Origin of the sequence: Micromonospora sp. CP22 (genome assembly GCF_009712475.1) — a bacterium.
GTDB lineage: Bacteria > Actinomycetota > Actinomycetes > Mycobacteriales > Micromonosporaceae > Micromonospora.
This window is the reverse complement of the sequence record NZ_VCJO01000007.1, coordinates 230,687-282,791: the sequence shown is the minus strand read 5'-3', so window position 1 is coordinate 282,791 and position 52,105 is coordinate 230,687. Positions and strand designations below refer to the sequence as shown.

The following is a 52,105-nucleotide window of genomic DNA, read 5'->3' as shown; positions in this document are numbered from 1 at the left end:
AACAGGGCGGCTGCGTCCACTTCGCACGCCCCACCACCGCATCCTGCCAGGTCAGACCGCCAATGGCGGCTGCCGTACTAGCCGCGATAATTCGTGGCTTGCGTTTGGCCTGGTGGCAAAACAAATCGGGAACAACTGGCGGCCGGCACCGTACGGTGCCGGCCGCCACTATTGGATGCCGAAATTGCGATGTCGGTCTGGTCGTGAATGCATAGCGAATTGCATCTGCATAGTTAAAGGGCGTATTTGTAATTAGCAGGCTTGCGTAGACGCAGTGTTGAGGTAGTAGGACGACACCCAGCCACCGAGAACTCCGGAACCGCCGCCCGCGCTGTAGTCGATTCGGACCCAGCGGTTGGTTCCATTAACCGTGTCGCCGGCGGTGTGACACCAGTAGGTTACCCAGTGGCCGTTAGGTACCCGTCCCAGCAGGGTGCAGCTGGTGTGGGGCCCACTGCGGACTGCGAGGCCGGTCGAGCCGGCTAAGACTACCTGCCCGCTAGTGGTTTGCTTGTCCGTGGCGGAATGGCTGCAGCTACTGGCGGAGGCTGGTGTGCCGCTTATCGCGACGATGCCGGTAGTGGCGACGAGCACCATCGCGACCTTGACCAAGGTAGCTTTCATGATTGCAGACGTCATGCATCGTCCATTCTGTGATATACCGTTTTTCTGCGGTGGACTCAATCCTAGGTAGACACGCTGGTGTTGGTCAATGGGTGTTCGCGAGAATCGGGCAGGTGCTTGACGAGGGTGATACCTTTCCGGAAGGTGGAGCCACAAATGTCAGCCCGGCCCGGCGTGTTCACTCGGTTCCCAATTGTCGTGCGCTCGATCCGACGGTTCTGGCTCGCCCTGCTGCGCCCGCCGACTCGTGCCGGGGTGCCGGGCGGTTAACCTGTCCGGCATGCGTCTCTCAGCCCGGGTGGACTACGCCCTTCGAGCGGTCGCCGAACTGGCCTCGGTGACCGGGGCTGGACGGGGTCGCCCGGTCACCGCCGACCAGATCGCGCGGGCCCAGCAGATCCCGCCGAAGTTCCTGGAGAGCATCCTGCTGCAACTGCGCCGGGGTGGCGTGGTGCAGGCCCAGCGCGGGCCCGAGGGGGGCTACTGGTTGGCCCGGCCGGCGGAGGAGATCTCCCTCGCCGAGGTGATCCGGGTGATCGACGGGCCGCTGGCCCACATCCGGGGCCAACGGCCCGAGAATCTCGGATACGAGGGCGCGGCCCGCGCCCTCCAGGAGGTCTGGATCGCGTTGCGCGCCAGCGAGCGGCAGATCCTCGAACTGGTCACCGTCGCCGACGTGGCCCGGGGCACCCTGCCCGAGCCGGTGACCGAGCTGGTCGCCGACCCTGGCGCCTGGACCTGACCGACTCCGCATCCGCCGACGACCGTCACCGCAGGGTCGCGGTGTGTCGTCTCACTGACTGATCGCAGGCTTGACCGGCCGCCGATCCATGCCGCATTGTCGACCAAGTTGATAGGAGTTACCGCTTAGTCGGGAGGCGCCGTGCGCAAGCTGCTCGTCATCGCACTGGTGGGGCTGGCCGCGCAACTGGTCGACGGTTCGCTCGGCATGGCGTACGGGCTGACCTCCTCGACGCTGTTGCTGCTGGCCGGTGTCGCACCGGCGGCGGCCTCCGCGTCGGTGCACCTGGCCGAGATCGGCACCACGCTCGCCGCAGGCGCGGCACACTGGCGCTTCGGCAACGTCGACTGGCGGGTGGTACGCCGCATCGCGATACCCGGCGCGCTCGGCTCCTTCGCCGGTGCCACCTTCCTCAGCGCCCTCTCCACCGAGTCGGCCGCGCCGTGGATGGCCGCGATCCTGTTCACCCTCGGGGCGTACCTGCTCGTCCGGTTCTCCCGGCCGCTGCGCCGCAACCCGGCCGCCGGCCGGCTGCGCGGGCGTTTCCTCGGCCCTCTCGGCCTCGTCGCCGGCTTCGTCGACGCCACCGGCGGCGGCGGATGGGGCCCGGTGGCCACGCCCGCCCTGCTGGTCAGCGGCCGGATGGAACCCCGCAAGGTGATCGGCTCGGTGGACACCTCCGAGTTCGTCGTCGCCTCCGCCGCGAGCCTCGGCTTCCTCATCGGCCTGGGCACCGAGGGATTCCTGCTGCCGATCGTGCTGGCGCTGCTCGCCGGTGGCCTGATCGCCGCACCGGTCGCCGCCTGGCTGGTGCGCATCGTCCCGGCCCAACTGCTCGGCGCGGCGGTCGGCGGCGTGATCGTGCTGACCAACGCCCGTGTCCTGATGCGCGCCGGTGACCTGGACGGCCGCCTCCCGGTGCTCGTCTACCTGCTGCTGGGCGTCGGCTGGCTCACGGCCCTGGCGCTGGCGATCCGGGTGCTGCGGCGCACCCGCCGCGAGCGGGCCGCCCTCGCCGCCCGGTCCGTCGACCCGGCCCCGTCGACCGCCGGGGCCGCCGTTGTCACGCAGCCGGAGCCCGCCGACGCCGAACCCGTCGGCGCCGGTTCGGCGACCGGCCCCCACCCGGGCGCCGACCGCTGATCCCCGACGCCACGCCCCGCACCACCTGAGGGCAGGGCGGGCTCAGCTCTCCCGGGACAGGGTCGCCGCCGCGCGTGAGATCACCTCCCATGCCTCGTCGATGTGCTCCTGCGTGGTCTGCGGCGCGCCGACGGCCAGGCGGAGCGTGTGCCGCCCGGCGACCCGAGTGTGGGTCAGGAACACCCGGCCGGAGGCGTTCACCGCCGCCAGCAGGCGTTCGTTCGGCCCGTCCGCGCCGCGCAACCGGAAACAGACCAGGGCGTACGGGTGCTCGGCGACCAGTTCGAAGCGGTCGTCGGCGCGGACCCGGTCGGCGAAACCGGCGGCCAGCGCGACACCTCGACGGATGTGCTCGCGCAGCCCCTCGACGCCGTACCAGCGCAGCACGAACCACAGCTTCAAGGCCCGGAACCGCCGACCCAGCGGCACCTGCCAGTCCCGGTAGTCGATCACCGCGCCGGATTCGGTGGCCGTGTTGCGCAGGTACTCCGGCAGCACGGTCAACGCCTCGACCAGCTCGGCGGCGTCGGCGACCCAGAAGGCGTCGCAGTCGAAGCCGGTGAGCAGCCACTTGTGCGGGTCGAAGCAGTACGAGTCGGCGTACTCCAGACCCGCGTGGCCGAACCGCAACTCCGGGCAGACCGCCGCCGCGCCCGCGTACGCGGCATCGACGTGCAGGAAGACCCGGTGCTCGGCGCAGATCGGGCCGATCTCCGGCAGCGGGTCCACCGCCGTGGTGGAGGTGGTCCCCACGGTCGCCACCACCAGGGCGGGCACCGCCCCGGCGGCGCGGTCCGCCTCGATCGCGGCGCGCAGCGCCGTCGGCGACATCGCCAGCGTCACCGGATCCACCTCGATCAGGCGTACCCCGTCGGTGCCGAGACCGGCGATCCGGGCGGCCTTCTCCACCGACGAGTGCGCCTCCGTCGAGGTGTAGACCCGGTAGCGGCGGTCGACGCCGGCCTGACGCCACCGCCCACCGGCGGCCCGGTGCAGCGCGACCAGGGTGGCGACCAGCGTCGCCGAGGAGGCCGAGTCCTGGATGACGCCGCCACCGCCGCCGGTGGACCGGAACCGCGTCGGCAGGTCCAACAGGTCGGCCAACCAGTCGAGCAGCACCGTCTCCAGCTCGGTGCAGGCCGGACCGGTGGCCCACATCATGCCCTGCACGCCCAGCCCGGCGCTGACCAGGTCACCGAGCACGCTGGGGCCCGAGGTGTTGGCCGGGAAGAACCCGAAGAAGCCCGGATGCTGCCAGTGGGTGAGCCCGGGTACGACCAGCCGGTCCAGGTCGGCGAGGACCGCCTCGACCGGCTCGCCGGTCACCGGTGGGCCGGTGGGCAGGCGGGCAGCCACCGAGCCGGGTGGGTCCGCGGAGGTCACCGGGCGTCGGGGGAGCGTCGCCCAGTAGTCGGCGATCCAGTCGACCACGGCGTGCCCGGCCTGGCGGAACTCCTCGGGGGTCATGTGCGCTGCCACCCGGCGAGTGGATCAAGAAGGTCGACCGGGAAGCAAGCCCACGGGTCGATTGTGAGCAGTAAGCGCTTGCCCTAGCATCACAGGCGCGCGGGAACGCAACTACAGCCATCGATTCGATGGATTCTTTCCGCTAGCGCGGCGCGACCGTCGGTCCGGGCACCACCGGCGGACCGCCGACCCGTCGGCTCCGGGCACCGCCGACGGCCCCCGGATGCCGCGCGTCCGACCTCCACCGGAGGAACCATGCTGCGCACCGCCCCCCGGGCGGCCCTGCTCGCCGCGGCCACCGTCACCGCGGTCGCCGCCGCCGGAGTGCTGACCACCCTGACCGCCTCGGCCGCCGCCACCGGATGCCGCGTCGACTACCGCGTCACCAACCAGTGGACCGGCGGCTTCGGCGCCGACGTCACCATCACCAACCTCGGCGACCCAATCAACGGCTGGACGTTGACCTGGTCGTACGCCGCCGGGCAGCAGATCACCCAGGCCTGGAGCGCCACCGTCACCCAGTCCGGCGCTCAGGTGAGCGCCCGCAACGTCGACTACAACGCCGCCGTCGGCACCGACGGCAGCGTCAACTTCGGCTTCAACGGCTCGTGGAACGGCAGCAATCCGGCACCGACCAGCTTCGCGCTGAACGGCACCACCTGCACCGGCGCCACCACCCCGACCACCCCGCCCCCACCGACCACGCCCCCACCGACCACGCCGCCGCCGACCACGCCGCCGCCGACCACGCCGCCGCCACCGGCCGGGGTGATGCAGGCCGAGAACCTGGACCGTGGCCTGGTCAGCGTCCGCTCCGGATCGGCCAACCTGGTCTCCTGGCGGCTGCTGGGCACCGAGACCACCGGCGTCGCGTTCAACCTCTACCGGGGTACGACCCGGGTCAACGCCACCCCGATCACCGGCGCCACCAACTACCTCGACAGCGGCGCACCGGCCGGAGCGACCTACACCGTGCGCGCCGTGGTGAACGGCACCGAACAGGCCGACTCCGCACCGGCGCTCCAGTTCCCGGCTGGCTACCTGGACGTGCCGTTGCAGGTCCCGCCGGGCGGCACCACGCCCAGCGGCGAGTGGTACACCTACTCCGCCAACGACGCCAGCGTCGGTGACCTCGACGGCGACGGCCGGTACGAGTTCGTGGTCAAGTGGGATCCGTCCAACGCCAAGGACAACTCCCAGTCCGGCTACACCGGCAACGTCTACGTCGACGCGTACACCCTCACCGGCACCCGGCTGTGGCGCATCGACCTCGGCCGCAACATCCGGGCCGGTGCCCACTACACCCAGTTCCAGGTGTACGACTACGACGGCGACGGCCGCGCCGAGGTGGCCATGAAGACCGCCGACGGCACCCGCTCCGGCACCGGACAGGTGATCGGCAACGCCAACGCCGACTACCGCAACTCCGCAGGCTACGTCCTCGCCGGCCCCGAATACCTGACCATGTTCGACGGACGCACCGGTGCCGCCCTCTCCACCGTCAACTACGACCCGCCGCGCGGCACCGTCTCCTCCTGGGGCGACAACTACGGCAACCGGGTCGACCGGTTCCTCGCCGGTACCGCGTACCTCGACGGCCAACGCCCGTCGCTGATCATGGCCCGTGGCTACTACACCCGGGCGGTCATCGCCGCCTGGGACTTCCGCAACGGCACCCTCACCAAGCGGTGGACCTTCGACTCCAACTCCTCCGGCAACGGTGCCGCCGCCGGGCAGGGCAACCACAGCCTCTCCGTCGCCGACGTCGACGGCGACGGTCGGCAGGAGATCGTCTACGGTGCGGCCACCATCGACGACAACGGTCGCCTGCTCTGGTCCAACGGCCTCGGCCACGGCGACGCCGGGCACGTCGGCGACCTCGACCCGTCCCGCCCCGGCCTGGAGTACTTCAAGGTCAGCGAGGACGGCAGCAAGCCCAGCTCGTGGTTCGCCGACGCCCGCACCGGCCAGTTGCTCTGGTCCACCCCGGCCGGAGGCGACAACGGTCGCGGTGTCTCCGGTGACATCTGGGCCGGCAGCCCCGGTGCCGAATCCTGGTCGTCGTCGGTGAGCGGCCTGGCCAACACCCGGGGCCAGAACATCGGCCGCAAACCGTCCTCGACGAACTTCCTCATCTGGTGGGACGGCGACCCGGTCCGCGAACTGCTCGACGGCACCCGGATCGACAAGTACGGCCCCAGCGGCGACACCCGACTGCTCACCGGTAGCGACGTCGCCTCGAACAACGGCACCAAGTCCACGCCCGCGCTGTCCGCCGACATCCTCGGCGACTGGCGGGAAGAGGTGGTCTGGCGGACCAACGACAGCCGGGCCCTGCGGATCTACAGCACCCCGACGCCGACCAGCACCCGGATCTACACCCTGATGCACGATGTGCAGTACCGGGTCGCCATCGCCTGGCAGAACACCGCCTACAACCAGCCCCCGCACCCGAGCTTCTTCATCGGCGACGGGATGTCCACCCCGCCCACGCCCTCGATCCACCTGCGTTGACCGGCCGACGCGGCGGTAGCAGAATTCGAGAACAGCGCTGAAAGGACAAGGCACCGGGCCGCAATCGCGGAATCCGCACAACTGCGGCCCGGTGCCCCACACCGCGGCACCCCCGACCCGTCCCGACCGGAGAGTGCCGTACCACCACCGGATACAACGTTAGGCGGGCTCCGCGTCGCGAGGGTGACGCCGTCGTGAAGATCGTGTTTCGCGACGGGAAAGCGCTGTGACCTGGGCCACCATGCCCACGGGGTGTGCCGGAGGCGCACCCGGCGTCAGCGCCGCAGACCGCCGGCCACCTCCGTCGCGATCAACTCGAACGAACGCACCCGGTCGGCGATGTCGTACACCATCGTGGTCAACATCAGCTCGTCCGCGCCGGTGCTGGCCAGCAGGTCGCCCAACTGCCGACGTACCGTCTCCGGAGACCCGCTCGCCTGCCCCTGTCTGCGCTGGGCCAGGAACTCCCGCTCGATATCGGTGTACGGGTATGCCGCCGCCTCGTCCGGCGTCGCCAGGGGCGCCGGCCGCCCCGACCGCAACCGCAGGAACGACAACCCGGCCGGGCCGCCAAGCCACTCGGCGCGTTCGTCGGACTCCGCGCAGACCGCGTTGACCGCCACCATCGCGTACGGACGCTCCAGCCAGCGCGACGGGCGGAAACTCTGCCGGTACAGCGCCAGCGCGGGCAACGTGTGCTGCGCGCTGAAGTGATGCGCGAAGGAAAACGGCAGGCCCAGCGCACCGGCCAGTCGAGCACTGAACCCACTCGACCCCAGCAGCCACACCGTCGGCCGCTGCCCGCGCCCCGGCGTCGCGGTGATCCGCCCCGACGACGCCTCGTCGAAGTAGCCCATCAGGTCGTTCAACTCCTGCGGGAAACCCTCGGCGGACAGACCCTCCATCGTCCGGCGCAGCGCCAACGCGGTGACCTGGTCGGTGCCCGGAGCGCGGCCGATGCCCAGGTCGATCCGCCCCGGATGCAGCGCCTCCAGGGTGCCGAACTGCTCGGCGACCACCAGCGGCGCGTGGTTGGGCAGCATCACCCCACCCGAGCCGAGCCGGATCCGGGTGGTGTGCGCGGCCAGGTGCGCGATCAGCACCGCCGGGGCCGAGGACGCGATGGCCGGCATGTTGTGGTGCTCGGCCACCCAGAACCGGTGGTAGCCCAGTTCGTCGGTGCGTCGCGCCAACTCGGTGGTGTGCCGCAGCGCCTCACCGGCGGAGGCACCGGCGGCCACGGGGGCGAGGTCGAGGACAGACAACGGAACGTCGATCACAGGGTTGGCCAACCCGGCGTACGCCGAATCTGTTCCCGCCCGGCCCGCGACGTGATCAACCCGACCCGCGGGCCTGCTCGAAGATCAGGCTGGTCTCGGTGTGCTGCACCGCCGGATCGACCGCCAGGTGGTCCAGCACGAAGTCGCGCAGCGCCTCCGCCGAGGCCGACCGCACGTGCAGCACGTAGTCGTCCGCGCCGGCCACGTGGAACACCGACACCACGCCCGGCAGGCGTACCGATCGGGCCCGGAACGCGTCCACCGCCGCCCGCGCGTGCTCGGTCAGCCGCACCGACACCAGCGCCTGCAACGGCAACCCCAGCGCCGCCGGATGCACCTCGGCGTGGAAACCCCGGATCGCCCCGCACTCCCGCAGCGCCCGGGTGCGCGCCAGGCAGGTCGACGGAGCCACCCCCACCCGCTCGGCCAGGGCATTGTTCGGCAGGCGGCCGTCGCCGGCCAGCTCGGTCAGGATGGCGCGATCGGTGTCGTCGAGGGCCGCGAACGGCCGAACATCGTTCGGTGCGGGAGGCATACCATCATCCTCCACCGAACGCTCCCGGCTCTGGAAGGGATTACAGCGAATAATATTCGGATCTATTGCCTTCCTTGGGCGAGATGTTCGATCCTCTCGGCATGACGACCGTGGACACCCGAGCCGTGCACGCCGGCCGCGACGACCTCGCCGCCCTCGGCGTCCACGTGCCGCCGATCGACCTCTCCACCACCAACCCCCTGCCCTCGGTGGACGCCGGCGGCGACGCCTACGAGACCCTCGCCACCGGCGGCAACCTCCCCGCCGGCGCCAGCGCCGTCTACCAACGGCTGTGGAACCCCACCGTCGCCCGCTTCGAAACCGCCCTGGCCGAACTCGAAGGCACCGCCGAAGCCGTCGCGTACGCCAGCGGCATGGCCGCCCTCACCGCCACCCTGCTCGCCGCCACCCGCGACGGCCGCCGCCACGTCGTCGCCGTCCGCCCCCTCTACGGCGGCACCGACCACGTGCTCGCCACCGGCCTGCTCGGCACCGACGTCACCTGGGCCCACCCCGACTCCGTCGCCGCCGCCATCCGCCCCGACACCGCCCTGGTGATCGCCGAAACCCCCGCCAACCCGACGCTCGACCTGATCGACATCGCCGCCCTCGCCGAGGCTGCCGGGCAGGTGCCCCTGCTCATCGACAACACCGTCGCCACCCCGGTGCTCCAACAACCCACCCGCCACGGCGCCCGGCTGGTGCTGCACAGCGCCACCAAGAGCATCGGCGGCCACGGTGACGTCCTCGCCGGAGCGGTCGCCTGCGACGCGCACTGGGCCGCCCGGCTGCGCCAGGTCCGGGCACTCACCGGCGCGGTCCTGCACCCCCTCGGGGCGTATCTGCTGCACCGTGGCCTCCAGACGCTGCCGGTGCGGGTCCGCGCCCAGCAGGCCGGCGCGGAGAAACTCGCCCTCTGGCTCGCCGAACATCCTGCCGTCACCCGGGTCCACCATCCCGGCAGCAACGACCCGGCCGGGCTCGTCGGCCGGCAGATGTCCGGCCCGGGCAGCCTCCTCGCCTTCGAGGTACGCGGCGGCGCGCCCGCCGCCGCAGCCGTCGCCAGCGCCTGCCGGCTGATCACCCACGCCGTCTCACTCGGCGGCGTCGACACACTCATCCAGCACCCGGCATCCCTCACCCACCGCCCGGTCGAGGCGGAAGCGAAGCCCGACGGCGGCCTGCTGCGGCTCTCCGTCGGCCTGGAGGACCCGGAGGACCTGCGCGCCGACCTGGCAGCCGCGCTCGCCACGGCCTGACCCTCATCCGTCGGGCCGGTGCCGGAGCCGGCCCGGCATGGTCACGACTTCGGGCCGACGTGGCGGTCCAGCGCGGCGACCGCCTCCCGTCGGGCGACCGAGAGGCTGTTGCGACGGTTCATCCGCCAGGCGACGCCGAGCAGGTCCAGCGCCCACTGGCAGAGCCCCAAGATGTCGGTGGACTCGTTGACGAACATGTAGCGCGGGTAGACGTACACCTTGCCGCGAACGGTGACCCGGTTGGCGATCCGGCAACCGTCGGAGTGGAAGAGACCGCGCAGAAAGTCACCCGGAACCGCTCGGACGATGCGCTCCTGCCAGTCGGCGAGGGCGATCGGTCGCTCGTGCTTCTTTCCTTCCCCGTGCTGGGGCAGCAGGCAGGGCCAGTGCACGCCGTAGCTCTGCACACCCACGCAGCCCTTCTTCTGCACGTGTTGCACAGATGTTGCCAGCACTGCCCGCATGGCCTGATCACAGAGTGAGATCAAGTGCGGCCAGGTGTCGGAGCAGTAGATGCGCAGGACCGGTACCCGGGCGCTGGTGACGAGGTGACCGTCACCCAGGTAGAGGCCAAGGAGATAGGCGTAGGCCTGCGGACTGGCGGGACCGTCCTCCTCCGGGAGGCAACGAAAGCACCGGGTCGAACTTCCGACCATGACGGGTTCCGGTCGGTCGACACACCAGTGCCATACGGTGGTGTAGGGGAGCGAGAGGGCACGAGCCGCCGAGCGGATGGTGTAGCCCTGGTCGCGTAGCGCGCGGACGCGCTCCCGCATCTCGGGAGGATGCACGCCACCATCATCGAACACGTGTATGACAGGAGTGCCGGGAGCGGGATTCGAACCCGCAAGCCCTTTCGGGCAGAAGTGTTTGAGACTTCCGTGTATGCCGTTCCACCATCCCGGCGGGTGGGGCTTACTGTACCCGACTACGCTCGTGCGGGAGCATGGGTGGTAGCCGTGCCGGGAACGATGGTGGGAGTGGCTCGTGGGCGAGACGCAGACGGATGCCGCGCGTAGGCGGGTGTTGATCGCCGAGGACGAGGCGCTGATCCGGCTGGACCTGGCCGAGATGCTGGCCGAGGAAGGTTACGAGGTGGTCGGCGAGGCCGGTGACGGTGAGGCGGCCGTCCGACTGGCCGAGGAGCTCAAGCCCGACCTGGTGATCCTCGACATCAAGATGCCGATCATGGACGGGCTGGCCGCCGCCGAGCGGATCGCCGGTGCCCGGATCGCCCCGGTGATCATCCTGACCGCGTTCAGTCAGCGTGACCTGGTGGAGCGGGCCCGCGCGGCCGGCGCGATGGCGTACCTGGTCAAGCCCTTCCAGAAGAGCGACCTGGTGCCGGCGGTGGAGATCGCGCTGTCCCGCTACGCGGAGATCGCCGCGCTGGAGGCCGAGGTGGCCGGGCTGAACGACCGGCTGGAGGTCCGCAAAGCCGTGGAGCGGGCCAAAGGCGCGCTGATGACCACCTACAACATGAGCGAGCCGCAGGCGTTCAAGTGGATCCAGCGCACCGCGATGGACCACCGGATGACCATGAAGGAGGTCTCCGAGCGGATTCTCGCCGAGACCACCGGCGGCGAGGTGGCCGAGCCGGCCACCTGACCGACCCGCTCGCTGCCGCGGCTGGCCGTCCGGCCTCCGACGTCCGTCGTCACGTCCGTCGCCGAGGTTCGCGGTCGCCGCTAGCATCTGGCCGCATGAGGGCTCGATGGCTCGGCCGGCCCCGATGTTCCGGTACGCGCTCGGCGCCGCTGGTGACCTGCGCCCTGCTCGCGGTGTTGCTGGCCGGCTGTCCGGCGTCTCGGGACGAGCCGGCCGAGCCGGGACCGGTGCGGGTGGCGTGGCAGCGGGTTCCGTTGCCGCCGCCGGACGGGCCCGGGCGGATCGTGCTGCGGGATCTGGCCATCTGTGACGGCCACTGGTACGCCTCCGGCGCGGTCACCGACGCGGCCCTCGGCACTCGTCCGGCCGTCTGGTCCAGTCGGGATGGTGCTCAGTGGACGCCGGTGCCGGTGGTGGCGGATTCCTATTACGGGCGGCGCAGCGTGGTGTTCTCGATCGCCTGCCACGACGGGCGGGTGGCCGCCGTCGGGGGCAAGGTCGGTGGAGCGCACGGCAATCCGAGGGTGGCCACCTGGGGGCAGCGCGGCGACGGTGCTCTGGTCGAGGTGGCGGCGTCGTTCGAGACGTACGGCGGGCCGAAGGCGGTCAACGTGTCCCGGTTGGCGGCCGGTGACGCCGGTTGGTTGATCGTGGGTAACCGGGCCAGCGGCGCGGCGGCCTGGGTCTCGCCGGACGCCGCCGAGTTCACGCTGATCGAGGGCGCGCCGCAACTGTCCACCGACGAGCAGGGCGTGACCTGGGCGTCCGACGCGGTGGCCGGACCGTCGGGTTGGTTGGCGGTGGGTGGGTTGTTGGCCCCGGGCCGGATTGACCGGGATCCGGTTGCCTGGACGTCGGTGGATGGACGCGACTGGCGTCGTACCGTGCTGGCGGGCACCGAGGCGTACGAGGAGATGCAGCGGGTGGTCCTGGTCGACGGCGCCCCGGTGGGGGTGGGCCTGCGGGGGCGGGGGTTCGGCGCGTGGCGTGCGGAGCCGACGGGTTGGACGGCGGCCGGTGGGTTCGGTGCGGTGGTCGGTGGGGTGCCCTCGATCGGTGGGGTGGCGGCTTCGGCCGACGGCATCCTGGCGGTGGTCTCCGACGGTGAGCGCTACGGCGGGTGGCTGTCGGTGGACCGGGGTGACCGGTGGCGGGCGGTCGAGTTGCCGGTGGCGGCACCGGCGGGTGCGGACCGGGCGGTGGGGTTGGCGGCGGACGGTCAGCGGTGGTGGCTGTCGGTCGACGACGGCGTGCAGCCGTCGTTGTGGGTCGGGCGGGCGTCCGCCACGTCCTAGCGAAGCCGATCGGCTACGTTCCGTAGTTTGATCGGGGGGTCGGGGTCGCCGTCCGGGGCCGGTATCCGGCTGTCGGTGGCGGGGTTCGCGGTGATCGACGACGGGTCGATCGGCGGACGGACAGCCGCTCAAGGACCGGTCAGTGGATTGACCTGTTACGGGGTTAGCCGCGTTCGGGGCCGTCTTCGTAACGGTTTCGCAGACCCCGCCTCAGCCTCTTCCGAGACCGTATGAGTGTGGGTACGCTCCGCCATCACGAGCCGTAACGCAGGGGGTGTCCTTGCTGGGCCGGTGGTGTCGTGCTTATCCGTCGCCGCCGCCCGGGTCAGGTGCCTGTCCTGCTTCTGGAGGAGGTCAGGAAGCCGTGAGGCGAAGCTATTCAAGGGCGCTGGGTACTGCCGCGCTCGCCGCGGTGCTGGTCGCTGCCGCGGGCTGCCAGGACACCGGCAGCAGCAACGGCGACAACGCCGCGTCCGGGGACTGCGGTGGCAAGATCGCCATCTTCGGCGCGTTCACCGGCGACAACGCGGGTCTGGTGCTGCCGTCGCTCAACGCCGCGAAGCTCGCGATCAAGCAGCACAACGACGCGAACGCCGACTGCAAGGTCGAGATGGTCGAGTTCGACACGCAGGGTGACCCGGCGCAGGCGACCCCGGTCGCGAACCAGGTCGCGGGCGACCAGTCGTTCCTCGGCGTCATCGGTGGCCACTTCTCCGGCGAGTCGGACGCCACCATGCCGGTCTACGAGGCCGCCGGCCTGGTGATGGTCGCCCCGTCGGCGACCCGGACCGACCTGACCCAGAAGGGCAACAAGTCCTTCTACCGGGTGGTCGGCAACGACGGCACCCAGGCGGGCGCGGTGGCGACCTTCCTGAAGTCGCAGAACGCGCAGCGGGTTTTCCTGATCGACGACGCCAGCGCCTACGGCGCCGGCATCACCGCCGAGCTGACCAAGAACCTGGGCGACACGATCGCCGCCAGCGACAAGATCCAGGAGCGGCAGGCGCAGTTCGAGGCGACCATCTCGAAGATCAAGGCGGCGAACGCCGACTTCGTCTTCTACGGTGGATACACCCGTGAGGCCGCGCCGCTGGTTCGCCAGATGCGTGCCGCCGGGGTGAAGGCGAAGTTCATCGGTCCGGACGGTCTGTACGACCCGGCCTTCCCGGCTGGTGCCTCCGGTGGTGCCGAGGGCTCCATCATCACCTGCCCGTGCCTCCCGCCGGACAAGGCCGGTGGCACCTTCACCGCTGACTACCAGGCCGAGTACGGTCAGCTGCCGGGTTCCTACGGCGCTGAGGGCTTCGACGCCGCGCAGATCTTCGTGGACGCCTTCAAGGACGGCAAGAAGACCCGCGCCGAGGTTCTGGAGTACGTGAAGAACTACGACAAGCAGGGCGTGTCGAAGTACATCAAGTTCGACGCCAACGGTGACGTGGACCCGTCGCGGGTTGTCATCTGGTCGTACGAGATCAAGGGCACGGCGTTCGAGCCGCTGCAGGAGCTCAAGCTCAGCTGACGACCGGCACCGAGTGCGGCCGGGGTTGATCCTTACCCCGGCCGCGCTCCATGCAAGGAGACCCTGGTGAATTTCGACGATCTCTTCGGCCACATCGGCCAGCACACCGTCGACGGGTTGTCCAAAGGTTCGATCTATGCCCTGATCGCCCTTGGCTACACCCTGGTGTACGGCGTCCTGCGCCTGATCAACTTTGCGCACTCCGAGGTCTTCATGGTCGGCACCTTCGCGGTGCTCGGTCTGTGGACGGCTTTCGGGGTGGAGAACAACCCGCCGATCGGCCAGGCGGTGATCTTCCTGGTGCTTGGCCTGATAGTCGCGGCGATAGCCTCCGGCGGCACCGCACTCGCGATCGAACGGATCGCCTACCGCCCCCTGCGGCGTAAGAACGCGCCGCCCCTGATCTTCCTGATCACCGCCATCGGCCTGTCACTGGTGCTGGTGGAGATCTTCGGTCTGGTGCTGCCCAAGCTGCTCGGCGGGCTGGTGCCGTCGATGTTCGGCCGGGGCCGGATCATCCTCGGTATGCCGACGATCATCGAGCAGAAGACGCTCTTCACGATCGGCAACACCGAGATCAACAACATTCAGTTGATCGTGGTCGTGGCGGCCGTGGCGATGATGGCGGTGCTGGACTGGTTCATCAACCGCACCCGGTACGGCCGGGGTGTGCGGGCGGTGGCGCAGAACCCGGAGACGGCGGCGCTGATGGGCGTCAACCAGGAACGCGTGATCATGCTGATCTTCGTGCTGGGCGGCATCATGGCCGGTGCGGCGGCGCTGTTGTGGGGCATGCGGTTCGGCTTCACGCAGAACAGCATCGGTTTCGTGCTCGGTCTCAAGGCGTTCACCGCGGCCGTGCTCGGCGGCATCGGTAACCTGCGCGGCGCGTTGCTGGGCGGGCTGTTCCTCGGCATCGTCGAGGTCTACGGCGCCACCATCTTCGCGTCCAACTGGGAGGACGTTATCGCCTTCGTGGTGCTGGTGGTGGTGCTGATGTTCCGGCCGACCGGCATTCTGGGCGAGTCGCTGGGGAGGGCCCGAGCATGATCGACAAGATGCGAGAGCTGGACCGCAGCCGGGTCAACGCCCTGCACGGGATCGGCGACCGGTGGCGGGCGCTGCCGAAGTGGCAGCGGTCCCTGGCGTTCGTCGCCTTCGTGGTGTTCCTCTACTACCTGCCGCTGCTCGGCATCCCGGGTCTCACCTGGCTGCGAACCGACTCGATCTCGGGCGGCAGCAACTGGGCCGGTGTGTTGTTCACCTGCGCCGTCTACGTGCTGGTGGCGATCGGTCTGAACGTCGTGATCGGCCTGGCCGGTCTGCTCGACCTCGGCTACATCGGCTTCTTCGCCATCGGCGCGTACGCGGTGGCGTTGTTCGGTTCGACCAACTCGCCGGTGGTCAAGTGGATCCAGGCGGAGTTCGACCTGCCGCCCACCTGGGCGGTCACCTGGGCGATCTGTGCCTTCATCGCACTGGTGATGGCACTGATCTCCGGGGTGATCCTGGGCTGGCCGACGCTGCGACTGCGCGGCGACTACCTGGCCATCGTGACGCTGGGCTTCGGCGAGATCATCCGCATCGTGGCCCGCAACATGGAGAGTGTCACCCGGGGCCCGCAGGGCATCGCGGCGATCCCCGGCCCGGAGGGTCCACCTTCGCCGGACAACCAGATCTTCGGCCTGATCGACATCAAGCCGTGGTACTGGCTGGCGCTGACCGTGGTGCTCCTGATGGTCTTCGCGGTGCGGCGACTGGAGCACAGCCGGGTCGGCCGCTCCTGGCTGGCCATCCGGGAGGACGAGGACGCCGCCGCGGTGATGGGCGTCTACCCGTTCAAGTTCAAGCTCTGGGCCTTCGCCATCGGCGCGGCGCTCGGCGGCTTCGCCGGCTTCCTGTTCGCCAGCCGGTACGCCTTCATCGACCCGACCCAGTTCAATGTGAACCTCTCCATCCTCTTCGTGGCGATGGTGGTGGTCGGTGGGTCCGGCAACATGGTCGGTGTGTCGGTGGGCGCGGTGCTGCTGGCGTACCTGCCGGAGCGGTTCCGTGAGGTCGCCGACTACCGGTGGTTGGCCTTCGGTCTGGCCATGGTGCTGGTGATGATCCTGCGACCGCAGGGTCTGATCCCCAGCCGACGGCGGGCTCGCGAGTTGAAGGACCGCGCGGCAGAGGCAGAGGAGGCGCCCGCTCATGTCTGACAAGACGAACATCCCGGCGTCGCCGAAGATCCCGGCGCAGCCCGGACCGTCCAGGAACCTGCTGGAGGTCGACAACGTCACGCTGCGCTTCGGTGGCGTGGTGGCTCTCAACGAGGTCAAGTTCGAGATCAAGGAAGGTGAGATCCTCGGGCTGATCGGGCCCAACGGCGCCGGTAAGACCACCTGCTTCAACGTGATGACGGGGGTCTACAAGCCGACCTCGGGCGCGGTGCGGTTCCGCGGCGAGCGGGTGACCGGGCGCAAGCCGCACCAGATCAGCCGGTTGGGCATCTCCCGGACGTTCCAGAACATCCGGTTGTTCCCGGAGATGTCGGCGCTGGAGAACGTCATGGTCGGGACGGACTCCCGGCACAAGACGAGCGTGCCCGGCGCGCTGTTCCGGCTCTACCGGGTGCGGCCCAAGGCGCAGGAGTTGCCGGCGGTCGACGCCGCCAACCCCGCCATGCGGGTCTGGCAGCAGTTGCGGCGGTCCTTCGCCAAGACCTTCGGTCTGTCCCGGCACATCCTGGAGGAGCGGGCGGCCGAGGCGAAGGCGATGGAGTTGCTGCGCTTCGTCGGCATCGCCGACCGGGCCAACGACGCGGCGCGCAACCTTCCGTACGGCTACCAGCGGCGGTTGGAGATCGCCCGGGCGCTCGGCACCGAGCCGAAGCTGCTCTGCCTGGACGAGCCGGCGGCCGGGTTCAACCCGGCCGAGAAGGAGGAGCTGCTGGGCCTGATCCGCCGGATCCGCGACAAGGGCGTCACCGTGCTGCTGATCGAGCACGACATGCGCCTGGTGATGGGTGTCACCGACCGGATCGTGGTGCTGGAGTTCGGCAGCAAGATCGCCGAAGGGCTGCCGGAAGAGGTCAGCCGAGACCCGCGGGTTATCGCGGCGTACCTGGGGGAGCCCGCCGATGCTGCTTGAGTTGGACAACGTCAGCGTCTCGTACGGTCGGATCGAGGCGTTGCACGGCATCAGCCTCACCGTCAACGAGGGTGAGGTGGTGGCTCTGATCGGCGCCAACGGTGCCGGCAAGACCACCACCATGCGGGCGATCTCCGGCATCCGGGCGCTCTCCGGCGGTCGGATCACCTTCGCCGGTGAGGACATCAGCAAGCTCCGCGCCGATCTGCGGGTCGTACGCGGCCTGTGCCAGTCGCCCGAGGGCCGCCAGATCTTCCCCGGCATGACCGTGCTGGAGAACCTGGACATGGGGGCGTACACCCGGCGTGACCACGCCGGTATCGCCGCCGACCTGGAGCGGGTGCTGGAGATGTTCCCCCGGCTGCGTGAGCGGCGTAAGCAGCCCGGAGGCACCCTCTCCGGCGGTGAGCAGCAGATGCTCGCCGTCGGCCGGGCGCTGATGAGCCGGCCGAAGCTGCTGCTGTTGGACGAGCCGTCGATGGGTCTCGCACCCATGATCATCCAGCAGATCTTCGACATCATCGTGGAGATCAACCAGCAGGGCACCACGGTGCTGCTGGTGGAGCAGAACGCGCAGCAGGCGCTCTCCCGGGCGCACCGCGCCTACGTGCTGGAGACCGGTCGGATCGTCAAGGAGGGTACCGGTCAGGAACTCCTGCGCGACCCGTCGATCAAGGAGGCGTACCTGGGCGTGGCCTGAGGCACGTCGTACCGTCACCGGCCGTCCGTCCCTGCGGGGAAGGGCGGCCGGTGGCGTTGTCGGTGCCGCCTCGCCGGGCTTGTCGGCGGTACGGACTAGAGTCGCAGCCGTGACAGCTACGACCCCGCGCCTGCTCCTCGTCGACGGACACTCCCTGGCCTACCGGGCGTTCTTCGCCCTGCCGGTGGAGAATTTCTCCACCACGACCGGGCAGCCGACAAACGCGGTCTACGGCTTCACCTCAATGTTGATCAACGTGTTGCGCGACGAGCAGCCGACCCACATCGTGGTCGCCTTCGACGTGTCCCGCCGCTCCTTCCGCACCGAGAAGTACGCCGAGTACAAGGCCGGCCGCAGCGAGACCCCGGCCGACTTCAAGGGCCAGGTCAGCCTGGTCAAGGAGGTCCTGGCGGCGCTGCGCGTCCCGGTGGTGGAGAAGGTGGGCTACGAGGCCGACGACGTCATCGCCACGCTGGCCTGCCAGGCCCGTGACCAGGGGATGCCGGTGCTGATCTGCACCGGCGACCGGGACGCCTTCCAGCTCGTCGACGAGCAGATCACCGTGCTCTACCCGCGCAAGGGCGTCTCCGACCTGGCGCGGATGGACCCGGCGGCGGTCGAGGCGAAGTACGGCGTGCCCCCCGGCCGCTACCGCGACCTGGCCGCCCTGGTCGGTGAGACCAGCGACAACCTGCCCGGCATCCCCGGTGTCGGCCCGAAGACCGCAGCGAAGTGGATCAACGCGTACGGCGGGGTGGAGGGCGTCATCGCCCGCGCCGACGAGATCAAGGGCAAGGCGGGTGACAGTCTGCGCGAACGGCTCGCCGACGTGATCCGCAACTACGAGATCAACCGTCTGGTCGCCGACCTGGAGCTGTCACTGCGTCCCGAGGACGCCCGCTGGCAGGGGTGGGACCGGGAGGCGGTGCACCAGGTCTTCGACACCCTCCAGTTCCGCATCCTGCGCGACCGGCTCTACCAGTACCTGGACGCGGTCGAGCCGGAGGCGGAGTCCGGCTTCGACCTGGCCGGCGAGGTGCTCACCGCGCCCGGTGCCCTGGCCGGCTGGCTGGCGACGCACGCGCCGGTCGGCACCGGTGTCGGTGTCGCGGTCAAGCTCGACACCGGCCCGAACCGTCGGCACACCGCGACCGTCACCGGCATGGCCCTGGCCACCGGCGGCGGCGCTGCGGCCTGGTTCGACCCGGCCCGGTTGGCCGCCGACGACGAGGCCGCGCTGGCGGCCTGGCTGGCGGACGAGACCCGGCCCAAGGTGCTGCACGACAGCAAACCGGCGGTGCTCGCCTTCGCCGCGCACGGTTGGGAACTGGCCGGCATCGCCCGCGACACGCAGATCGCCGCCTACCTGGCCCGCCCCGACCAGCGGTCCTACGACCTGACCGACCTGGCGCTGCGCTACCTGCACCGGGAGTTGCGGGTCGACGGCCCGGAGACCGGCCAACTGACCCTCGACGGGCTCGGCGGCGACAGCGAGGCCGAACAGAACCTCATGCTGCACGCTCGGGCCACCCTCGACCTGGCCGACGCGATCGACGCGGAGCTGTCCCGCGACGGGGAACAGTCGGCCCGGCTGATGGCCGGGGTGGAGCTGCCGCTGATGCGGGTGCTGGCGCAGTTGGAGCGCACCGGCATCGCCGCCGACACCGACTACCTGTCGGAGTTGGAGGCGCACTTCGCCGCCGAGGTGAAGGCCGCCGCCCAGGGCGCGTACGAGGCGGTCGGGCGGGAGTTCAACCTCGGCTCGCCCAAGCAGTTGCAGGAGATCCTCTTCGGCGAGCTGAACCTGCCCAAGACCAAGCGGATCAAGACGGGTTACACCACCGACGCCGACGCGTTGCAGTGGCTCTACGCGCAGAATCCGCATCCGGTCCTGGCACACCTGCTGCGCCACCGCGACGTGGCCAAGTTGAAGTCCACGGTGGATGGTCTGCTCAAGTCGGTCTCCGACGACGGGCGCATCCACACCACCTTCAACCAGACGGTGGCCGCCACCGGTCGGCTGTCGTCGACCGAGCCCAACCTGCAGAACATCCCCATCCGCACCGAGGAGGGGCGGCGGATCCGGCGCGCCTTCGTGGTGGGGGAGGGCTACGAGTGCCTGCTCACCGCCGACTACAGCCAGATCGAGATGCGGATCATGGCGCACCTGTCGGCCGACGACGCGCTGATCCAGGCGTTCAACTCCGGTGCCGACTTCCACGCCGCGACGGCCTCGTCGGTCTTCGGGGTGCCGCTGACCGAGGTCACCCCGGACCAGCGCCGCAAGATCAAGGCCATGAACTACGGCCTGGCGTACGGGCTCAGCGCCTTCGGCCTGTCCCAGCAGCTCTCGATCAGCGCCGAGGAGGCGCGCGGGCTGATGGAGAACTACTTCGCCGGGTTCGGCGGCGTGCGGGACTACCTGCAGGAGGTGGTCGCGCGGGCCCGGCAGGACGGCTACACCTCCACCATCCTCGGCCGTCGTCGTTACCTGCCCGACCTGGTCAGTGACAACCGGCAGCGGCGGGAGATGGCCGAGCGGATGGCGCTCAACGCGCCGATCCAGGGCTCCGCGGCCGACATCATCAAGGTCGCCATGCTGCACGTCGACACCGCGTTGCGGGACGCCGGGCTGCGTTCGCGGATGCTGTTGCAGGTGCACGACGAACTGGTCTTCGAGGTGGCGCCGGGCGAGCGGGCGGCGTTGGAGGAGCTGGTGCGGCGCGAGATGGGCGGGGCGTATCCGCTGTCGGTGCCGTTGGAGGTGTCGGTGGGCGAGGGGCCCGACTGGAACAGCGCCGACCACTGAGCCCGCACCGCCACGCGGCGTCGGGCACGTTGCCGCTTCGCGGGTTGGCGCAGCACCGTGCCCGATTTCGTCGCGGCGCTCAGCGGCCGGGGCCTCGGCGGGACTTGGGTGGGGTGCCGTGCCGGTCGAGGGCTTTGCGGGAGGGGCCGCCGGGCGGCGGCAACGGGGCCTTGACCGGGTCGTGACCCCAGTTCATCAGCGAGTACCGCCACCGGGTGTCGCGTACGTCGCCGCTGGGCCGCTGCGCCATGTGCCGTCGGACGTACCCGACGACCTTGCGCATGTGCTGGTAGTCGGCCTCGGTGAGCTGGCCGCGCTTGCGGCGCAGCAGGTCGACGATCTTACGGCCGGACTCGTGGCCGACCGTCTCGCCGCCGCTGCCCTTCCTGCGCCAACCGACATGCTTGGACTCGTCGGTGTCCAGCCACTTGGACAACTCGCCGGGCTTCATGTTCACCGCCTCGGTGAACTCGCGGTAGGTCTGGTCCGGGTCGTCACGACGGCTCACGGCGCGGCACCTCCGGGCGGTGGGCCACATCCCGCCCCTCGGTGCGGATGCGGAAGTCCTGGTCGGCCATGCCGCGGGTTACCCGGGGCCGTCTGCTGGAAACGACTCAGGGGGTGATCTCGGCGATCGGGAGTTTGACCTCGAAAGGTTCGAGCAGCTCGATCAGCTCCGCGCTGTCGGCGAGGAGTTCGTACTGTCGCTCGCCGCCCGGGCCGATCCGGTCGCCGAGACGGTACGCGTACACGTGCACCGGATCCTGCTCGATGCGCCAGTAGAAGGGAATGCCGACGGCGGCGTACTCGCCTGGTTTGGCGAACCGGTCGACCCGGCGGGTGCCGGGCGAGACGACCTCGACGGCCAGCACCACGTCGGCCGGTCGCAGCCGGGACCGGTCCGACGGCAGCCCGGCGTGACAGAGCAGCACGTCTGGTTGCCGGCTGGTGTTGTGGCTGAGCGCGACGCCGACCGCCTGGGCGGCGCGCAGGTGCGCCGGCGCATGGGATCGCAACCACAGCCATACCAGGCTGGAGATGTCCTGATGGCCCAGGGTGGGGGAGGGTGTCACGTGGATGACTCCGTCGACGAGTTCGACGCGGGGGGCGTCGTCCGGCAGAGCGAGCAGGTCCTCCAGCGTGTAGTCCGCACGCTGCTGCCGCATCGGATCCGGACACCAGGGGCCAGGTGATGTCGGGATGGGCTCGGCGCTCATGCCGGCCCTCCGTTGCGCTGCGGGATGTCATGAGGCGCCACGGCACCGAGTCGATGATTCGCTCGCTGACGCTCGCTCATGACGACGAGCGTAACGCCGCCCTCGGACGGCGGCGGCGCACTCGCTGTCCGGGGCGGTGCCGGACAGTCGGCCGGTTCAGGCGGCGGGTTTCTCGCTGACGAAGATGGCGGTGCCGGGGAAGAGTCGCCCGCGCAGCGGGCTCCACTGCCCCCAGATCCCCTCGTGTCCCTCGGGCCACTCGGGTTCCACCAGGTCCAGCAGCCGGAAGCCGGCGGCGACGAGTTCGCGTACCCGGTCGCCGATGGTGCGGTGCTGCTCGACGTAGCTGGCTCGGCCGTGTTCGTCCTGCTCCACGTACGGCCGGGTGTCGAAGTACGAGTGCACCGCGGTCAGCCCGCCCTCGCCGGGGTCGTCCAGGAAGATCCAGCGCATCGGGTGGGTGACCGAGAAGACCCACCGGCCGCCGGGGCGCAGCACCCGGTGCACCTGGCGCATCAGTGCCGCCGAGTCCTCGACGAACGGGACCGCGCCGAACGCCGTGCAGGCGATGTCGAAGCTCTCGTCGGCGAAGGGCAACGCGAGCGCGTCGGCCTGGGCCAGCGGGACGCGTACCCCGCTGCGGGCGCTGGCCTGTGCCGCGTGCCGCAACATGCCGGCGGACAGGTCCAGCGCGACCGGTCGGGCGCCCTCGGTGGCCAGCCAGCGGGAGCAGGAGGCCGCGCCGCAGCCGACCTCCAACACCCGTCGCCCGGCCACGTCGCCCAGTAGTCGGGCGTCGGCCTCGCGCAGGCCCTCCGGGCACCAGACGAAGTCCACGTCGCCCAGGAAGCTGCCGTGTTCGGCCTGGTACGCGTCGGCGTCGGCGTCCCACCAGCGTCGGTTGGCGGTGCGTGCCTCGGCGTCACTGACCTGGCGCCGGGTCACCCGGTCGTCGTCGTCCACCAGGCCACGCTAGGCCCTGGCGACGCCGTGGTCGGCGGCGGCCCGGCCCGACCACGACGTTCCTGGTCGAAATCTCCGCTTTCGCGGCTGGTGCGTCGATGAGTAGGCGGGAGGGCTTGCACGCTGTGGTAATGCAGCAGGTAGGGTAGACGATGCGCTCGCGGATCGTGTGCCTCGGCAGGGAGCAGGTGCGCGGTCGGCGGAGTCACATCAAGATCTCGTTCAGCGATATCCGGGTGGGCCCGCCGACGGATCCGTTGGCGCGCACAGGTCACCGCGACACCAGCCTGCTGTGACACACCATCCGACCGGAGCAACCGCCCACATGACGAGCAGCATCGAGGCCCCCTCGAGCGCCACCAAGGTCACCGTCGACGATCTCGGCTCTGAGGAGGCTTTCCTCGCCGCGATCGACGAGACCATCAAGTACTTCAACGACGGCGACATTGTCGAAGGCACCGTCGTCAAGGTCGATCGGGACGAGGTCCTGCTCGACATCGGCTACAAGACCGAGGGTGTCATTCCCTCTCGGGAGTTGTCGATCAAGCACGACGTGGACCCGGCAGAGGTCGTCTCGGTGGGCGACCACATCGAGGCCCTTGTCCTCCAGAAGGAGGACAAGGAGGGGCGGCTGATCCTCTCCAAGAAGCGGGCGCAGTACGAGCGGGCCTGGGGCACGATCGAGAAGATCAAGGACGAGGACGGCGTCGTCCGCGGTTCCGTCATCGAGGTGGTCAAGGGTGGCCTCATCCTCGATATCGGGCTGCGCGGCTTCCTGCCGGCCTCGCTGGTCGAGATGCGGCGGGTGCGCGACCTGCAGCCGTACGTCGGCCGGGAGCTCGAAGCCAAGATCATCGAGCTGGACAAGAACCGCAACAACGTGGTGCTGTCCCGCCGGGCCTGGCTGGAGCAGACGCAGTCCGAGGTGCGCACCGAGTTCCTCAACAAGCTCCAGAAGGGGCAGGTCCGCAAGGGCGTCGTCTCCTCGATCGTCAACTTCGGCGCCTTCGTCGACCTGGGCGGCGTGGACGGCCTGGTGCACGTCTCCGAGCTGTCCTGGAAGCACATCGACCACCCGTCCGAGGTCGTCGAGGTGGGCCAGGAGGTCGAGGTCGAGGTCCTGGACGTCGACCTGGACCGCGAGCGGGTCTCGCTGTCGCTGAAGGCGACCCAGGAAGACCCGTGGCGTCAGTTCGCCCGCACCCACGCCATCCAGCAGATCGTGCCGGGTAAGGTCACCAAGCTGGTGCCGTTCGGTGCCTTCGTCCGGGTGGACGACGGCATCGAGGGTCTGGTCCACATCTCCGAGCTGGCCGAGCGTCACGTGGAGATCCCCGAGCAGGTCGTCCAGGTCGGCTCCGAGGTCATGGTCAAGGTCATCGACATCGACCTGGAGCGCCGCCGGATCTCGCTGTCGCTCAAGCAGGCCAACGAGGGCTTCGTCGAGGGCGAGGAGCACTTCGACCCCACCCTCTACGGCATGGCCGCGACCTACGACAACGAGGGCAACTACATCTACCCGGAGGGCTTCGACCCGGAGACTGGCGAGTGGCTCGAGGGGTACGAGAAGCAGCGCGAGGCGTGGGAGACGCAGTACGCCGAGGCGCGGCAGCGCTGGGAGGCGCACCAGAAGCAGGTGCAGACCTCCCGGGCCGCCGAGGCCGAGGCCGCTGCCAACCCGCAGCCGGCCCCCACGGGCGGCACCACCACCTCGACCAGCGCGGCCCCGAGCCGCCAGGCCGAGGAGCCGGCCGGCACGCTGGCCACCGACGAGGCGCTCGCCGCTCTGCGGGAGAAGCTCGCCGGCGGCAAGTGAGCCTGCGACACCTCCAGAGGCGGCGCTTCTGACGCCGCGACCTGGATCTGTCAACTGACGACGGGCCCTGCCCCGACCCGCACCACCGGGTCGCGGCGGGGCCCGTCGGCGTTGGTGCCCGCCCGCCGCACCGAGGCACGCCCTCGCTGTTTGGCACCCGTGGTGATGATCGGGTTGACTGGTGCCGTGCTGAGAGTGGGTTTGACCGGTGGAATCGGGTCGGGCAAGAGCGCGGTGGCGCGACGGCTCGTCGAGCAGGGCGCGGTGCTGATCGACGCCGACCAGCTCGCCCGAGAGGTGGTCGCGCCCGGCACCGAAGGGCTCGCCGAGGTCGTCGCCGCCTTCTCCGACCGGGTGCTGGACGCCGACGGTGCCCTGGACCGGGCCGCCCTCGGCGAGCTGGTGTTCTCCGACGAAGCGGCCCGGCGCAGACTGGAGTCGATCATCCACGGTCGGGTCCGGGCCCGTACCGCCGAACTGGCCCGTGCCGCCCCGCCGGACGCCGTGGTGGTCAACGACGTTCCGTTGCTGGCCGAGGTGGGGCTGGCGCCCGCGTACCACCTGGTGGTTGTGGTGCAGACGGCGGTGGAGACCCGGTTGGCGCGACTGGCCCGCGACCGGGGGATGAGCCAGGAGGAGGCGCGCCGCCGGATCGCCGCCCAGGCCGACGACGCCCGCCGGGCGGCGGTGGCGGACGTCCTGCTGACCAACGACGGCACCCTCGACGAACTCCACGCGGCGGTCGACGCGCTCTGGCACGACCGTCTGGTGCCCTTCGAGAGCAACGTGCGACACCGGCGGGCGGTGCGTCCGGACCGCGTCCGCCTGGTCGAGCCGGATCCGACCTGGCCCCAGCAGTACGCGCGGCTGGCGGCCCGGATCCGGCACGCCATCGCCCCGGCGGACCTACGGATCGACCACATCGGTTCGACCGCCATCCCCGGTCTGCCCGCCAAGGACGTCATCGACATCCAGCTCAGCGTGCCGTCTCTCGCCGAGGTCGACGCGGTGTTGGCCGAGCGGTTGGCCGACGCCGGGTTTCCGGCGCTGCCGGGCCATTGGTGGGACAGTCCCCGACCGGCCGGCAACGGTCGGTGGGAGAAGCGGCTGCACGGCAACGCGGACCCGGCCCGCCCGGTGTTCCTGCACCTGCGGGTGACCGGCTCGCCGGGTTGGCGGTACGCCCTGCTGATGCGCGACCACCTCCGGGCCGACCCCGACCAGCGGGCCGCGTACCTGATGCTCAAGCGGGAGTTGGCGGCGTCCGCACCGGATCTGGGGACGTACGCCACGGCGAAGGACCCGTGGTTCGACGAGGAGCACCTACGGGCGGAGGAGTGGGCCGCGCGCACCGGCTGGCGTCCCTGACGCCACGGTGCCCTGCCCCACGGGTATCCCGGTCAGCGTTTCGCGGGCGGCGGTGTCAGCGGTGGTACCCGGCCCGGAGTCAGGTCGAGTTGCGCCCACGCACCGGCCCGCGTCGGTAGTTCCAGCCGGCGCAGCGTCGCGCGCTTGTCGACCCAGTAACGCAGCGGCCCTCGGGCGGTGTCGACCTGCACCACGTCGACGGTGACACCGGCGAGGGTGTCGCCACGGATCCGCCGGGCGGTGCCCGGCGGGCCGTCGCGGCGGGCGGCGGTCAGCGCGGCGGCCACCAGCGGGTCGAGGGCTTGCGTGCGGTGTGCTCCGGTCCGCCAACCGGTCTTCGGTGGCGGCAGGGGCGGACGTGCCTTACTGCCCGTCGTCGCCGCGCCGTCGATCCGGGTGATCTTACGACCGTGGTGGCGGACCAGGGTGCGTCGGCCGTTCCCGTCGAGGTCGGTGACGCCGAGGTACGCGTCCCCCGTCGTCCAGCTCAGCCAGCCGTTGCCGCGGAGGTTGGTGGCGGCGGAGGCGGGCACCGTCAGGGTCACCTTCGCCCCGCCGACGGCTCGTAACCGAGCCGGTAGCCGACGCCAGCGGTTCCGCTCGGCGGCGGTGAGGGCGCGCGGTAGGCCGGGTCGGCCGCCGAGCGCCGCGACCGGCCGCAGCGTCGGGCGGTCGGCCCGGTTCAGCGTCACCGCCACCGGCCCGATCCCGGCGAGTTCGGCCGCCATCCGGTGCAGGCGGCCTGCCGGATCCACCCAGTAGCGCACCGGGGCGGCGTCGGGGGCACCGCTGGCCGCCGTGCCGGACTGCGGCGTGGTGACCTCCAGGATGTCGACCGGCTCACCGTTGACCCGGTCCTGACCCACCCAGCGGCCGACCCAGCCGTCCACCCCGTCGGGCCGGTCCGCGGCGAGCGTGAAGATCAGCTTGAGTAGTGGTTCGATGCCCCGCTGGTCGGACACCCGCCAACCGCCGGTGGGGGGCACCAACGGTGGCATGGCCGGCGTCGGTACGGCCGTCGGGTCGGGCCGGACCACCAGCACGGTGGGGGTGGCCTGGGCCAGCCCGCGCAGCGCACCGGCTCCGGGGCCACCCACGTCGAGGTACGTCAGCCCTCGGGCCCAGTCGACCCAGCCGAGCAGGTCGGTGCGGGTGGCACCGTCACCGGCGGTGACGTGCAACCCGGCGCGTACCTCCCGATAGTTGGTGACCCGCATGGCGGCCAGGCGTTCCCGTTCGCCCGGGGTCAGCTCCCGGGGCGGCGGCGCGGCCGGTGTCCAGGTGACGAGCGTGGCGACCAGCAAAACGGCGGAGATCGCCGCGACGGAAGCCAGCCCGGTGAGGGTGAGCCGACGTCGGCGGGTGGCCGCCCGCCGTGTGTCGTCGGCTTCGGTGGTCGCCTCGACCAGGTCCTCGTCCTCGGGCTGGTTCCCGGCGGCGAGGTCGAGCAGCCCGCCGGTGACCACCGCCCGGCGGACCCCGGGCCGAGCCGCCGGTGGCCGGGTGTCCGGCTCGGTGCCGGCCAGGTTGAGCGCCGCGGGTGGCGTGATGCCGGCTCGGTGGCGGCGGCTGACCGCGCGGTGTCGGCGGTTGTCGGACGGCGGGTGTGAGCTGTTCTTCACGGGAGGATGAACGGGTCGGACCACGCCGGGGTGACGAGCAGGGGCGCTCGCGGCGGCCGGTCAGCGCTTCCAGCGCGACCACGTCCGGTGCGCACGCCAGGCATGCCGGGTGCTGCGACCCTCGGTGCCGGGGGCGGCGTGGCCTGTGTGGCCCACCACCAGCCCGGTCGGCCGCCGCGAGCGGCCTACACGAAAAGCGTAGCCGGGTGAGAAGAGCCACACAATGCGAATATTGAAGCGGATCACGTGCCGCACGTAGTCGGCCGGGACGGGTGTGGCCCGACCGACGCGCCCACCCTCGGTCGTCCGGCCCGGGCGTGCGGCGGCCGGGAGGTCGGAAGCGGATTCAGTGTCACAGCCCCGGCGTACCGTGGAGGTCATGGCGCTCGACATTCCCCGGCTCGACGGCCGTTTCCAGGTCGTCAGTGACTTCCAACCGGCCGGTGACCAGCCGGCGGCGATCGACGACCTGGAGCGGCGGGTCCGCCGTGGTGACCGGCACACCGTGCTGCTCGGCGCGACCGGCACCGGCAAGAGCGCCACGACCGCCTGGCTGATCGAGCGGTTGCAGCGGCCGACGCTGGTGCTGGCGCCCAACAAGACGCTCTGCGCGCAGCTGGCGAAGGAGTTCAGCGAGCTGCTGCCGGACAACGCGGTGGAGTACTTCGTCTCGTACTACGACTACTACCAGCCCGAGGCGTACATCCCGCAGACCGACACGTACATCGAGAAGGACTCGTCGATCAACGAGGAGGTCGAGCGGCTGCGCCACTCCGCGACGATGTCCCTGCTCACCCGCCGGGACGTCGTCGTGGTGGCCACCGTCTCGGCGATCTACGGTCTGGGCACCCCGGAGGAGTACCTCGACCAGGCCGTCCGGGTCACCGTCGGGCAGGAGATCGACCGTGACCAGCTGCTGCGCCGCCTGGTCGAGATCCAGTACGCTCGCAACGACATGGCCTTCCAGCGCGGCACCTTCCGGGTCCGCGGCGACACGCTGGAGATCATCCCGGCGTACGAGGAACTCGCCCTGCGCATCGAACTCTTCGGCGACGAGGTGGAGAAGCTGTACTACCTCAACCCGGTCACCGGGGACGTGGTGCGGGAGATCCCCACCCTGCTGATCTTCCCGGCCTCGCACTACGCCACCGGCGCGGAGCGGATGGAGCGGGCGGTCCGTGACATCGAGGCGGAGCTGGGCGAGCGGCTGGCCGAGCTGGAGGGGCAGGGCAAGCTGCTGGAGGCACAGCGGCTGCGGATGCGCACCACGTACGACATCGAGATGATGCGGCAGGTGGGCTTCTGCTCGGGCATCGAGAACTACTCGATGCACATCGACGGCCGGTTGCCCGGCAGTCCGCCGCACTGCCTGCTGGACTACTTCCCCGACGACTTCCTCACCGTCATCGACGAGTCGCACGTGACGATTCCCCAGATCGGCGGCATGTACGAGGGGGACGCCTCGCGTAAGCGGATGTTGATCGACCACGGGTTCCGGTTGCCCAGCGCCGCCGACAACCGGCCGCTGCGCTTCGACGAGTTCCTGGAACGGGTCGGCCAGATGGTGTTCCTGTCCGCGACGCCCGGCCCGTGGGAGCTGGAACACGCCCAGGGCGAGTTCGTGGAGCAGGTGATCCGCCCGACCGGCCTGGTCGACCCGGAGGTGGTCGTCAAGCCCACCAAGGGGCAGATCGACGACCTGATGCACGAGATCAAGCTGCGCACCGAGCGCGACGAGCGGGTGCTGGTCACCACGCTGACCAAGAAGATGGCCGAGGATCTGTCCGACTACCTCCTGGAGAACGGCATCCGGGTGCGTTACCTGCACTCCGAGGTGGACACGCTGCGGCGGGTGGAGTTGCTGCGGGAGTTGCGGCGCGGCGACTACGACGTGCTGGTCGGCATCAACCTGCTGCGGGAGGGTCTCGACCTGCCCGAGGTGTCGCTGGTGGCGATCCTCGACGCGGACAAGGAGGGCTTCCTGCGCAGCGGCCGGTCATTGATCCAGACCATCGGTCGGGCGGCGCGGAACGTCTCCGGTCAGGTCCACATGTACGCCGACAAGATCACCCCGTCGATGGCGGACGCGATCGAGGAGACCAACCGGCGGCGGGCGAAGCAGATCGCGCACAACGAGGCGCACGGCATCAGCCCGGAGCCGCTGCGCAAGAAGATCCATGACATTCTCGACGACATCTACCGTGAGGCGGAGGACACCGAGGCGACGCGGGTCGGCGGCGCGGTGCGGCAGCTCTCCCGGGGCAAGGCGCCGGTGAAGGAGACCCGTAGCCGGGTCCGGCCCACCGCGGCCACGCCGGCTCGCGAGGGCATGGCGCGGGCCGAGTTGGCGCAGCTCATCCAGGAACTCAACGATCAGATGCTGGCAGCCGCGCGGGAGTTGCAGTTCGAGCTGGCGGCGCGGATCCGCGACGAGATCGCCGAGCTGAAGAAGGAGCTGCGCGGGATGGACGCGGCCGGCGTGCGGTAGGAGTCGTCGGGCGGCGTCCGTCCACTTTCTCCAGTGGGTGTAGCGGAATGCGAGCGTCCTATTGCACTAAGTGATCGCCCTGCGTAATCTCCCTCGGTGGGGAGGCGGGGATGCCGTTGCCAACGAGTCCGGTCATTCGACGTGCCCGACTGGGCGCGGAGTTGCGTCAACTGCGCCGGCGGGAGTCGCTGACGCTGGAACAGGTGTGTGAACGGCTCGGTTGGGCGTCCACCTCCAAGCTGTCCCGCATCGAGTTGGGGCAGAGCCGCCCCGACCTGGCGGACGTGCTCGACCTGCTCGACGTCTACGAGGTGCCGTCGCTGCAACGCGACGCGCTGATCGTCATCGCCCGGGACGCGGCGACCAGCCGGGGCTGGTGGAAGTCGCTCGGCGAGATGGGGGAGCGGCAGCGCACCTACGCCGAACTCGAAGCGGGTGCGGCGGGCATCGTCGAGTACCAGCCGGCGATCGTGCCCGGCCTGTTGCAGTGCCCGGCGTACGCCCGGTTGCGCATCGCCGCCGGTCAGCTCATCGATCCGACGGTGGACGTGGAGGCCGATCTGCGCGCCCGCGCCGCCCGGCAGGCGGTGCTGCGTCGCGTCGAGCCACCCCGCTACACGGCGCTTATCACCGAGTGGGCCTGCGAGCCGGGGGACGACCCGGTGGAGGTGTGGTGCGAGCAGATGCGGCATCTGCTCGACCTGGCGGCCCTGCCGCACGTGACGATCCGCCTGCTGACGGTCGGCGCGGGCCGGATCCCGTTGCCGCTGACCCCGTTCTCCAGCTACTCCTTTCCGGATCCGGCGGATCCGCGCACGGTGATGCTGGAGGCGCTGACCACGGACGTGCGGCTGACCACGGCGGCCGACGTCGAACGGTACGAACGGATGACCGACTGTCTGCTGGAGGCGGCACTACCGGCGGAGGAGACGGTGCGGCGGTTGGCCCGCCGACTCGACGGGTGACGGGTCGACCCCGGATGGCGCCGCTGCTGGTCGTCGCGTCGACACCGGGCCCGGCGCCCCCGAACCCGTCGGGACCGGTGCCGACGCGCCACGCATGATAGGTGAACGGTGTGACATTCTCACGGGCCGCCGTGTGCTGACCCGTTGTCCGTCAGGCGGGTACGTCGACGAAGTGTTCGACCCGTGGGGGCGCGGCGAAGTGCGGGCCGATCAACTCCCGCCACCCGACGAAACGTTCCGTGGCGCGGAAGTTCTGCTCGTGCGCCTCGATCGAGTCCCACTCGACCAGCAGCACGAAGCGGGAGGGGGATTCGTGGCCGCGGGTCATGCGTACCGAGCGGCAGCCGGGGGTGCCGGCGAGCAACGGGTGCCCCTGGGCGTACGCGGACGCGAACGCCTCCTCGTGGCCGGGAATGACATCGATGAGCGCTACCTCGAGGACCATGGCGGCAGCCTGCCACACCGGTCCGGCGTCCATGTTGGTCCGGCCGCTTTTCCCATCCGTTGGCCACCGACACCACCCGGTCGCTCCCCAGTAACCCATCCTCCTAGGATGCCCAGAGAGGGTGGGAACGCCGTCACGCCCGAGAAGGCGTACCGTGTGCCGGTTGCTGGGCGACTGCCGGAGGAATGAGACTGTGAACGTGTCCGGACTGGTGTGGGCGGCGACGCTCGTGGCCCTGACCACGATCCTCGTGGTGGATCTGCTCATCATCGGACGCCGGCCACACGAGCCGAGCGTGCGGGAGTCGAGTCTCTGGGTCGCCTTCTACGTCGGGTTGGCGCTGCTGTTCGGTGGCGGGCTCTGGCTCACCGCCGGGGGCAGCGTGGCGGGGCAGTTCTACACGGGTTGGCTGACCGAGTACAGCCTCTCGGTGGACAACCTCTTCGTCTTCGTGATCATCATGGCCCGGTTCGCCGTACCCCGGGAGTACCAGCAGAAGGTGCTGCTCATCGGCATCGTCCTCGCGCTCGTCATGCGGGGCGCCTTCATCGCCGCGGGTGCCGCGTTGATCTCGCAGTTCAGCTGGGTCTTCTACCTCTTCGGGGCGTTTCTGATCTACACCGCGATCAACCTGGCCCGGCAGGGGGAGTCGGGCGAGGAGGAGTTCACCGAGAACGTCCTGATCCGGTGGAGTCGGCGGGCGCTGCCCATCTCGCGGGGGTACGAGGGTGCGCGGCTGACCTCGCGCGAGAACGGTCGGCGGATGTTCACCCCGATGCTCATCGTGATGATCGCCATCGGTACGACCGACCTGATCTTCGCGCTCGACTCGATTCCGGCCATCTTCGGCATCACCCACGAGCCGTACCTCGTCTTCACCGCCAACGTGTTCGCGTTGATGGGGCTGCGGCAGCTCTACTTCCTGCTCGGCGGGTTGCTCAACCGGCTGATCTACCTGAGCCACGGGCTCGCGGTGGTGCTCGGTTTCATCGGCGTCAAGCTGATCCTGGAGGCGCTGGCGGAGAACAATCTGCCGTTCATCAACGGCGGGGAGCACGTCGGCTGGGCACCGCACATCCCGATCTGGCTGTCCCTGCTGGTCATCCTGGGCACCCTGGCGGTGGCCACGGCGGCGAGCCTGGCCAAGTCCTCACGGGACCGGCGACGTGAGCTGACCGAGTCGCGTCGCTGAGCGCGGGTGAGGCGCGTGCCGCGTCGGGTCGACCGTCACCCGCACCCCGACGTCGGCGGGTGGGCCGGCGCCGGGGCATCCACCGGCTGGACCGCGTCGGGGAACTCGCCAGGGCAGCGGCAGTGACTCGCACCGTCACCTCGGTGCCCTGCGATCGCTTCCCCGGTCGGTCGCACCCCCGTTGTCCGGACCATAGGGAAACCGGGGCCCGCCAGCAATTCATCAGTCTGGATTTTTACGGCGACGGGTGGCGCCGTGGCGTGTTCGGTCGCGGATCGGGCGGTGGACCCGGCGCTGGGCGATCATCGTGTACGTGAGGGGGAGACATGAGTGAGCGAGCGAGCACCTCGCAGTGGACGCTGGTCGGCGCGCCCAACGCGCGGGACCTCGGTGGCCTGATCGGGTTCGAAGGCCGACGGGTACGCCCGGGACGGCTGATCCGGACGCCGGCCCTGGGTCGGCTCACCGACGAGGACCTGCCGGTGCTGGCGAAGCTCGAACCGGCCTGCGTGGTGGACCTGCGCGCCGAGTCCGAGGTGTCGGTGGCGCCGCCGGATCGGTTGACCGGTGAGCCGACGGTGGTGCACCTGCCGGTGCACGACCCGGCGCATCCGGTCTTCACGTACGTCTCGGCCGTGCTGCTCGGCCACGACCTCAGCGAGTACGCCGAACTGGCGCGACAGGGGACCACGGCGGCGATGGAGGACATCTACCGCTGGTTCGTCACCGGTGCCTCGGCCCGGGAGGGTTTCGCGGCGGCGGTCCGGTTGGCGGCCGACGGCGCCAACCTTCCGCTGGTCTACCACTGCTCGGCGGGCAAGGACCGCACCGGTTGGCTGACCGTGGTGCTGTTGCACGCCCTCGGGGTGGACGAGGCCGCGATCCGCGCCGACTACCTGGCCAACAACCCGCTGACGGAGAGCCTGCGCGAGGTGCTCCTCGACGCGATGCGGCGGCGCTATCCGGGGCTCGACGAGGCGGCGGTCCGGCCGGTGCTGGAGGTCCGCCCGGAATACCTCGACGCCGCGTACGCGCAGGTGCGGCAGGCGCACGGGTCGTTCGGGGCGTACCTGCGCGATGGGTTGGGGATCACCGACGAGGCGGTGGCGGCGCTGCGGGCGAACCTGTTGGAGTGAGGATGGTCAGGTCGTGGCGGGCGTGCCAGACCCGGCGGGAGATGTCGGCCACCAACTGGCGGGCGTCGACGTCGTCCCGAGCGTCGGTCCGGTCGTCGGTGGTGCAGACGACGATCAGGTAGGCGTCGGCGTCGTCGGGGTAGACCACCGCGGCTCCGTGTCGGACACCGCGTACCCAGCCGTTCTTGTGGGCGAGTCGGGTGTCGGCGGGCAGCCCCTCGGCGATGTCCTGACGGATCTGCTGGGCGCAGAGCACGTCCAGCATGGCGGCGCAGCCGCCCGGCGAGGCGAGCGGGCCGGGACGGGTGGCGCCGGTGGCGATCGCGTCGAGCAGGGCAGCCAGGTCGGCGGCGGTAACGAGGTTGGTGATCTGGGCCTCGCGGGCGGCGAAGTCCTCGATGCCGCGCCTGGTGACGCTGTGCCGGGCGCCGGCGAGCCGCCAGACCTCGGCGATGGCGGGTCGGCCGACGTGTTCGATGACCAGGTTGGTGGCGAGGTTGCTGGAGCGGACGATCATGCGTTCGGCGAGCCACCGCAGCGGCGCCTGCCCGCCGATCCGGTCCCAGACCTCACCGTCGTTGTCGTACGCCCGGCGGCAGGAGTAGGGCGGCGCGTCCGGTCGGGCGGAGGTGAAGCTGTTGACGACCTCGACCGGGGCGTCCAGGTCGAGGTCTCCGGCCTCGGCGACGCGGTGCAGCGCGGCGAGCACCGCCAGCTTCATGGTGCTCGCCGCGTAGTGGGTGGCCTCGGCGTGCCGGGTCCAGACCGGCGGGGCCCCGAGGGGCCCCGCGTACACCGAGATCATGCCGGGCTCGCGGTCCAGCCACGCGTGGAGGTCGTCCCCGGCCATCGGCGGTCAGCCGGGGTGCTTGCGGCGGGCGGCGGCGCGAGCCCGCTGGGTCTGGTCGAGCACGACCTTGCGGATGCGCACGGCGGCGGGGGTGACCTCGACGCATTCGTCCTCGCGGCAGAACTCCAGGGCCTGCTCCAGGGACAGCTTGCGCGGCGGAATCAGCTTCTCGGTCTCGTCGGCGGTCGACGAGCGCATGTTGGTGAGCTTCTTCTCCTTGGTGATGTTGACGTCCATGTCGTCGGAGCGGGAGTTCTCTCCGACGATCATGCCCTCGTACACCTCGGTGCCCGGTTCGACGAAGAGCTGGCCGCGTTCCTGGAGGTTGGTCATCGCGAAAGCGGTGACGTTGCCGGAGCGGTCGGCGACCAGGGAGCCGTTGTTGCGGGTACGCAGCTCGCCGAACCACGGCTCGTACGACTCGAAGACGTGGTGCAGGATGCCGGTGCCCCGGGTCTCGGTGAGGAACTCGGTCCGGAAGCCGATCAGGCCCCGGGCGGGTACCAGCCACTCCATCCGGATCCACCCGGTGCCGTGGTTGACCAGCTGCTCCATCCGGCCCTTGCGGGTGGCCAGCAGCTGGGTGATCGCGCCGAGGTACTCGTCCGGCGCGTCGATGGTGAGCCGTTCCACCGGCTCGCAGGTCCGCCCGTCGATCTCCCGGGTGACGACCTGGGGCTTGCCGACGGTCAGCTCGAACGACTCGCGGCGCATCTGTTCGACCAGGATGGCCAGCGCCAGTTCGCCCCGGCCCTGCACCTCCCAGGCGTCGGGTCGCTCGGTGGGCAGCACCCGCAGGGACACGTTGCCGATGAGTTCCTTGTCCAGGCGGTCCTTGACCATCCGGGCGGTGACCTTGGCGCCCTTGACCCGGCCGACCAGGGGTGAGGTGTTGGTGCCGATGGTCATGGAGATCGCCGGCTCGTCGACGGTGATCAGCGGCAGCGGGATCGGGTTCTCCGCGTCGGCGAGGGTCTCGCCGATCATGATCTCGGGGATGCCGGCGACCGCGATGATGTCGCCGGGCCCGGCGCTGGTGGCCGGTTTGCGCTCCAGGCCCTCGGTCATCAGCAGCTCGGAGATGCGGACCCGCTGGGTGTTGCCGTCGGTGCGGCACCAGGCCACGGTCTGCCCCTTGGCGATGGTGCCCTGACGCACCCGGCACAGTGCGAGGCGGCCGAGGAACGGGGAGGCGTCGAGGTTGGTGACGTGTGCCTGCAACGGGGCGTTCTCGTCGTACGCGGGCGGCGGGATGGTGTCCAGCAGGGTGCGGAACAGCGGCTCCAGGCTGTGGCTGTCCTGCGGCACCGCCCCGTCGGCCGGTTGGGTGAGGGAGGCGATGCCGTCGCGGGCGCAGGCGTAGACGATCGGGAAGTCGATCTGCGTCTCGTCGGCGTCGAGGTCGAGGAAGAGTTCGTAGGTGTCGTCGACGACCTCTTTGATCCGGGCGTCGGGGCGGTCCACCTTGTTGATCACCAGGATGATCGGCATGCGGGCCTTGAGGGCCTTGCGGAGCACGAACCGGGTCTGCGGCAGTGGCCCTTCGCTCGCGTCGACCAGCAGCACCACCCCGTCGACCATGGTCAGGCCGCGTTCGACCTCACCGCCGAAGTCGGCGTGCCCGGGGGTGTCGATGATGTTGATGGTGACCGGGTCGGAGCCGTCCACCGGCAGGTAGCGCACGCCGGTGTTCTTGGCCAGGATGGTGATGCCCTTCTCCCGTTCGAGGTCCATCGAGTCCATCACCCGCTCGGTCACCTCGCCCCGGGCACCATAGGCGCCGGCCTGCCGCAACATGGCGTCGACCAGGGTGGTCTTGCCGTGGTCGACGTGAGCGATGATGGCGACGTTGCGGAGGTCGGTGCGAAGCTGCATAGGCTCCATCCTCCCGTCCACTCGGTTGCCCCGTGGAATCGGGGTCACCCCGGGTGGTCCCTTACCCGCGGCACGGCGCTGTCACACTGGCAGGGCAGTCCTGCCGAGGTGATCCGGGGGCGTCGTGCACGATCTGCTCAGCTCGATGCAGAGCCTGCCGCCGTGGCTGATCTACGTGATCGCGGCGTCGGTCGTGGCCGCCGAGACCGGGCTGATCATCGGTCTGGTCGCGCCGGGCGAGGCGACCCTGCTGTTGGTGGGCTTCCTCACGTACACCGGCACGTTGCGGCTCGGTCCGGCGTTGCTGGTGATGATCGCTGCTGCCGCGCTGGGGGACGCGCAGGCGTTCCGCGCCGGTCGGCGCTACGGCCCCCGGTTGCGGGCCGGCAGGTGGGGTGCGTGGGTGGGGCCGCAGCGGTGGGCCCGCGCCGACGCGATGCTCGACCGGATGGGTGGGCGGGGTGTGCTGACCGCCCGCTGGGTGGCGTTCGCTCGTACCCTGGTGCCCCGGTTGGCCGGCGCGGCCGGGATGCGGTACCGCCGGTTCGCGCCGTGGAACCTGGTCGGGGTGACCACCTGGGTGGGGGCCTCGGTGCTGGTCGGGCATCTGGCGGGGGAGTCCTACGAGACGGTCTCCCGGCTGCTCGGCCAGGCCACCGGCGCGGTGCTGGTGTTGCTGGCCGCGCTGGTCGCGGTGGTGTTGGCCGGGCGGTGGCTGGGCCGCAACCCCGATCCGGCGCGGGCGCTGCTGACCCGGGCGGCCCGGTTGCCGCCGATGCGGTGGTTGTCGGCCCGCTACGGGCTGCTCTTCTTCCTGTTGAGTCTGCGTCTCGGACCGGCGTGGGCGTTGCTGGCGAACCTGGCGGCCGGGGTGGTGCTGCTGTTCGCGGTGGCGCTGGTGATCGCCTGGACCCTGCGGGCGGTGGTCCGGCACAGCGGATTGGCCCTGGTCGACGGGGTGATCGCGAACTGGTTCGCGGCCCGTCGCACGCCCGACGTGGTGGAGGCGACCCAGGCGGCGGTGTCGGTGCTGCGTGGCTCGTCGCTGATCGTGATGGTGGCGGTGGTGGCGCTGGTGCAGGCCTGGCGGCACCGGCCGTGGCGGGCGGACCTGCTCAGCGTGGTGGGCACGGTCGGTGCGTTCGTGCCGCTGGTGGTGTTGGCGGCGGTGGCGGACCTGGCCGACGGCGGGCGGGTGGTGCTGTTCTCCACCCAGAACGTGGTGGTGACGGCGAGCCTGTGCACGTTGGCGTGGCTGTTGTCCCGGGGTGCCCGCTGGCCGGTGGCGGTGGCCGCGTGGACTGTGGCGACGGCGGGCGTGGTCACCATCGGTGGGGCCAGGCTGTATCTGGGGCTGAGCACGGCCAGTGGCACCGTGGGCGCGGTGCTGCTCGGTGCCGCCTGGACGGCGGTGTTCATGGTCGCCTGGGCGACCCGGGACCGCGCGGTGGCCGGTGGGGGATCCGCAGCCCGGTAGCGGCCGGTGGCGCGGTCGCGGGGCCACAAGCGACGGCGGGTGACTGTTAGTGTGCGGCGGGGTTGGTCAGGCTGGAGGGAGTCGACATGGGTCGCCGCGTCACACGGTGGGGTGTCGCGGTGGTCGCCGCGACGCTGCTGCTGACCGGTGGTGGATGTGCCACGGTGGACACTCCTGCGGAGGTGCCGGCCCCGGTCGCCCTGCCGGAGCAGGTGTCGGGCGAGTCGACCGAACCCGATGGGGCGGTGCCGGAGGAGGCGTCGCCGACGCCGTCGGCGGTGGAGGCGATGGGGGCCGCGCCGAAGCCCTCCGCCAGTGCCAGCCGTTCGCCGTCGCCGTCGCCGACGACACGGAGCCCGAAGCCCAAACGGGCCAAGGCCACCGCTCCCCGGGCGGTGCCGAAGCCGCCGACGGAGACGAAGGTCCCGCCCGCCCCGCCGAAGCCGGCGCCCACCGGTTGCGAGCCCAGCTACGAGGGCGATCAGGCCAGCCGTGCCCAGGCGAAGGCGGCGCTGACCGAGGCGGCCGGGCGGACGTACTGGCCGACGTCGGCACCGGACATCCGCATCCCGTCGGATCTGATCATGGCGACGGCGTGGCAGGAGAGCGGTTGGCAGTCCAACATCGTGGCCTGCGACGGTGGCATCGGCCTGATGCAGGTGATGCCGGACACCGCGACCTGGATGAACCAGCGCTTCGGGCAGAGCTACGACGTGCGGGACTACCGGGACAACGCCTACCTCGGCGGGACGTACCTGGCCTGGTTGACGAAGTACATCGGCGACATGTACTTCGACGCCGACTATCGGCTCGACGCCGACCTGTGCACCTCCGAGCTGAACTCGTGCCTGTTGAACGCGGTCATCGCCGCGTACAACTACGGCCACGGCGCCGTGGCCAGGGAGGGACAGCCGTTGACCGTCCCGAACCCGAGCTACGTGCGCAACGTCCGCGCGTTGATGACAGAGTGCGTCTGCCTGGGGTTTTAGGGCCTGTGCCGATCTCCGCCTTGCCGGCCGCCGGCTGGCTCCGCCTCGGCTCGACCGAGGACTTTGACACAGGCCCTGGCTGAAACCCGACGACCCCCGGCCCGCGCGGGCCGGGGGTCGTCGAACGCTGCGCTAGTCGGCGGTGACCCGGGCGGGCCACCAGAAGCGTTCGCCGAGCAGGAACGCCAGGGCGGGAACGACGACCGTGCGGACCAGCAGGGTGTCCAGCAGCACGCCGATGCAGACGATGATCCCGATCTGGGTGAGGGTGATCAGCGGCAGTACGCCGAGGACGGCGAAGACGGCGGCCAGCAGGATGCCGGCACTGGTGATGACGCCGCCGGTGACCCGTAGGGCGGAGAGCATGCCCTGGCGGGTGCTGGCGGTGCGGGCGTCCTCCCTGGCCCGGGTGACCAGGAAGATGTTGTAGTCCACGCCGAGCGCCACCAGGAACACGAAGGCGAGCAGCGGGACGGTGGTGTCCAGTGCGGGGAAGTCCAGCACGTAGTCGAAGAGCAGCCAGGCGGCGCCGAGGCTGGCGAAGTACGACGCGACCACGGTGACCACCAGCAGCACCGGGGCGAGCAGGCCGCGCAGCAGCAGGACCAGGACCGCGCCGACCAGCAGCAGGATCAGCGGCAGGATGAGGCGTAGGTCCTTGGCGTCGGCCGCCGCGGCGTCGTACGTGCCGGCGGTGGGGCCGCCGACGACGGCGCCGGTCGGGGCCTCGCCGCCTGCCGGGGCCGGTGGCGCGGAGTCGGGTACGGCCGCGACCGCGTCCCGTAGGGCCTCCAACGTCCGACCGGACGCGGTGGTGCCGGGCTCGGCGTCGAACACGACATCGACCTGCGCGACGGTGGGACCGGCGGGGCCGGGGCGGGCGGAGGCGACCCCGGGCACCTCGGTGGCGGCGGCGGTGACCGCTTCCACGGCGTCGGGTCGGGTCATCACCGCGACCGGTTGGGTGGTGCCGGCGGGGAAGGCGCGGGCGAGGGTCTCGGCCCCGGCGACTGCCTCCGGCTGTACCCGGAACTGCTCGCTCTCCGACAGCCCGGTCCGCAGGCCGAGGCCGCCCAGGGCGAGCGCGACCAGCAGCAGGGTGGCCAGGGCCGCGACCGGCACCGGGCGGCGGATCACGGCGGAGCCGAGCCGTCCCCAGATCCGGCCTTCCCGGCCCTTGCTGCCGACGTGCGGTACGAACGGCCAGAACAGGCCGCGTCCGAGCAGCACCAGCGCGGCGGGTAGGACGAGCAGTGCCGAGGCCATCGCGAGGAGGATGCCGATGGCGCAGGCCACGGCGAGAGCCCGGTTGAGTTCCCGCTCGCTGAGCAGCAGGGTGAGCACGCCGAGCATGACGGTGGTGCCGCTGGCGAGGATCGGTTCGGCGGTGCGGCGCAGCGCGGCGCGCATGGCGGCGAACCGGTCCTCCTCGCGGCGCAGTTCCTCCCGGTAACGGGCGATCAGCAGCAGGGCGTAGTTGGTGGCGGCGCCGAAGACGAGGACGCTGGCGATGCCGCTGACGGCACCACCGGCGTAGTAGATGCCGACGGCGGGGATGACCGCTTCGAGGGCCCGTAGGGCGACCTGTTCGGTGGTGGCCACGACGGCCAGGGGCACCATCCACAGCAGCGGGCTGCGGTAGGTCACGAGCAGCAGCAGTGCGACGACCGCGGCGGTGAAGGCGAGCAGGGTGACGTCAGCGCCCTCGAAGACCTTGGTGAGGTCGGCGGTGAAGGCCGGCGCGCCGGTCACCTCGACGGTCAACTCCGCCGGTAGGGCGGTCAGCGCCTCGCGTACGTCGGTGATGGTGGTGGTGACCGCCTCCTGGCCGCCCTTGGTGTCCAGCGGCACGACGACCAGGGCCACGGTGCCGTCGGGGGACAGCTGCGGTGGCGCGACCTGACCGCCGACGGCGTAGTCGGTGAGGCTCTGGGTGCCGGTGGTGATGGCGGTGCGGTCGCCGTCGGTCAGTGGCGCGCCGTCGTCGCGGGTGACCACCACGATGGCCGGCTGGACGTCGCTGGCTGGCAGTTCGTCCTGGAGCAGCTCGACCTGGGTCGACTGCCAGCGGTCGGACAGACCGGTGGCGGAGACGGGGTCCGGGTTGTCGGGAACGGGTAGCCAGAACACGACCGCGCTCACGGCGATCGCCGCGAGTATGGTGAGCCAGGCGTTCAGGCGACCGCCCGCCACGCGGGTGAACACGGACATCAAGACCCCCAGGCGAAATCATCTAGACAGTCAAGATTCTTACCCATCAAGTGATATGCTGCAACAGCTCGACTGTCGAGAATATTGTCTGTCGAGACAAGGGTCTCATTCGGGTTATGCTGCGAACCCGGGACCTCGGGAGGAAGCGACGGGACGTGGCAGCTCACGGGATGTACCGTCGGCGCGACACGCGCCGGGAAGTGTTGATCGCCGAGATCATGGCCGAGCTGCGGCGGTACGGCGTGGACGCCCAGCACGTCGGGCACGCCTTCGCCAGCCGGCACGGCCTCAACGCCACCGACCTGCAGGCGTTGATAGCTGTGATGGACGCCGAGTTGCTGGGCGACCCGATCACGCCGGGCCGGCTCGGCGAGCACCTCGGTCTCTCCTCCGGCTCGGTCACCGCCCTGATCGACCGGCTCGAACGCGCCGGGCACCTGCGCCGGGACCGGGACACCACAGACCGGCGCAAGGTGCTGCTGCACTACGCCCAGCAGGGCGCTGAGCTGGCCATAAGCTTCTTCCGGCCGCTGGGTGAGCGGACCGACCGGGTGATGGCCGACTTCCGCGACGACGAGCTGGAGGTGGTCTACCGGTTCATCACGGCGATGGGCGCCTCGATGCGGGAGCACCGGGACGAGGTTCGGGCCACCCGCGAGCCGCACCGACGGCGGGCGGAGTGAACGGTGCTTGATCGCCTGGTGGCCGCGGCGGCCGCCGCCGCGCTGCGCCTGCCCCCGCCCCGGACCCGACGGGTCACCGTCAACCGGGAGATCGCGCTGCGGGTACGCGACGGGGTGATCCTGCGCACCGACCACTACGCGCCCGACCTGCCCGCCGCGCCGACCGTGCTGATCCGCACCCCGTACGGCCGGTCCGGGCCGATGCGGCTGCTCGGCCGGGTCGCCGCCGAGCAGGGCTTTCACATGGTCATCCAGTCCTGCCGGGGCACCGGCGGCTCGGCCGGCCGGTTCGAGCCGTTCGTGCACGAACGCGACGACGGGCTGGACACGCTCGACTGGCTGCGTCGGCAGCCGTGGTGGACCGGTGTGTTCGGCATGTTCGGCGCCAGCTACCAGGGATTCGTGCAGTGGGCGCTCGCGGCGGACGCGGGCCCGCAGCTGCGGGCGATGGTCGCGGTCGCCACCGCCTCGACCACCCGTGACTCCACGTACGCGGGGGAGTCGTTCGCCCTGGACACGGTGCTGACCTGGGCCGAGCTGTTGCAGGCGCAGACCGTGCCGTGGCTGGCCCGCCAGTGGGAACTCAAGCGCGGCCAGCCGAGGCTCACCGCCGCCCTGTCCCACCTTCCGCTGGTCGAGGCCGACCGGGTCGCCACCGGGGTCACCGTGCCGTTCTTCCAGGAGTGGCTGCGGCACCACACCCCGCAGGCCGACTACTGGCGCAGTCGGGTCTTCGACGACCGGCTGCACCTGGTGCAGGCCCCGGTGGCGATGGTCAGTGGTTGGCACGACATCTTCCTGCCCGCCCAACTGCGCGACTACCAGGCGCTGCGGGCCACCGGGGCGCGTCCGCGCCTGGTGATCGGGCCGTGGACGCACGGCAGTCCCGGGCTGTTCGTGGCCGCGCTGCGCGAGGGCCTGAGCTGGCTCGGCACGCATCTCCGGGACGACCCGGCGGACGCCGAGCGGGTGGCGGCTGCCCCGGAGGCGTCCGGCGCGCAGGGCGAGGCCCCCGTGCGGGTGCACGTCGGTGGGGCCGGTGGCGGATGGCGTGACCTGCCGGACTGGCCGCCACCCGCCGACGCCGTCCGGTGGTACCTGCATCCGGGGGCCACCCTGAGCACCTCGGAGCCGGTGCCGTCGCCGCCGGACGGATTCTGGTACGACCCGGCCGACCCGACGCCCTCACTCGGCGGTCCACTGCTGGTGGCCCAGCGGGCCGGACCGTTCGACAACCGCCCGGTCGAGGCCCGGCCGGACGTGTTGACCTGGACCAGCGAGCCGTTGACCGACGCCGTCGAGGCGGTCGGGCCGGTGCGCGCCGAGGTCCACCTGCGCAGTGAGCTGACGTACCTGGACGTCTTCGTGCGACTGTGCGACGTGGACGAGCGGGGCCGATCGTGGAACGTCTGCGACGGGCTGGTCCGGATCGACCCGCAGCGGTTCCCCGCCGACCGTGCCGGCACCGTCGCGGTGCCGGTCGAGATGTGGCCCACCGCCCACCGGTTCGCCCCCGGCCACCGCCTGCGGTTGCAGATCTCCGGCGGCGCTCACCCGCGCTACGCACGCAACCCCGGCACCGGCGAACCACTCGGCGAGGCCATCACGCTCCGTGGTGGATTTCGGGAGATCATGCACGACCCTGATCATCCGTCCGCAGTGGTCCTGCCGATCGTCCACTCTGCCTCTCAGCCTTCTCCAAGCTGATTCAAAGCGCCCCTGAGCTGGGCATTTGCCGGTCGCTCAGGCTATCGTGGTGATACGCCCGGCGCCGTGCACCCAATGGCCGGGCCTGCCGGTGAACCCCTCCACCGCGTACGCGGTGTCACTGTCGTGCCCGGTCCCCAACGAGAAGTGAAGGGGGATCCATGACGCGGGCACCGGCAAATCTTCTCGCCGTCCGTAGTTTGCTGCTGGAACATCTCAACCGTGATCCGAAGCGCAGCCGCGACGAGGACCTCGAACCCAACGAGGTCGGCATCGTCGGCGACGCCAACCACCGAGGGGGCTACCACTGTGGTTCGGATCGGGTCGTCGCCAACGACTACTCGGTGGTCGAGTCGTCCCGCGACCGCAACGGACTGACCCTCGACGCCGCCGCGCTGGACGTGGGGATGTTCCGGCTCAGCTCCGGCGGCCGTACCCACGACCTGTCCAGCTTCTCGACCTGGTGCGTGGCGCAGTGCGTCGCCAACACCCAGGACACCCGCGACATTCGCGAGATCATCTATTCCCCGGACGGCAAGGTGGTCCGGCGGTGGGACCGGCTCGGCCGACGTACCACCGGCGACCGATCCCACCTGTGGCACACCCATTTCAGCTTCTTCCGAGACTCGATCAAGGCGAACCGGGACCAGCGGCCCCTGTTCCGTCGCTACCTGACCACCATCGGACTGCTCAACTCCGACGAGGGAGACAACGACATGACACCCGAGGAGCACAACTGGCTCAAGACCGTCCACCGCAACCTCACCGTCCTGGACGGCCGCAACCCGGTCGGGCAGACCTACACCCGGATGGCCATGGGTGAGGACCACAAGGACCCGAACTTCAAGGTCTCGCACCCGACGCTGCGCAGCATCGGGGCCCAGCTCACCGCGCTGCAGGGTGCGGTGGAGTCGCTGATGAACCGGGACTTCACCGACGAGCAGGCGATCGTCACCGGCGTACTGGCCGGGCTCAGCCCGGCCGAGATCGCCGCAGCGATCCCGCCGACCGTGGCCGAGCAGGTCGTGGACGAACTGAGCCGGCGGCTGGCGGCCTGAGACTACGGGTGGCGGCCGATACCGGCCGCCACCCGTCGCCGTGTGGTCATCCCCGCAGGACCGGTACGGGTCAGAGCGGACGGACGTTGTCCGCCTGCGGCCCCTTCTGCCCCTGGGTCACGTCGAACTCGACCTTCTGGCCCTCGGTCAACTCGCGGTAACCGCCGGACTGGATGGCCGAGTAGTGGACGAAGACGTCAGGCCCTCCGCCGTCCTGCTCGATGAAGCCGAAGCCCTTTTCGGAGTTGAACCACTTCACGGTGCCGGTTGCCATGCTTACTCTCTCCCTGTTCCATGCGGGCGGCCCCGGCTTGCGCGCCGGTGATCGCCCAATATCTTCCCGACAGTAACCGGTGAATAGTGGATTTGCCGGGCGAAGCGCCCCAGGTGATGCGGTGGATGACGCCCGAGGCGATGATCGGGATCAGGGATCACCCGCAGGGACCACACCGGGAGAATGGGGAGGAAACCCGGTGTCCACCGTGGCGGGCAGGTCCTAGCGTACGAGCCATGGCGGACCAGTTGGCTCAGGTCGGGGAGCTTCCCGTGGTCGTGTTGATGGCGGTGCTCGGGGTGGTCATGCTCTTCGACGCGGTACCGCTGTTCGGGGTGCTCGTGCCCGGCGACGTGGCGGTGCTCGCCGCCGTGGCGGTCGGCACCCCCACCACCGGGCTCGCGACCTTCGTCGCCGTCGTCACCGGCTGCCTCACCGGTTGGTCGTTGAGCTTCATGGTCGGCCGGCGCTGGGGTGACCAGCTGCGGCACAGCCGCTTCGGCAGGTGGGTCGGCGAGGCGCGGTGGATCACGGCGGAGACCATCCTGCGCCGCGACGGCGGTCGCCTGGTGCTGATCGCTCCGTTCCTGCCGGTGTTCAACGCGCTGCTGCCGCTGGCCGCCGGTGGACTGCACATGTCGTACCGGCGGTTTCTCCGGTTCGCGGCGCTCGGTGCGGCCGGATGGACCGGCCTCTACCTGGCGGTGGGCACCGCGTCGCGGACGCTGGCCGGGTTGCTTCCCGCCGGGGCGAGCCCGCTGCTGGTGACCATGGTCGGCGGACTGCTGCTGGCGGCCCTGGTGCTGCTGGGCACCCGGCGGCGACTGCGCGCGGTCACCCGCTGACCCGCAGCGCCTTCCCCGCCGGGTGACCCGGCCGTCACCAGCCGCGGGCCCGCCACTCGGGCAGCTGCGGGCGCTCCGCGCCGAGGGTCGAGTCCCGACCGTGCCCGGGGTAGAACCAGGTGTCGTCGGGCAGCCGGTCGAACAGCTTGTGCTCGACATCGTCGATGAGCGCGGCGAACCGCTGCGGATCCCGGTCGGTGTTGCCCACGCCACCCGGGAAGAGACTGTCGCCGGTGAAAAGGTGCGCGACACCGGCCGGATCGCGGTAGAGCAGCGCCACCGAGCCCGGCGTGTGGCCGCGCAGGTGGATGACCTCCAGGGCGCAGTCACCGACCGGCACGACATCGCCGTCGGTGAGGGTCTCCGCCTCGATCGGCAGCCCGTCGGCGTCGTCGGCGTGCACCAGCGCGCGGGCGCCGGTCTTGGCCACCACCTCTTCCAGACCGACCCAGTGGTCCATGTGCTGGTGGGTGGTCACCACCGCGGCGAGCCCCGCGTCGCCGATCAGCTCCAGCAGGCGGGGTGCCTCGTTCGCGGCGTCGATCAACACCTGCTCGCCGGTGTTGACACACCGCAGCAGGTACGCGTTGTTGTCCATCGGACCGACCGACACCTTGGTGATGGTCAGCCGGTCGAGTTCGCGTACCGCGGGCGGGCCGCCGGGGGTGACTTCTCCGCTGTAGGTCATGGCTCCTAGATCCATTCGGGCGGTCGGGGCAGCTGGCCGTCGGGGGTGACGGTCAGCGTGGTACCGGGGGCGCGGCCGGTCAGCCACGCGGCGAGTTCGGCCGCGGAACCGGCGACGACCGGAGCCTGGGCCCGGTCGCCGAGCACCAGTTCGTGGCCGCTGCCGTCGAAGCGCAGCACCATCGCCGGCGCGTCGTCGCGGTCGGCGAAGGCGGCGGTCACCTCGTGCAGCAGCCGGTGGGCGAAGTCCGGTGACCAGTCGGCGGGCCGGTAGTCGGCCGCCAGGTCGACGTGGTGGACCTCCAGCTCCCGCAGCCGACCCCAGACCAGCAGTGCGGCCGGCCACGCGCCGGTTCGGGTCTGCACGGTGGCGCCCCACGCCGGCACCGGCATGGCGGCGACGGCCTCGGCGAACCGGTCCGCGCTGCGGCGCAGGTCGGCCAACTGCTCCTCGGGGGTACGCGCCGCGCCGGCCTCGATGTCGGTGGTCCGGGCCTCGGCGCTGGCGTACATCGGGATCTGCTCGCCGGTCCGCGCGGCGGTGAGCAGGTTGACGAAGCCGTCGGCGTTGCGGCAGACGTGGGCGAGCACGTGGCCCCGGCTCCACCCCGGCAGCAGGGACGGTGCCGCGAGGTCGGCGGCGTCGAAGCTGGCCGCCGTTCGCAGCAGGCGAGCCGTGGCGTCGTCCACGTCGCCGGTCAGCAGCAGCGGATCCATGGTCACCCTGCTGACCCTAGCGGCCGGTGACCACCCCGTCGCCGGGGAATTCACTTCCGGCGCGGCGCGGTCCGCCCTACCGTCTGTGCCAGCGACTTCCTCGGCCCGGATCGCGCGGCGCGGACGACCCGTCCCTGTGCCTCGCAGCCCGGCGGGCAATGGGGGAGATCGACGAGGTTCGTGCGCGCGCCGGAGCGGAGGAGGTGGTGGTCATGCCGGTCACCGCACCCGTGTATCACCCGCACCGACACTGAACGAGGAGCCATGACCATCTCGTTGACCGCCCTGGGTTGGGACACCGACCGGGCGGCCCAGCTGGAACGTATCCGTACCAATCATCAACCCGGCCGGGTGGCCCGCGTCGACCGGGGCGTCTGCACCGTACTCACCGAGGACGGGCCGGTGCGCGCCTCGACCGGCGGCGCCGTGCTGGCCGCCGCCGTCGGCGACGCCACCCGGCTGCCCTGCGTCGGTGACTGGGTGCTCTGGTGCGCCTGGCCCGACGGGCGGGCGACGGTGGAGGCCGTGCTGCCCCGGCGTACCGCGCTGATCCGGCGTACCGCCGGCAAGGACGCCAGCGGCCAACTGCTGGCCGCCAACCTGGACGTGGCGGCGGTGGTGGAGGCGGTGCACCCGGAGCCGGACGCGGCCCGCATCGAGCGGTTGCTCTCGCTGGTCCACGAGTCGGGGGCCCGGCCGCTGGTGGTGCTGACCAAGACCGACCTGGCGGCCGATCCGGCGGCGGTGGCGCGGCACCTGGCGGCCCTCGCGCCCGGTGTGCCGGTGCTGCCGGTCAGCGCCGAACGCGGTACCGGCCTGGAGCCGCTGCGCGCCGAGGTCGACCCCGGTCGCACCCTCGGGCTGCTCGGGCCCTCCGGCGCGGGCAAGTCGAGCCTGGTCAACGCGCTCGCCTCGGCGGTGGTGATGCCGACCCAGGCGATCCGTCGGGTCGACGGCAAGGGACGGCACACCACCACCTGGCGGGCGCTGGTGCCGCTGCCCGGCGGGGGTGCCGTGGTGGACACGCCCGGCGTGCGGGCCGTCGGCCTGCTCGACGGGGCGACCGGGCTCGACCGTGCCTTCGCCGACATCGCCGAGCTGGCCGACGACTGCCGGTACGCCGACTGCGGACACGAGGCCGAACCGGGTTGCGCGGTGCGGGTGGCGTTGGACTCCGGTGCGTTGACCGCCCGGCGCTGGGAGAGCTGGCGTCGGCTGCGACGGGAGATCGCCCACGAGACCCGCCGCCGCGCCAACCGCCGCCGCTGACCGTCGAACCCGCCCCTCCGCACCCGCCGTGGGGAGGGGCGGGCGGGTGCGGGTGGGGAAAGTTGTCGGAGGGCGGGTCTACAGTTGCCGGGGCGCATTCTTCGCGCCGGCACAACCGCTGATTTCACTCAGAAGCGGACAGATCTTCCTCTTCGTTCTCATCCGGGAGTACACGGACCGTGGCCGACCGTCTGATCATCCGTGGCGCACGCGAGCACAACCTGCGTGACGTCAGCCTCGACCTGCCCCGGGACGCCCTGATCGTGTTCACCGGGTTGTCCGGGTCGGGCAAGTCGAGCCTGGCCTTCGACACGATCTTCGCCGAGGGGCAGCGCCGGTACGTCGAGTCGCTGTCGTCGTACGCCCGGCAGTTCCTCGGCCAGATGGACAAGCCCGACGTCGACTTCATCGAGGGCCTGAGCCCTGCGGTGTCCATCGACCAGAAGTCCACCTCGCGTAACCCCCGCTCCACCGTCGGCACCATCACCGAGGTCTACGACTACCTGCGGTTGCTGTTCGCCCGGGTCGGCGAGCCGCACTGCCCGGTCTGCGGCGAGCGGATCTCCCGGCAGAGCCCGCAGCAGATCGTCGACCGGGTCCTGGCCATGGCGGAGGGGACGCGCTTCATGGTGCTCGCACCGGTCGTCCGGGGGCGCAAGGGCGAGTACGTCGACCTCTTCGCCGAGCTACAGGCCAAGGGGTACGCCCGAGCCCGCGTCGACGGGGTGGTGCACCAGCTCACCGACCCGCCGAAGCTGAAGAAGCAGGAGAAGCACACCATCGAGGTGGTGATCGACCGGCTCAGCGTCAAGCCCAGCGCCAAGCAGCGGCTGACCGACTCGGTCGAGGCCGCCCTGGGTCTCTCCGGCGGGCTGGTCCTGCTCGACTTCGTCGACCTCGACGAGGACGACCCCGACCGGGAGCGCCGGTACTCCGAGCACCTGGCCTGCCCCAACGACCACCCGCTCGCGATCGAGGACCTGGAACCCCGGGTCTTCTCCTTCAACGCGCCCTACGGCGCCTGCCCGGAGTGCACCGGCCTCGGCACCAAGAAGGAGGTCGACCCCGAGCTGGTCGTCCCGGATCCGGAGCGTTCGCTGCGGGAGGGGGCGATCCAGCCCTGGGGCAACGGGCACAACCTGGAGTACTTCCTCCGCCTGCTGGAGGCGCTCGGCGAGGCGGAACACTTCGATCTCGACACGCCCTGGCGGGCGTTGCCGTCGCGGGCGCAGAAGACGATCCTGCACGGCTCCGACGACCAGGTGCACGTGCGTTACCGCAACAAGTACGGCCGCGAGCGTTCGTACTACACCGGCTTCGAGGGTGTGGTGCAGTGGATCGAGCGTCGGCACTCCGACACCGAGTCGGAGTGGTCGCGGGAGAAGTACGAGGGCTACATGCGCGACGTGCCCTGCGCGGCCTGCGGAGGTGCCCGACTCAAGCCCGAGGTCCTCGCGGTCACCCTGGCGGGGCGCAGCATCGCCGAGGTCTGCAACCTGTCGGTCGGCGAGTGCGCCGACCTGCTGGCCGGAATCGAGTTGACCGACCGGCAGAAGCTGATCGCCGAGCGGGTGCTCAAGGAGATCAACGCCCGGCTGCGCTTCCTGCTCGACGTCGGGTTGGACTACCTCTCCCTGGACCGCCCGGCCGGCACCCTCTCCGGCGGTGAGGCGCAGCGGATCCGGCTCGCCACCCAGATCGGCTCCGGCCTGGTCGGGGTGCTCTACGTGCTGGACGAACCGTCGATCGGGTTGCACCAGCGGGACAACCACCGGCTGATCGAGACGCTGGTGCGGCTGCGGGGGCTCGGGAACACGCTGATCGTGGTCGAGCACGACGAGGACACCATCCGCACCGCCGACTGGATCGTCGACATCGGTCCCGGGGCCGGGGAGCACGGCGGCCGGATCGTGCACAGCGGTTCGGTGCCCGCGCTGCTGGAGAATCCGGAGTCGTTGACCGGGGCGTACCTGTCCGGTCGGCGGGAGATCCCGACGCCCAGGGGACGCCGACCGCAGACTCCCGGGCGGGAGCTGGTGGTGCACGGGGCCCGCGAGCACAACCTGCGCAACCTGACCGTGAGCTTCCCGCTCGGCCAGCTGATCGCGGTCACCGGGGTCAGCGGCTCGGGCAAGTCGACCCTGGTCAACGACATCCTCTACGCCGTGCTGGCCAACCAGATCAACGGTGCCCGACTGGTGCCGGGCCGACACACCCGGGTCTCCGGCCTGGAGCACGTCGACAAGGTCGTCGGTGTCGACCAGTCACCGATCGGCCGGACTCCGCGTTCCAACCCGGCCACCTACACCGGGGTCTGGGACCACGTGCGCAAGCTGTTCGCCGAGACCACCGAGGCCAAGGTCCGGGGGTACGGCCCGGGGCGGTTCTCCTTCAACGTCAAGGGCGGTCGCTGCGAGGCGTGCTCCGGCGACGGCACGATCAAGATCGAGATGAACTTCCTGCCCGACGTGTACGTCCCCTGCGAGGTCTGCAAGGGTGCCCGGTACAACCGGGAGACCCTGGAGGTGCACTACAAGGGCAAGACCGTCTCCGACGTGCTGGAGATGCCGATCGAGGAGGCGGCCGAGTTCTTCTCCGCCATCCCGGCCATCCACCGGCACCTCAAGACGCTTGTCGACGTGGGCCTGGGCTACGTACGGCTGGGGCAGCCCGCGCCGACCCTCTCCGGCGGCGAGGCACAGCGGGTCAAGCTCGCCTCGGAGTTGCAGAAGCGCTCCACCGGGCGGACGGTCTACGTGCTCGACGAACCCACCACCGGCCTGCACTTCGAGGACATCCGCAAGCTGCTGCTGGTGTTGGAGGGCCTGGTCGACAAGGGCAACACGGTGATCACGATCGAGCACAACCTCGACGTGATCAAGAGCGCGGACTGGCTGATCGACATGGGGCCCGAGGGCGGCCACCGGGGCGGCACCGTGCTCGCCACCGGCACCCCGGAGGAGGTCGCCGAGGTCGCCGAGAGTCACACCGGGCAGTTCCTGCGGGGCGTGCTCAAGCTCGACGGCGCGGCGAAGGGTGCCGTGGCGGCCACCGCGCGGGCGGCGAAGGCCAACGGCACCCGGGCCCGAGGTGGCCGGAAGGCCACCGCCGCCGCACGTTGACCGCCGTGGCGGGGCGGCGCGCTCGGGTGGTCGATCGGGTGAACCGCCGGGCAGAGTGGCGCGTGTAGGGGAGAGTGGCCACAGATCACGCACCGGGTGACCGACGGAGGGGCGAGACATGAGTGACGAGCAGGTGCCGGTGGTCGGGCCTGGGGTGCGTACCCGCCGGGCCGTGCTCACGGGTGCGGGTGCGGTCGGTGCGGCGATGGCGTTGACCGCCTGCGGTGGTGGGGACGACGACGGGGCGGCGCCGAGCCCGGGACCGCAGGTCACCGACACCGGTGACGCCGGTGGCGGGGACCGTTCGGGTGCCCAGTCACTGGCCCGGACGACCGACATCCCGGTCGGTGGCGGCGCGGTCTTCGCCGCCCAGGGTGTGGTGATCACCCAGCCGACCGCCGGCGAGTTCAAGGGTTTCGACCCGGTCTGCACCCATCAGGGTTGCCCGGTGTCGAACGTCGACGGCGGCACCATCAACTGCACCTGCCACGGCAGCAGG

At 70.8% G+C, this 52,105-nt stretch carries 43 protein-coding genes and 1 tRNA gene (1 of these 44 only partly in view); 27 read left to right on the top strand and 17 right to left on the bottom strand.

The window, feature by feature from the left end:
* Positions 1–252 precede the first annotated feature (252 nt).
* On the bottom strand, positions 253–597 hold the full coding sequence (locus FF096_RS27495) for an SH3 domain-containing protein (protein WP_375335348.1): 345 nt from the start codon (positions 595–597) through the stop codon (positions 253–255).
* A 307-nt stretch (positions 598–904) separates the two neighbouring features.
* Between FF096_RS27495 and FF096_RS15310 the strand changes: the two genes are divergently transcribed.
* Both FF096_RS15310 and FF096_RS15305 read left to right on the top strand, forming a co-directional pair.
* Positions 905–1,366 carry an Rrf2 family transcriptional regulator gene (locus FF096_RS15310; protein WP_155218556.1) on the top strand — a complete coding sequence of 154 codons (462 nt, stop codon included), beginning with the start codon at positions 905–907 and terminating at the stop codon, positions 1,364–1,366.
* 141 nt (positions 1,367–1,507) lie between these two features.
* Positions 1,508–2,509: a sulfite exporter TauE/SafE family protein gene (locus tag FF096_RS15305; RefSeq protein WP_309223354.1), complete on the top strand. Its 1,002-nt coding sequence runs from the start codon at positions 1,508–1,510 to the stop codon at positions 2,507–2,509.
* A gap of 42 nt (positions 2,510–2,551) precedes the next feature.
* Here FF096_RS15305 and FF096_RS15300 read toward each other — a convergent pair whose 3' ends face one another.
* Positions 2,552–3,988, bottom strand: a complete 1,437-nt coding sequence (locus FF096_RS15300; RefSeq protein WP_309223353.1) for a pyridoxal-dependent decarboxylase — start codon at positions 3,986–3,988, stop codon at positions 2,552–2,554.
* 243 nt (positions 3,989–4,231) lie between these two features.
* Between FF096_RS15300 and FF096_RS15295 the strand changes: the two genes are divergently transcribed.
* Complete coding sequence (locus FF096_RS15295; RefSeq protein ID WP_155218554.1) at positions 4,232–6,490, top strand: cellulose binding domain-containing protein; 2,259 nt, start codon at positions 4,232–4,234, stop codon at positions 6,488–6,490.
* A gap of 275 nt (positions 6,491–6,765) precedes the next feature.
* Here the strand turns inward: FF096_RS15295 and FF096_RS15290 are convergent, their stop codons facing one another.
* Both FF096_RS15290 and FF096_RS15285 read right to left on the bottom strand, forming a co-directional pair.
* Positions 6,766–7,770, bottom strand: a complete 1,005-nt coding sequence (locus tag FF096_RS15290) for an LLM class flavin-dependent oxidoreductase (protein WP_375335345.1) — start codon at positions 7,768–7,770, stop codon at positions 6,766–6,768.
* 55 nt (positions 7,771–7,825) lie between these two features.
* Complete coding sequence (locus FF096_RS15285) at positions 7,826–8,305, bottom strand: Lrp/AsnC family transcriptional regulator (RefSeq protein ID WP_155218550.1); 480 nt, start codon at positions 8,303–8,305, stop codon at positions 7,826–7,828.
* Between the two features lie 83 nt (positions 8,306–8,388).
* Here FF096_RS15285 and FF096_RS15280 point away from each other — a divergent pair, with 83 nt between their 5' ends.
* Complete coding sequence (locus FF096_RS15280; RefSeq protein WP_155218548.1) at positions 8,389–9,564, top strand: PLP-dependent aspartate aminotransferase family protein; 1,176 nt, start codon at positions 8,389–8,391, stop codon at positions 9,562–9,564.
* Between the two features lie 41 nt (positions 9,565–9,605).
* Here FF096_RS15280 and FF096_RS15275 read toward each other — a convergent pair whose 3' ends face one another.
* Both FF096_RS15275 and FF096_RS15270 read right to left on the bottom strand, forming a co-directional pair.
* Positions 9,606–10,340 carry a transcriptional regulator gene (locus FF096_RS15275; RefSeq protein ID WP_155218546.1) on the bottom strand — a complete coding sequence of 245 codons (735 nt, stop codon included), beginning with the start codon at positions 10,338–10,340 and terminating at the stop codon, positions 9,606–9,608.
* A gap of 47 nt (positions 10,341–10,387) precedes the next feature.
* Positions 10,388–10,470: transfer RNA gene (locus tag FF096_RS15270), tRNA-Leu, on the bottom strand.
* An 81-nt stretch (positions 10,471–10,551) separates the two neighbouring features.
* Here FF096_RS15270 and FF096_RS15265 point away from each other — a divergent pair.
* The 8 genes from FF096_RS15265 (at position 10,552) to polA (ending at position 20,630) form a co-directional block, all read left to right on the top strand.
* Complete coding sequence (locus tag FF096_RS15265) at positions 10,552–11,172, top strand: response regulator (RefSeq protein WP_309223352.1); 621 nt, start codon at positions 10,552–10,554, stop codon at positions 11,170–11,172.
* Positions 11,173–11,267: 95 nt separating this feature from the next.
* Positions 11,268–12,467 carry a hypothetical protein gene (locus FF096_RS15260; protein ID WP_155218544.1) on the top strand — a complete coding sequence of 400 codons (1,200 nt, stop codon included), beginning with the start codon at positions 11,268–11,270 and terminating at the stop codon, positions 12,465–12,467.
* A 364-nt stretch (positions 12,468–12,831) separates the two neighbouring features.
* Positions 12,832–13,986 (top strand): branched-chain amino acid ABC transporter substrate-binding protein, encoded by a 1,155-nt coding sequence (locus FF096_RS15255; protein ID WP_309223351.1) that lies wholly within the window; start codon positions 12,832–12,834, stop codon positions 13,984–13,986.
* A gap of 66 nt (positions 13,987–14,052) precedes the next feature.
* Entirely contained in the window at positions 14,053–15,036 is a 984-nt protein-coding gene (locus tag FF096_RS15250; protein ID WP_309223350.1) for a branched-chain amino acid ABC transporter permease, read from the top strand.
* A complete protein-coding gene (locus FF096_RS15245; protein WP_155218540.1) occupies positions 15,033–16,190 on the top strand; it encodes a branched-chain amino acid ABC transporter permease in 1,158 nt (385 codons plus the stop codon). Before FF096_RS15250 ends, FF096_RS15245 begins: the two co-directional genes overlap by 4 nt.
* Entirely contained in the window at positions 16,183–17,121 is a 939-nt protein-coding gene (locus FF096_RS15240) for an ABC transporter ATP-binding protein (protein WP_155218538.1), read from the top strand. Before FF096_RS15245 ends, FF096_RS15240 begins: the two co-directional genes overlap by 8 nt.
* Positions 17,111–17,821 (top strand): ABC transporter ATP-binding protein, encoded by a 711-nt coding sequence (locus FF096_RS15235; protein WP_155218536.1) that lies wholly within the window; start codon positions 17,111–17,113, stop codon positions 17,819–17,821. The genes FF096_RS15240 and FF096_RS15235 overlap by 11 nt, the downstream gene beginning before the upstream one ends.
* A gap of 109 nt (positions 17,822–17,930) precedes the next feature.
* Positions 17,931–20,630, top strand: a complete 2,700-nt coding sequence (gene polA / locus FF096_RS15230) for a DNA polymerase I (RefSeq protein ID WP_309223349.1) — start codon at positions 17,931–17,933, stop codon at positions 20,628–20,630.
* Positions 20,631–20,709: 79 nt separating this feature from the next.
* Here the strand turns inward: polA and FF096_RS15225 are convergent, their stop codons facing one another.
* The 3 genes from FF096_RS15225 to FF096_RS15215 all read right to left on the bottom strand — a co-directional run bounded on the left by FF096_RS15225 (position 20,710) and on the right by FF096_RS15215 (position 22,810).
* Positions 20,710–21,138, bottom strand: a complete 429-nt coding sequence (locus tag FF096_RS15225; protein WP_309223348.1) for a DUF3140 domain-containing protein — start codon at positions 21,136–21,138, stop codon at positions 20,710–20,712.
* A 106-nt stretch (positions 21,139–21,244) separates the two neighbouring features.
* Entirely contained in the window at positions 21,245–21,847 is a 603-nt protein-coding gene (locus FF096_RS15220) for a Uma2 family endonuclease (RefSeq protein ID WP_230462614.1), read from the bottom strand.
* Positions 21,848–22,003: 156 nt separating this feature from the next.
* A complete protein-coding gene (locus FF096_RS15215) occupies positions 22,004–22,810 on the bottom strand; it encodes a class I SAM-dependent methyltransferase (RefSeq protein WP_309223347.1) in 807 nt (268 codons plus the stop codon).
* Positions 22,811–23,135: 325 nt separating this feature from the next.
* Here FF096_RS15215 and rpsA point away from each other — a divergent pair, with 325 nt between their 5' ends.
* Both rpsA and coaE read left to right on the top strand, forming a co-directional pair.
* On the top strand, positions 23,136–24,626 hold the full coding sequence (gene rpsA / locus FF096_RS15210) for a 30S ribosomal protein S1 (protein WP_155218528.1): 1,491 nt from the start codon (positions 23,136–23,138) through the stop codon (positions 24,624–24,626).
* Between the two features lie 186 nt (positions 24,627–24,812).
* Complete coding sequence (coaE, locus tag FF096_RS15205) at positions 24,813–25,994, top strand: dephospho-CoA kinase (protein ID WP_309223346.1); 1,182 nt, start codon at positions 24,813–24,815, stop codon at positions 25,992–25,994.
* A 32-nt stretch (positions 25,995–26,026) separates the two neighbouring features.
* On the opposite strand, the gene FF096_RS15200 is transcribed toward coaE, so the two are convergent.
* A complete protein-coding gene (locus tag FF096_RS15200; RefSeq protein WP_196222534.1) occupies positions 26,027–27,616 on the bottom strand; it encodes a hypothetical protein in 1,590 nt (529 codons plus the stop codon).
* A 379-nt stretch (positions 27,617–27,995) separates the two neighbouring features.
* Between FF096_RS15200 and uvrB the strand changes: the two genes are divergently transcribed.
* Complete coding sequence (gene uvrB, locus FF096_RS15195; RefSeq protein WP_155218524.1) at positions 27,996–30,104, top strand: excinuclease ABC subunit UvrB; 2,109 nt, start codon at positions 27,996–27,998, stop codon at positions 30,102–30,104.
* Between the two features lie 110 nt (positions 30,105–30,214).
* Positions 30,215–31,069 carry a helix-turn-helix transcriptional regulator gene (locus tag FF096_RS15190; RefSeq protein ID WP_155218523.1) on the top strand — a complete coding sequence of 285 codons (855 nt, stop codon included), beginning with the start codon at positions 30,215–30,217 and terminating at the stop codon, positions 31,067–31,069.
* 151 nt (positions 31,070–31,220) lie between these two features.
* Here FF096_RS15190 and FF096_RS15185 read toward each other — a convergent pair whose 3' ends face one another.
* Entirely contained in the window at positions 31,221–31,514 is a 294-nt protein-coding gene (locus FF096_RS15185) for an antibiotic biosynthesis monooxygenase (protein ID WP_155218520.1), read from the bottom strand.
* A gap of 193 nt (positions 31,515–31,707) precedes the next feature.
* Between FF096_RS15185 and FF096_RS15180 the strand changes: the two genes are divergently transcribed.
* Positions 31,708–32,706: a TerC family protein gene (locus FF096_RS15180; protein ID WP_309223345.1), complete on the top strand. Its 999-nt coding sequence runs from the start codon at positions 31,708–31,710 to the stop codon at positions 32,704–32,706.
* Between the two features lie 326 nt (positions 32,707–33,032).
* Positions 33,033–33,842 (top strand): tyrosine-protein phosphatase, encoded by an 810-nt coding sequence (locus FF096_RS15175; RefSeq protein WP_155218518.1) that lies wholly within the window; start codon positions 33,033–33,035, stop codon positions 33,840–33,842.
* Here the strand turns inward: FF096_RS15175 and FF096_RS15170 are convergent.
* On the bottom strand, positions 33,796–34,692 hold the full coding sequence (locus FF096_RS15170; RefSeq protein WP_155218516.1) for a serine hydrolase: 897 nt from the start codon (positions 34,690–34,692) through the stop codon (positions 33,796–33,798). The two genes, FF096_RS15175 and FF096_RS15170, sit on opposite strands and share 47 nt — an antisense overlap.
* Positions 34,693–34,698: 6 nt before the next feature.
* On the bottom strand, positions 34,699–36,567 hold the full coding sequence (typA, locus tag FF096_RS15165) for a translational GTPase TypA (RefSeq protein ID WP_155218514.1): 1,869 nt from the start codon (positions 36,565–36,567) through the stop codon (positions 34,699–34,701).
* A 124-nt stretch (positions 36,568–36,691) separates the two neighbouring features.
* Between typA and FF096_RS15160 the strand changes: the two genes are divergently transcribed.
* A complete protein-coding gene (locus FF096_RS15160; protein ID WP_309223344.1) occupies positions 36,692–38,044 on the top strand; it encodes a DedA family protein in 1,353 nt (450 codons plus the stop codon).
* Between the two features lie 86 nt (positions 38,045–38,130).
* Positions 38,131–39,033 carry a lytic transglycosylase domain-containing protein gene (locus FF096_RS15155; RefSeq protein ID WP_155218512.1) on the top strand — a complete coding sequence of 301 codons (903 nt, stop codon included), beginning with the start codon at positions 38,131–38,133 and terminating at the stop codon, positions 39,031–39,033.
* A gap of 132 nt (positions 39,034–39,165) precedes the next feature.
* Here the strand turns inward: FF096_RS15155 and FF096_RS15150 are convergent, their stop codons facing one another.
* Positions 39,166–41,244 (bottom strand): MMPL family transporter, encoded by a 2,079-nt coding sequence (locus FF096_RS15150; RefSeq protein WP_155218510.1) that lies wholly within the window; start codon positions 41,242–41,244, stop codon positions 39,166–39,168.
* Between the two features lie 170 nt (positions 41,245–41,414).
* On the opposite strand from FF096_RS15150, the gene FF096_RS15145 reads away from it, so the two are divergent.
* The 3 genes from FF096_RS15145 to FF096_RS15135 all read left to right on the top strand — a co-directional run bounded on the left by FF096_RS15145 (position 41,415) and on the right by FF096_RS15135 (position 44,692).
* Complete coding sequence (locus FF096_RS15145; protein WP_155218670.1) at positions 41,415–41,927, top strand: MarR family winged helix-turn-helix transcriptional regulator; 513 nt, start codon at positions 41,415–41,417, stop codon at positions 41,925–41,927.
* 3 nt (positions 41,928–41,930) lie between these two features.
* Positions 41,931–43,634 carry a CocE/NonD family hydrolase gene (locus FF096_RS15140; protein ID WP_309223343.1) on the top strand — a complete coding sequence of 568 codons (1,704 nt, stop codon included), beginning with the start codon at positions 41,931–41,933 and terminating at the stop codon, positions 43,632–43,634.
* A 161-nt stretch (positions 43,635–43,795) separates the two neighbouring features.
* A complete protein-coding gene (locus tag FF096_RS15135; protein ID WP_155218508.1) occupies positions 43,796–44,692 on the top strand; it encodes a hypothetical protein in 897 nt (298 codons plus the stop codon).
* 70 nt (positions 44,693–44,762) lie between these two features.
* Here FF096_RS15135 and FF096_RS15130 read toward each other — a convergent pair whose 3' ends face one another.
* On the bottom strand, positions 44,763–44,966 hold the full coding sequence (locus tag FF096_RS15130; RefSeq protein WP_093401468.1) for a cold-shock protein: 204 nt from the start codon (positions 44,964–44,966) through the stop codon (positions 44,763–44,765).
* A gap of 236 nt (positions 44,967–45,202) precedes the next feature.
* Between FF096_RS15130 and FF096_RS15125 the strand changes: the two genes are divergently transcribed.
* Positions 45,203–45,811 (top strand): DedA family protein, encoded by a 609-nt coding sequence (locus FF096_RS15125; protein WP_155218506.1) that lies wholly within the window; start codon positions 45,203–45,205, stop codon positions 45,809–45,811.
* Between the two features lie 34 nt (positions 45,812–45,845).
* On the opposite strand, the gene FF096_RS15120 is transcribed toward FF096_RS15125, so the two are convergent.
* Positions 45,846–46,499 carry an MBL fold metallo-hydrolase gene (locus FF096_RS15120; RefSeq protein WP_155218504.1) on the bottom strand — a complete coding sequence of 218 codons (654 nt, stop codon included), beginning with the start codon at positions 46,497–46,499 and terminating at the stop codon, positions 45,846–45,848.
* Between the two features lie 5 nt (positions 46,500–46,504).
* On the bottom strand, positions 46,505–47,221 hold the full coding sequence (locus FF096_RS15115; RefSeq protein ID WP_309223342.1) for a maleylpyruvate isomerase family mycothiol-dependent enzyme: 717 nt from the start codon (positions 47,219–47,221) through the stop codon (positions 46,505–46,507).
* A 258-nt stretch (positions 47,222–47,479) separates the two neighbouring features.
* Between FF096_RS15115 and rsgA the strand changes: the two genes are divergently transcribed.
* The 3 genes from rsgA to FF096_RS15100 all read left to right on the top strand — a co-directional run.
* On the top strand, positions 47,480–48,484 hold the full coding sequence (gene rsgA, locus FF096_RS15110) for a ribosome small subunit-dependent GTPase A (RefSeq protein WP_155218502.1): 1,005 nt from the start codon (positions 47,480–47,482) through the stop codon (positions 48,482–48,484).
* Between the two features lie 179 nt (positions 48,485–48,663).
* Positions 48,664–51,606: an excinuclease ABC subunit UvrA gene (uvrA, locus tag FF096_RS15105; RefSeq protein ID WP_309223341.1), complete on the top strand. Its 2,943-nt coding sequence runs from the start codon at positions 48,664–48,666 to the stop codon at positions 51,604–51,606.
* Between the two features lie 118 nt (positions 51,607–51,724).
* Positions 51,725–52,105: the 5' portion of a Rieske (2Fe-2S) protein gene (locus FF096_RS15100; RefSeq protein ID WP_155218500.1), read on the top strand. Its footprint extends 99 nt past the window's final position; 381 of the gene's 480 nt are visible here — the first part of the coding sequence; the start codon lies at positions 51,725–51,727; the stop codon falls past the right edge of the window.

Bases quoted from the DNA above. Each gene is read 5' to 3' on its own strand.
- FF096_RS15275 (WP_155218546.1), bottom strand. From the start codon at position 10,340: ATGCGGGAGCGCGTCCGCGCGCTACGCGACCAGGGCTACACCATCCGC.
- FF096_RS15130 (WP_093401468.1), bottom strand. From the start codon at position 44,966: ATGGCAACCGGCACCGTGAAGTGGTTCAACTCCGAAAAGGGCTTCGGC.
- FF096_RS15245 (WP_155218540.1), top strand. From the start codon at position 15,033: ATGATCGACAAGATGCGAGAGCTGGACCGCAGCCGGGTCAACGCCCTG.
- FF096_RS15170 (WP_155218516.1), bottom strand. From the start codon at position 34,692: ATGGCCGGGGACGACCTCCACGCGTGGCTGGACCGCGAGCCCGGCATG.
- FF096_RS15185 (WP_155218520.1), bottom strand. From the start codon at position 31,514: ATGGTCCTCGAGGTAGCGCTCATCGATGTCATTCCCGGCCACGAGGAG.
- typA (WP_155218514.1), bottom strand. From the start codon at position 36,567: ATGCAGCTTCGCACCGACCTCCGCAACGTCGCCATCATCGCTCACGTC.
- FF096_RS15145 (WP_155218670.1), top strand. From the start codon at position 41,415: ATGTACCGTCGGCGCGACACGCGCCGGGAAGTGTTGATCGCCGAGATC.
- rsgA (WP_155218502.1), top strand. From the start codon at position 47,480: ATGACCATCTCGTTGACCGCCCTGGGTTGGGACACCGACCGGGCGGCC.
- FF096_RS15310 (WP_155218556.1), top strand. From the start codon at position 905: ATGCGTCTCTCAGCCCGGGTGGACTACGCCCTTCGAGCGGTCGCCGAA.
- FF096_RS15125 (WP_155218506.1), top strand. From the start codon at position 45,203: ATGGCGGACCAGTTGGCTCAGGTCGGGGAGCTTCCCGTGGTCGTGTTG.
- FF096_RS27495 (WP_375335348.1), bottom strand. From the start codon at position 597: ATGGTGCTCGTCGCCACTACCGGCATCGTCGCGATAAGCGGCACACCA.
- FF096_RS15260 (WP_155218544.1), top strand. From the start codon at position 11,268: ATGAGGGCTCGATGGCTCGGCCGGCCCCGATGTTCCGGTACGCGCTCG.
- FF096_RS15190 (WP_155218523.1), top strand. From the start codon at position 30,215: ATGCCGTTGCCAACGAGTCCGGTCATTCGACGTGCCCGACTGGGCGCG.
- FF096_RS15175 (WP_155218518.1), top strand. From the start codon at position 33,033: ATGAGTGAGCGAGCGAGCACCTCGCAGTGGACGCTGGTCGGCGCGCCC.
- FF096_RS15120 (WP_155218504.1), bottom strand. From the start codon at position 46,499: ATGACCTACAGCGGAGAAGTCACCCCCGGCGGCCCGCCCGCGGTACGC.
- FF096_RS15240 (WP_155218538.1), top strand. From the start codon at position 16,183: ATGTCTGACAAGACGAACATCCCGGCGTCGCCGAAGATCCCGGCGCAG.
- FF096_RS15220 (WP_230462614.1), bottom strand. From the start codon at position 21,847: ATGAGCGCCGAGCCCATCCCGACATCACCTGGCCCCTGGTGTCCGGAT.
- FF096_RS15155 (WP_155218512.1), top strand. From the start codon at position 38,131: ATGGGTCGCCGCGTCACACGGTGGGGTGTCGCGGTGGTCGCCGCGACG.
- rpsA (WP_155218528.1), top strand. From the start codon at position 23,136: ATGACGAGCAGCATCGAGGCCCCCTCGAGCGCCACCAAGGTCACCGTC.
- FF096_RS15150 (WP_155218510.1), bottom strand. From the start codon at position 41,244: ATGTCCGTGTTCACCCGCGTGGCGGGCGGTCGCCTGAACGCCTGGCTC.
- FF096_RS15135 (WP_155218508.1), top strand. From the start codon at position 43,796: ATGACGCGGGCACCGGCAAATCTTCTCGCCGTCCGTAGTTTGCTGCTG.
- uvrB (WP_155218524.1), top strand. From the start codon at position 27,996: ATGGCGCTCGACATTCCCCGGCTCGACGGCCGTTTCCAGGTCGTCAGT.
- FF096_RS15295 (WP_155218554.1), top strand. From the start codon at position 4,232: ATGCTGCGCACCGCCCCCCGGGCGGCCCTGCTCGCCGCGGCCACCGTC.
- FF096_RS15285 (WP_155218550.1), bottom strand. From the start codon at position 8,305: ATGCCTCCCGCACCGAACGATGTTCGGCCGTTCGCGGCCCTCGACGAC.
- FF096_RS15235 (WP_155218536.1), top strand. From the start codon at position 17,111: ATGCTGCTTGAGTTGGACAACGTCAGCGTCTCGTACGGTCGGATCGAG.
- FF096_RS15280 (WP_155218548.1), top strand. From the start codon at position 8,389: ATGTTCGATCCTCTCGGCATGACGACCGTGGACACCCGAGCCGTGCAC.